Source organism: Pseudomonas sp. NPDC099000, from assembly GCF_044759925.1.
Lineage (GTDB): Bacteria > Pseudomonadota > Gammaproteobacteria > Pseudomonadales > Pseudomonadaceae > Aquipseudomonas.
Genome location: NZ_JBIWAF010000024.1, coordinates 15,787 through 72,750, shown reverse-complemented (window position 1 = coordinate 72,750; position 56,964 = coordinate 15,787). Strand labels below are relative to the sequence as shown.

Sequence of the window (56,964 nt, the reverse complement as noted above, 5' to 3'; positions counted from 1 at the left end):
CCCTTTATGGCCAGAACGAATTTTTTCGCAAGGCAGTCAGACGCCATGAGATGTTATGGCTTTTGAAGCATGGTGAAACATCTCGACAGCAGAAATGAAGCACTTCGCTGTCTAGCATGGCCGTGTCTTAAACAAAATGCAGTGACTTTTCTGTGATCAACCCACACCCGCGCATTGTTTTTCTGATTCCGTATTTCGGCCAATGGCCGTTCTGGATGCCGTTTTTTCTGGAGAGTTGCCGTCGTAATGCCGATATCGACTGGTTGCTGTTCAGCGACTGCGGCATGCCCGAGAACTTGCCACCTAACGTCACGATCGAGTGCATGACGTTCAGTGAATACTGTGGGCTGGTGTCGCAACGGCTGGATATCGACTTTGCACCGAATGCGGCTTACAAGCTCTGCGACATCAAACCGGCGCTGGGGCATATTCATGCCGACCGCTTGCAAGGCTATGACTTCTGGGGGTTCGGCGATATTGATCTGGTGTATGGTGACCTGCGAAGTTACTTCACCCCTGATCGGCTGGCCGGTTATGACCTGTTCTCAACCCACGAGCGACGGGTAGCAGGGCATCTCTGCCTGATGCGCAACAACGCCCGCAAGCGTGAGTTGTTCATGCAGATGAAGGATTGGCGAACGCGCTTTACCGATCAGGCACATCACGCGCTGGACGAGGGCGCATTCAGTCGGATCTTCCTCTGGCGCAAGAATTTCCCCGAGCCTTTGTTCACCTTGGTGGGCAAGCTCAATCCGTGGCGTCGGCGCAGCGAATTCACCGAGGCGTTCAGCACGCCGGGTGGCTGCATCAAGTGGCACGACGGCACGGATGATTTTCCGCATCACTGGTATTGGCGTAATGGCTGTTTGAGTAATGATCGCGATGGCGATCGCCGGTTTCCGTATTTCCACTTCGTTTGCTGGGAACGCAATGAGTGGTCACGGTTGCCTCCACCCGATCCAGCCGAGGTCAGGCGTATTGCCGCCGAACCGGCCTGGGTCATCGATGCGACTGGTTTTCACCGGGGAGAGTTATGAGTCAACGGTCAAAGGTTCTGCAATTGCAGCCTGACTACAACGTCAAAGCCCATGATTTTGCCGACCTCGCGGAGCAGATCGTCAAGGCGTTGCCAGGTGATCGCTACGAGGTCACGGCGGCATTCCTGCGTGGCAAGCCCGGGCCAGGTGAAGCCGTGAGCCGGGCCGACCGTTCGGTGTATTTCGAGTTTTCCGACAAGTCCCTCAAGGGTATGCGCCTGCGGGCGATGTGGACGCTGTACAAGTTTTGTCGCGCAGAAAAATTCGACGTGGTGATTTGTAACCGCTTCAAGCCGGTGAACATGATGCTGACGCTCAACCGCTGGTTGAAGGTCCCGCTGTGCATCGGCATTTCCCACGGCTTTGGCGAGTACGACCGGTTTTATCGGCGCCGCCAGACCCAGCGGCTGATCGATCGTCACTGGCGTTTCGTCGGTGTGTCGCCGGCGGTCAAACAGTACCTGCTGGACTGCGACTGCGGTTTCACCGACCAGAATACCTACGCCATTACCAACGCCATCGACATCGAGCAGGCCGAAGGCTTGCAGCACAGCCGCGAGCGTGCCCGCGAGTTGTTGGGTATCAATCCGTCGGTGCGCTTGATCGGGGCGCTGGGTCGGCTAGTGCCGGTCAAGGGGCACACGTATCTGTTGCAGGCGTTTGCCGCCCTCAAGGACAAGTATCCGAACACCCAGTTGGCGATCATCGGTGCCGGCCGCGAAGAGGCGCGCCTGAAAGCCGAAATCGAAAGCCTGGGCCTGACCGGTCGCGCGCACCTGCTGGGCTTCAAGGAAATCGCCTTGCAGTACATTCGCGCGTTCGACGTCTGGACCATGCCATCCCTGGCTGAAGGCCTGGGACTGGCGCTGCTCGAAGGCATGAGCGGACACCTGCCGGTGATCGCCTCCAACGTGCCGGCCATGCTGCCGCTGATCGAAGGGGCAGGCGGTCTGGCGATTACGCCGAAGGACGTGCCGAGCCTGGTCGCGGCGCTGGATAACTACCTCGGGCTGTCGGATGACGAGCTCCAGGCCAAGGGCGAGCAGTCCTACCGTTATCTCCAGGAACAACATGACATCGAGGTGTTCCGTCAGGAATACCTGAACCTGATCGACTCCGGCCTGGAACAGGCCCGCAAGGAACAACCATGAACGACGCGCAACCTCTCGTCACCGTCATCATCGCGTCGTATAACCACGCACCCTACATCGAGGAAAGCATTCTCAGCGTCCTCAACCAGACCTATTCGAATATTGAGTTGCTGGTGATCGATGACGGCTCCAAGGATGACAGCGTCGAGCGCATCAAGGTCTTGCAGGCGCAGCACGGTTTCGATTTTCGGGTTCAGCAGAATCAGGGGCTGACCAACACGCTCAATGGTGCTATCGCCCGCTCCAGCGGAAGCTTGATCGCGCCGTTCGGTTCCGACGACATCATGCTGCCGGAGCGCATTGCGACTCAGGTGGCGTACATGGATGGCAAACCGGAGGTTGGCATCTGCGCCGGCAACATCGAGCTGATCGACGCCGACGGCAATCTTTATCCGGAGAAGCGCCAGCGCCGTGATGTGCCGTTCCGTCGCCTGGACTTCGATGACATGTTCCTGGAGCGCAAACCTTATCCTCCCGCGCCAACCCTGATGATCCGCCGGGAAGCGCTGGACAAGGTGGGTGGGTTCGATCCGAACATTCGCCTGGAAGACTTGCTGATCGAACTGAAGGTGACCCGTGCGGGTTACTTTATCGATGGCCTGAATGTGCTGATGGCGCGCTATCGCAAGCACGCCACCAACTCTTACAAGAACCACCGTTTCATGGTCGACAACATCCTGCGCTCCTACGCGCTGTTCAGCGATCATCCGCTGTACGACGAGGTGCGTTACAAGTTCCTCAGTTCGATGTTCCTCAAGACCGCCAACCGTGACCGCAAACTCGCCCGCGAGCTGCTGGCGCAGATCCCGTTCAAGGCCTGGAACAAGAAGACCTGGCGTGGTCTGGGACGCCTGTATTTCTCGCCGCTGGAAAAAGACTAAGGTTCTAACGCGATCTGTGTAGCAGCTGGCGAAGCCTGCGTCCGGCTGCTACATAGGGCGTGATCAGCTTCAGAAAGCTGGCACGCTTCAGCGAGCGATCTTTTCCGTCAGGCCCTTGTCGGCTTTTTTGCCTTGGCGCAGCCACTGCAAGGCCTTCTTGCCGGCCGCCATGCCTGGCTTCTCTATGTACAAGAACGTCAAGCTGCTGATGACGATCAGCAGGCAACTGCACACGGCCAGCAGCGACAGAAAGGTCCAGGTGTCACGAGCGTCCAGGTGCAGAACCAGAGGAAGACGTTGCACCATCACCCAAAGCACGAACCCGTGCAGCAAATAGGTGCTGTAGCTGATTTCCCCAAGCCAGCGGATGCTGCGCGGCTTGAGAGCGCCGAACAGGGTATTTCCAGAGGCCACGATCACAAAAAACAAGGAAAGCAGTAGCAGTGGCAGCAGGTTGAACGCGCGGTTGAATGCCGTAAATGCAATCGCCAGCGCCATCAGCGCGATAATCCCCGCCAGTCGCGTCTGACCCCAAGCCATCAAGTGTGGCCGGCGTATCCAGTACGCCGCACCAATGCCGCCCAGGAAACTCGCCAGAAAGTGCTTCTTCAGTGAGTGCTCCCAACCGACCAGTTGGTAGAGGGCGTAAATCCCGATCAGGCACAGCACCACTTGCAGCCAGCTGCCGCGATAAATGAAGACCATGCCGGCCAATGGCAACGACAGATAGAAAAACACCTCGTAGCCCAGGGTCCAGGTGACGTTGGAGATCAGCATGCCGGTTTGGTGGTACTGGTTGACGTCCGGTCGGTCGAACGTCAGCCATGCCAGAATCTGCCCGACCAGCCGGATGCCGGAGTCCTTGAGTTCCCAGTTCTGCAAATAGAACACCGTGACAAATACAATCAGCATCAACGGCAGGTACAACGGGTAGAGGCGAAACACCCGAGAGACAGCGAAGGCCAGCCAGTCGTGTTGACGTTCCTGAGTGAGCAATCGATTCCAGAACAGAAAACCGGTGATCATGAAAAACAGCGCGACGCTACCCTGGCCAAGCTGCGAGTAGAAGTTGCTCGGCGGAAACTCGATAACGCCGGTGCGCAGGAAGATCCAGGTGATGACCGAATGGTGCACGAACACACCAAACGCCAGATAGCCGCGCAGTCCATCAATGCTGGCAGAGCGGCTTTCACCTGAATGCTCCAGGTGACGGGTGATTTTCGGAACGGCGCGCAACAACAGGGCGGCGGTCACGATGGCCAGCAGATAGGCTGCCAGCGCAATGAGTGGGTTGGTCTCAGTCATCAATGAGTCCGGGCCGGGGAGCTCCCTGCCAGCACTTGCCTGTGCAGGTTATCAACAGCGGATTTAGACGCCGTCATGGCGTACCCCTGGAGCAACGCTTCGAAATGGTCTTCGAACAACCAGCGCTTATCCACCGTGTAGCGCTGCATATGGCGCAGATTACGCTGACGCAGGGACAGGCTCAGCGACGAAGGATAGATGCGCATGTCGGCGACATCGATCAGGCCGAACTCACCATCTTCCAGCACCAGCACGTTACCCAGATGCAGCGAGCGGAAATAGACGCCTTGCTCATGCAGTTGAGCCATGAATTTGCCGAAACGCTCCACCAGCGCCTGACGCACCGCTGGCGCGGTAATGCCTTGCAGGACCTGACGCAGCGTGTTGCCCGGCAGTGGCAAATAATGCACGGCGCTGCTGCCGTCTGCGAGCCGGTAGAGATCAAGGATTTGCGGCGTGGGAATCCCCAGGTTGCGCAATTGCTCGCTGTTGACGGCAAAACGTTCGGAATAAGGGTTGAAGCTGCCCGAGGTGTACCAGCGGCGGCGGCGGAACAGCTTGAGGAAGCTGCCATCGACCAGACGCAGCACTTTGGGGCCTAGGCCATCTTCTTCAATGACCTGCGCGTCGGCGGTCAACTGTTGTTGAGCGGCCGGCGCCAGCGTCCTGACAGGTATGGCCAGCAGGCGTCTGGCACGTTGGTTGATGCTCAGCGCAGCGATCAGCGCCAGCGGAATCCACAGCAGGAACCAATGCTCTTTGGGCCTGGAGATAATGCCGCCGCCTTCGGTCAGACCCGCGCCGATACCGAAAATCAACCAGGTGGAGGCAATGATGAACAGCGGTTGCAGGCGATTGCGCCAGCTGCTCAACAAGCCCCGGACCTGGAAAAACAGCCACGGCAACAAACCGACAATACCGACGTAATAGAGTACGCCCAGAGCAAAGCTGTGGGGCTCCTGCAAGGAATAGCCGACACCGGGGTCGAGGGTCAGATCAGCGTTGTAGCCATGGCCGATCCATGGGTGATCGGCAATTTTTTCGAGGGTCAATTGCCAGAGTTCCAGGCGATAGGAGTCGCCGCGTTCGATGATCATCTGTGAAAACAATACAGTCACGGCTGCAGCGCTGACGACCAGGGCGCCGAGCAATACAACGGAGCGGCGGTTCCAACAGATGAAGCTCAGCCATAGCGCGGCGAGTGTCAGTGCAACCAGAGGGGTTCTGGAGCCGGTGGCGATCACTGCGGCGAACATTATTGCCATCGCAGGGATGCTCAGCCAGAGCATTTGCCGACGCTTGCAGATCATGCTCAGACTCAGCCAGTAAGCACAGAAAAAGCCGTACATGTGGGAGGCAAGCAGCGGATTGTCGAACGCACCTCCGCCAATCAGGCGCAAGCCTGGCTCGTAAATGCGGGCGAACATCAACAGGTTATAGACCGTACCGATCAGCCCGACCATCGCAGCGGTGAACAGCAAAGGCTTGACGACTTCGCTGCGATAACGCACCAGCAAGTAGCAGCCGCCGAACAGCAACAGGGTATGGAGCGGTGGTTTGAACTGGGCCGCAATGCGTTCACTGCCAGGCCCCCAGCACAAACTGATCAGCGCCCAGGCGGCAAACAATAGCACCGCAATGAAGATCGGCTCTCGGAGCAACTCCTTGAGTTCGCGAGGGCGCAGGCAAAGGACGATCAGCGATGGAATGCTGAACAGTCCATAAAAAAGCTTATGGTGCAAACTTCGACCCGGCAGGAAAAACAGCGCGCAAAGGAGCAGGAGATAGCCGACTGGAAGAATCCAGAGGCAAATGAAATCGAAGACTCGATTGGACACGCTATTGAAACCGCTGAGTTGCATGCTGAGAGATTCAATCCTGAAGTTGATGGCCATTTTTGGGTGATGGCTATTTGATGCTTGATCTGACGCGTAACAATAACAGCCTTTATGCGATTGCCAGAACCCTGAGGAAGCTGTGCTAAAGTCAGCGTCCTTTTTATCGACATTCGCGTGATATGACCGACTCCAGTCTCTCCGCAAGCCCTTCGAGCTTGAAAATCTACTTCCGCCTGCTCGGCTATGTCCGGCCGTATATCAGTCTGTTTCTGATCAGCATCGTCGGTTTTCTGATTTTCGCTTCGACGCAGCCAATGCTCGGCTACATCCTCAAGTACTTCGTCGACGGCCTGTCCAACCCCGAGGCAGTGCTTTTCCCAACCGTGCCTTACCTGCGTGACCTGCAACTGCTGCAGGCGGTGCCGTTGCTGATCATCCTGATCGCCGCATGGCAGGGGTTGGGATCTTATCTGGGCAACTACTTTCTGGCCAAGGTTTCCCTCGGGCTGGTCCATGATTTGCGTGTGCAGTTGTTTAATAACCTGCTGGTTTTGCCCAATCGGTATTTCGACAAGCATAACTCTGGTCATCTGATTTCGCGTATCACCTTCAACGTGACGATGGTCACCGGGGCGGCCACAGATGCGATCAAGGTCGTAATCCGTGAAGGCATGACGGTGATCTTCCTGTTCGCCTCGCTGCTGTTCATGAACTGGAAACTGACCCTTGTGATGGTTGCGATCCTGCCATTGATCGCCGTGATGGTGCGCACCGCCAGCAAGAAATTCCGCAAGCAGAGCAAGAAAATCCAGCTGGCCATGGGCGACGTGACACACGTGGCTTCGGAAACCATCCAGGGCTATCGCGTGGTGCGCAGCTTCGGTGGCGAAGTCTACGAAGAAAAGCGCTTTTACGAGGCCAGTCAGGGCAACACCGACAGACAGCTGCGCATGACCCGTACCGGCGCCATCTATACGCCGTTGCTGCAACTGGTGATCTACAGCGCCATGGCGGTGCTGATGTTCCTGGTGCTGTACCTGCGCGGCGATGCGTCGGCCGGTGACATGGTCGCCTACATCACCTTGGCCGGCCTGCTGCCCAAGCCGATCCGTCAATTGTCCGAAGTCAGCTCGACCATCCAGAAAGGTGTGGCCGGTGCCGAGAGTATCTTCGAGCAACTGGACGTAGCGCCGGAAGTCGATACCGGCACAGTCGAGCGTGATGCCGTCAGCGGTCGTCTGGACGTGCGCCACCTGAGCTTCACCTACCCGGACACTGATCGCCAGGTACTCGATGACATCAGTTTCTCGGTCGAACCGGGGCAAATGGTCGCGCTGGTCGGGCGTTCGGGCAGCGGCAAGTCGACGCTGGCCAACCTGATTCCACGCTTCTATCACCACGACAAGGGCGAGATCCTGATCGATGGCGTTGAAGTGGAGCAGTACAAATTGCTGAACCTGCGCAAGCATATCGCCCAGGTGACCCAGCACGTGACTTTGTTCAGCGACACCGTGGCCAATAACATTGCCTATGGCGATCTGGCTGGCGCGCCCCGTGAAGACATCGAAAAAGCGGCAAGAGACGCCTATGCGATGGACTTTATCGCGCAGTTGCCCGAAGGCCTGGACACCCAGGTCGGCGAGAACGGCGTGTTGCTGTCCGGCGGTCAGCGCCAGCGCCTGGCGATTGCCCGGGCCCTGTTGAAGAACGCTCCGTTGCTGATTCTCGACGAAGCCACTTCGGCCCTCGATACCGAGTCCGAGCGGCATATTCAGGCGGCACTGGACCAGGTCATGAAAGGCCGGACCACGCTGGTGATCGCTCACCGGTTGTCGACCATCGAGAAAGCGGACCTGATTCTGGTCATGGACCAAGGCCGGATCGTCGAGCGCGGCACCCATGCCGAACTCCTGGCGCACAACGGCTACTACGCCCGACTGAACGCCATGGGCCTCGACGCCCCGGCGGAAGACATCGCCTGACCCTTGTTCACCGGGCGTGCAATGCGCCCGGTGATTTGTTTCAGTTACCAGTATTTCTGCTCAATAAATGATCAGTTTTCATCGCCGAATCATCCCGTTGCAGCCGTCGCACAAGCCAGCGCCAACCCTGTGGTAATATCGCGCCCCTGTTCATTTTGTATGTGGGTTGCTCCATGAAGTTGTCCATGCCGCGATTCGATCAAGCCCCTGTCTTGGTGGTCGGCGATGTCATGCTCGACCGTTACTGGCATGGTGGTACCTCACGGATTTCCCCTGAGGCGCCGGTACCGGTAGTCAAGGTCGAGCAAATCGAGGACCGCCCGGGCGGTGCCGCCAACGTTGCGTTGAACATTGCCGCCCTCGGCGCACCAGCCTCGCTGGTCGGCGTGACTGGCGACGATGAAGCTGCCGACAGCCTGGCCAATAGCCTCAAGGGCGCTGGCGTGCGGGCGTTGTTCCAGCGCATCGCGCACCAGCCGACCATCGTCAAGCTGCGGGTCATGAGCCGTCACCAGCAATTGCTGCGTATCGACTTCGAAGAGCCCTTCGCCACCGACGCCCTGGCGTTGGGCGAGCAAGTCGACGAGTTGCTCGAAGGCATCAAGGTGCTGGTGTTGTCCGACTACGGCAAAGGCGCACTGAAAAACCATCAGGTGCTGATCCAGGCCGCCCGTGCCCGTGGCATTCCGGTGCTGGCCGACCCTAAGGGCAAGGATTTCTCGATCTATCGGGGTGCGAGCCTGATCACGCCGAACCTCAGCGAATTCGAAACCATCGTCGGCGGTTGCGCCGATGAGCATGAGTTGGTGAGCAAGGGCGCGCAGTTGATGCACGACCTGGACCTCGGCGCGTTGCTGGTGACCCGTGGCGAGCACGGCATGACCTTGTTGCGCCCGGATCATCCGGCGCTGCACCTGCCGGCCCGGGCCCGTGAAGTGTTCGACGTGACCGGTGCCGGCGACACGGTGATTTCCACGCTGGCGGCTGCAATTGCCGCAGGCGAAGAACTGCCCCATGCGGTGGCCTTGGCCAACCTGGCGGCGGGCATCGTGGTCGGCAAACTGGGTACGGCGGCCATCAGCGCACCGGAACTGCGTCGCGCCATCCAGCGTGAAGAAGGTTCGGAGCGCGGTGTACTCGGCCTTGAGCAGCTGTTGCTGGCGGTCGATGATGCGCGTGCGCATAAAGAGAAGATCGTCTTCACCAACGGCTGCTTCGACATTTTGCACGCCGGCCATGTGACCTACCTCGAGCAGGCGCGCGCCCAAGGCGATCGTCTGATTGTCGCGGTCAACGACGATGCCTCGGTCAGCCGCCTGAAAGGGCCGGGGCGTCCGATCAACAGCGTCGACCGTCGCATGGCCGTACTGGCCGGTCTGGGCGCCGTGGATTGGGTGATCAGTTTCGCTGAAGGCACTCCGGAAAACCTGCTGCGTGAGGTCAAGCCGGATGTGCTGGTCAAGGGCGGGGACTACGGGATCGACCAGGTGGTCGGCGCGGACATCGTGACTGCTTACGGCGGCACTGTGAAAGTGTTGGGGCTGGTGGAAAACAGCTCGACTACCGCTATTGTCGAGAAGATCCGCAAGTCCGAGTGAGGCTGATCGTTCCCACGCTCTGCGTGGTAATGCCTCAATGGACGCTCTGCGTCCGCTTTGGGACGCAGAGCGTCCCGGGCTGCATTCCCACGCAGAGCGTGGGAACGATCAATCAGGAGCTAACTTTTTTACGCGGTACGATTCTCTTCAGCAATTGCTTCGCCTTCCCACGCAACCGCGCTAAACCCGAATCCTTCCCCGGCAAGCTCAGCCCCTGTTGCCGCACCCAATCCTTCCAGCGAATCCGCTCATCCCTCACCAGCCAGCCTTCCTGCTGGGCAAAACTCTCTGCCAGGTACAACCCGCGCGTACTCGCCGGGTACAGTTGATCCTTTTTCAAGGTATACAGTTCGGCCATCGGCTGGCCATCCTGCAATGGCATCAAATACAAATCGGGACGCTTGCGATCGAGCCGGGCCACCAGTTGATCGCCTTCCAGCCGCTCGTCGACATGAAACAGGCTCAGGGACTTGGCTTCCTTGGGCACGTCCAGGCGCAAGTCATAGATCAATTGCAGCGAAGCCGTCGGCAAATGCACGTAAGCCCGCGGACGTTCGATCAACTGCATCTTGGCGCAACGCACGGGCCGCGCCGAGCCGGACAACGGCGTCAGGCGAAAGGGTAACGCCTCGCGATAATGCAGCGCGGACGAGTAGGGCGCCGGCAGCCAGGTGTCATTGAAACGCCCACCGAGCCAGCCCTCGGGGGTTTCCAGCAGGCACTCTTCGGCGATCTCCTGGATCGCCGTATGCAGCGGCAGGTTCAGCTCGTGGGCCGGCACGTAACCGGAGATCAACTTGAGCACCACATCGCCACGGTCCTGCCGGCGCTGACGCACCAAGACCCAGTAATCGCGATTCTGCCAATGCAGGGTCAGGCGCACCGAGACCCCCAGGTTGGCCAGTTCCAGAGCGAAGCGCTCAGTGTCGGGCACCGTCACCGGGCGGCGACGTTGCAGGGTCTGGGAAAAATTGAGCGGCATTCCGACGCTCTGATAGCTCAAGCCTTCGGGAGTCGCTTCGACGTACAACGGCAGGGTCTTGAAGTTGCTCGGGTTCTTTCTTATGAGCGTACGCGGCATGTCGGCTCCTGCTTAAGGCCGCGTGGGCGGCATCAGTTTCTACGTAGGACCTGGGCAACGGTCGCGACGTTGTGGGCGAGGTGCAGCGGATTGATGGTCCCGACAATAGCACTGGCAACACCCGGATGTTCAAACAACAACTCAAAGCTGGCGCGCACCGGGTCCACGCCCGGACTCAGGCAGACGTGACCGCTGGCGAGGGCTTTTTTGACCAGAATGGCTTTGCCGTGAGCAGCAGCATAGTCAATGACTGGCTTCTCGTTCTGTTCGTTCAGATTGTAGGTGACCATGGCGCAATCACCTTGTTCCAGAGCCTTCAAACCCCCTTCGACGGTTTTGCCGGAAAAACCGAAGCCGCGAATCTTGCCTTCGGCCTTGAGCGCGGCGAGGGTCGCGTAGACCTCGCTGTCATTGAGAATCGCCAGGTCGTTGCCGTCGGAGTGCACCAGCACCAAGTCGATAACATCCGTTTCCAGGCGTTGCAGGCTGCGCTCCACTGAACGTCGAGTGTGGGCGGCGCTGAAATCGTGGCTCGACTGGCCGTCGGCAAACTCTTCGCCGACCTTGCTGACGATCACCCAGTCCCCACGCTGACCACGCAGCAAAGGCCCCAGCCGTTCTTCGCTACGGCCATAAGCAGGGGCGGTGTCGATCAGGTTGATGCCCATGTCGCGGGCGAGTTTGAGCAGCATGCGCGCTTCGTCATCGCCAGGAATCTGGAAACCGCTGGGGTATTTCACGCCCTGATCGCGGCCAAGCTTGACCGTGCCCAGGCCCAGCGGTGAAACCAGCAGGCCGGTGCTGCCCAAGGGGCGATGCAAGTCGTGCAGGGTCGGTTGGCTCATGGCAGCAGTTGCTCCCAGGCTGGAACGCAAATCGGTGGTTTTGGCAGGTCGGGCAGCGGCGCCGGATGGCTCGGCTGGATGCCGTCACGCTGCAAAGACGTGATGACCCGGTCGGCGAAGTCCGGTGCCAGCGCCAGTTTGGTCGGCCAACCGACCAGCAACCGGCCTTCTTCGGCCAGGAATGCATTGTCCGGACGGGTCAGTCCCGATTGCAGCGGTTCGGCGCGATCTACACGCAAGGTAGCCCATTGCGCGGTGCTCAGGTCGATCCATGGCAGCAACTGGCCGAGTTCTTTCTGCGCGGTGGCGATTTGCTCGGCGGGCTCGCGGGCAACCCCTTCGGCTTCAGCAATGTCGCCGCCCATGTACCAGACCCACTGGCCATCGGCGGCAGGATGGGTGGTCACGGTCAGGCGCGGTTTGGTGCCGCCGCCCAGGCAATGGGCGTACAGCGGTTTGAGGCTTGGGCCTTTGGCGATGATCATGTGCAACGGCCGGCGCTGCATGGCGGGCTGGCTCAGCCCCAGGGCTTCGAGCAACGCCGCGGTGCCGGCACCGGCGCTGAGCACGATGCGCTGGGCGCGGATTTCACGCTCGTCGACCTTCAGGCCCACCAGAACGCCAGCTTCCAGCAACGGTTCGATCTTCTGACCGGCGAGCAGGCCATCACCGGCCAGATCGGCCAGGCGCTGAATCAGGCTCGGCACGTCGATCACCAATTCTGCCAACCGGTAAACCTTGCCCTTGAAGCGCTTGTCTTGCAGAGCCGGCGGCAGTTGGTCGCCCTTGACCTGATCGACACGACCGCGCACGGCTTTGCTGGCGAAGAAGCTGGTGAGGTTGCCGGCGAGGGTGCCAGGGGACCAGAGGTAATGGGCTTCGGACAGCAGGCGCACGCCGGACAAATCCAGCTCACCGTCGCCGGCCAGGGCTTCACGCCAGCGACGCGGCATGTCGGCGATGGCTTCCGAGGCTCCGGTCAAGGCGCCATGCAATGCGTACTTGGCGCCGCCATGGATGATGCCTTGGGATTTCACGCTTTGCCCGCCACCGAGGCTGGCGCTTTCCACCAGCACGGTCGAAAACCCCTGGCGGCGCAGGCGCGCATTCAGCCAGAGGCCGGCGACACCAGCGCCGACAATCAGAACGTCGGTGGAAATAACGGATGGCATGCAGCGACCTCAGTGTTCAAGACGAGGGCGCAGTATACAGACTCGAAGATTGGAGGTTTTGCTGGCGATCAAAAGATGACCAACTACAACCCCTGTGGGAGCGAGCCTGCTCGCGATGGCGGTGTGTCAGGCAACCTTTCAGTCGACTGGTACACCGCCATCGCGAGCAGGCTCACTCCCACAGGGGATTGGTGGTGCCAGTTAATGCCCGGCGGTTTTGGAGAAGAGCTGAATGACGACAACGCCCAGCACAATCAACGCCATCCCCAGCATTGCCGGCACATCCAGTTTCTGTCCGTAGATAAACAGCGCCGCGACGCTGACCATCACGATCCCCATGCCGGCCCACACCGCGTAAGCCACGCCCACCGGAACGCTGCGCACCACCAGCGTCAGCATCCAGAAAGCGATGCCGTAACCGACAATCACCAGAGTCAGCGGCAGCGGGGTGCTGAAGCCTTTGACCGCTTTCATCGAAACGGTGGCGATCACTTCGGCGCAGATGGCAATGGCCAGGTAGTAGTAAGCGGTCATAGGTGCATCCTCGTGTGAAGTGTTGCTTTCTGAGGTCGGCATTTTAGAGATTCTCCAGATGCGGTAAAGTCATTACCTATCTGTTCTGAAGATGGGTTGAGCCATGAACATGCAATGGAATCTGGAGCAGCTGCGGCTGTTTGTCAGCGTAGCGGAGCAGCGTTCGTTTTCTGCCGTAGCGCGGGATCAGCGCAAGGCGCAGTCGGCGGTCAGCAGTTCGATTGCGCTGCTGGAGGAGGACCTGGGCGTCAGCCTGTTCGACCGTAGCAGCGGCCGTCAGCCGAAACTCACCGAGGCCGGTAACGCATTGCTGGATGAGGCGCGGGAAGTGCTGCGCCAATGCGAACGCCTTAACGGTCGGGCGCTGGCCATGATGCGCGGCCAGGAGGCTCGTTTGCGTGTGGCCCAGGATGAAGCGATGCCCTATCAGCCGATCATCGAAAGCTTCGAAGCCCTGGCTCAGCAATTTCCCAGCCTTGAAGTGCAGTTGACCAGCGCTGCCCAGGGCGATGTGGCGCGCAAACTGGTGGAGCGTCGGGCCGATCTGGGCTTGCTGTTTTATCACGACCAGATCCCCGAGGCGCTCGAGCGGCGGGTGTTGGGCAGCGTCGAAATGGTTACGGTGTGCGGCGTCGGCCACCCACTGGCGCAACAGGCCCGGGTCGATTGCCAGCAACTGGCGCAGCACCGCCAGTTGCTGATGTCCACGCAGTCCAGCGTTTATCCCGGCAGCGAGCCGGCCAGCCCGCAAGTCTGGCGGGCCGACAGTTTCTACGTGATGGCCGAATGGCTGGTACGCGGCCTCGGTTGGGCCTGGTTGCCGCGTCACGTGGTGCAGTACCCGGCGTACCAGGATCTGATGGTCGAACTGGACAGCGAATGGACCCCGCCGGCGCTGGTCGTGGAACTGGTCTGGCGTCGCGACGAGCCCCTCGGCCCGGCGGCTCGCTGGCTGGCGGAACGTTTTGCCGTGCACTTGCAGGCGATCGGTGAAAAAACCGATAAACTCCGCCGCCATGAATAGAACTCTCTACACCGCGCTGTTTTACCTGGGGCTGCCATTGGTAGCGATTCGGCTGTGGCTGCGTTCGCGCAAGGCGCCGGCGTATGCCAAGCGCATTGGCGAACGTTTTTCCCTTGGCTTGCCGGTGATGAAACCGGGCGGCATTTGGGTGCACGCGGTGTCCGTGGGCGAGAGCATTGCCGCGGCGCCGATGATTCGCGCCTTGCTGCTACGTTATCCACAGCTGCCGATTACCGTGACCTGCATGACCCCGACCGGTTCGGAGCGCATCCATGCCCTGTTTGCCAACGAGCCGCGCATCCAGCATTGCTATTTGCCTTACGACTTGCCGTGCGCGGCGGCACGGTTTCTCGATCGGGTCCAGCCGAAACTGGCGGTAATCATGGAAACCGAGCTCTGGCCGAACCATATCCATCAGTGCGCCAAACGCGGGATTCCGGTGGCGTTGGCCAATGCGCGATTGTCCGAGCGTTCGGCCAGGGGCTATGGCCGCTTCCGAAAACTCACCCAGCCGATGCTCGCCGAGATGAGCCTGTTCGCGGTGCAGACCGAAGCTGAGGCTCAGCGTTTCCGTGACTTGGGTGCGCGTGCGGACACCGTCGAAGTGACCGGCTCTATCAAGTTTGACCTGACCATCGATCCTGCATTGCTCCAGCGTGCTGCCGAGTTGCGCGCGCAATGGCAGGCGCAGGAACGTCCGGTGTGGATCGCCGCGAGCACTCACGAAGGCGAAGACGAAGTGGTGCTGGCGGCCCATCGTCAGTTGCTGGCCAATCATCCCGATGCGTTGCTCATTCTAGTGCCGCGTCATCCGGAGCGTTTCAATTCGGTGTTCGAGTTGTGCCAGCAGCAGGGTTTCGCCACGGTGCGTCGTTCCTCCGGCGAGGCGGTAACGGCGAACACTTCGGTGTTGCTGGGCGACACCATGGGCGAGCTGCTGTTTCTTTACGCCCTGGCGGACAGCGCCTTTGTCGGCGGCAGTCTGGTGCCGAATGGCGGGCATAACCTGCTGGAACCGGCGGCGCTGGCCAAACCGGTGCTGAGCGGCCCGCACCTGTTCAACTTCCTCGAAATCGCCGCGCAGTTGCGCAGCGCCGGAGCGTTGCAGGAAGTGGAGGACGCGGAAGGCCTGGCGCTGGCGGTGCAGCGGCTGTTCGAATTGCCGCGCGATGCGCAGCGGATGGCGGAAGCGGGATTGAAAGTGATGCGCACCAATCAGGGCGCGTTGCAGAGGCTGCTGGAGGGGGTGGGGCGGTTGATCAAACAGTCCTGAAGCTGCCACTGATCCATTGTGGCGAGGGGGCTTGTCGGAACGCCGCATCGCCACAGGTTTACCGTTACTGCGTCGGATTTGCCTTCAACTGCGCCGCCGCAGCCTTGGCCAGGTCCGGCGGCAGGAAGTCCTTGTCCGGGTTGTAGTCGGCCTTGAGATAACGCGCCAGGTCCTGCAAATCCCCCGGGTTCAACGTGCCGGCGGCCTGCTTCAAGCGCAGGTTGTCGAGGATGTAGTCGTATCGAGTGTTGTTGTAGTCGCGCACCGAGGTGTACAGCTGACGCTGGGCATCCAGTACGTCAACGATATTTCGCGTGCCGACCTGGTAGCCGATTTCGGTTGCTTCCACCGCGCTCTGGTTGGAGATGATCGACTGCTTGCGCGCCTGCACCTGCTCGACATCGGTGTTCACAGCCCGGTGCAGGTTGCGGGTGCTTTCTACGATTTGCCGGCGCAGGGATTCACGTTGCTGCTCGGACTGGTCCAGTTGTGCATACGACTGGCGCACCTGGGAGTTGATCAGGCCGCCGCTGTAGATCGGGATATTCAGTTGCAGGCCTACTGTCGTTTGCTCGACGTTGCCACTGTAAGGCTGGCCGAAGGCGTTCGGGTTGCTGAAGCCCAGAGCGTCGTTGTCACCTTTTTCGTATTTCGCCACGGCGTCCACGGTGGGCGCGTGGCCGGCCTTGCGCTGCTTGAGGGTTTCTTCGGCGGCGCTGACGGCGTAGTTGCTCGCGAGCAGATTGAGGTTCTGTTTGGCTGCCGTATCGACCCAGGACTTGGCGTCGTTCGGTGCTGGCGGCAGGATCGGCAAGGTATGGGAAATGCCCCAGATCGAGTTGTACTGACGGTTGGTCAGGGTGATCAGGGCTTCGAACGCATCATCTACCTGGCGCTGCGCGACGATTCGGTTGGCGCGTGCAGTGTCGTAGCTGGCTTGCGATTGCAGCACATCAGTTTTGTCCGAGAGACCGACGTCGAAGCGTTCGTTGGACTGATCGAGCTGGCGTTTGAACGCGGCTTCTTCGGCCTTGGTTGACGCCAGGTTGTCCTGGGTTCGCAACACATTGAAGTAGCTGACGGCAGTTTGCAGGATCAGGTTTTGCTGGGTTGCCGAGAGCTGCAACGCAGCCTGTTCGTTAACGTCTTTGGCGGCCTGGAACTGGAACCAGCGATCAGCACGGAACAGCGGTTGAGCCAGGGTCGCTTGATATGAATGAGCGTTACGGTTGGCAGTCGCCGACGGCTGGTCGATCGCGGTGCGCACAGCGGCCAGTTCAGCGCCGCCCGAGAGATTGGGCAGCAGCCCGGCGCGGGCCTGGGGCACGACTTCTTTCTGGGCGCCATATTGAGCGATGGCTGCAGCGAGGTCGGCGTTGTTGTCCACCGCTTCCTGATAGACGCTGACCAGATCCGTCTTGGTCGATAAGGGCGCTTCTGCTGCCCAGGCCATTCCGTTGGACGCACAAGACACGGCAACGGCCAGTGAGAGTTTGCGCAGCATGAGGCCATCCCTAAAAAATTACGCTGATAATTTGAGCGCCAAGGCTACGGCGCGGCCCATACAGCGTCAAGGCGCGGCACGGCGTAGCGAGTGTAGTTGTGCCCGCGCACGGCAACAATCCTGTAATTGCGCCATTCATCATGGTGTTTGCCGCGGTGTTGGCGTTCTTTGCCAGTTGTGTCTAGACTGGCCGGGTTCTTGTCGGGGTGCCTTGCTATGAGGCTGAGATCGAATAATTTCGGATCCCGTTGAACCTGATCAGGTTAGCGCCTGCGTAGGGAACAAGATTTCTCGTCACCCGGCGAGTCCTCTTGTGCTTCGTCCGGGATGTTGTTCGACAATCGAACACCCCTCGAGCACTGAGCACAGCACCAACGGCTTCGTTATGGCTGATTGGTCGCGTCCATTCGTTACAGGTTCGCTCCGACAAAATTCCACTGCCTGGATGCTGTCTGGAGAGCCCGTGATGACGATAAAACTAAAAAACACTACGAACCTGAGTGACTCGGCCCAAGTCGATCAACAATCGGTTCAGCCGTTTACCCGCTCGCAAAAAATCTATGTCCAGGGTTCTCGCCCGGACATCCTCGTGCCGATGCGCGAAATCAGCCTCGACGTGACCCCGACCGACTTTGGCGGCGAGATCAACGCGCCTGTGGTTGTGTACGACACCTCGGGCCCGTATACCGACCCCAACGTCATCATCGACGTGCGCAAAGGCCTGGCCGATGTACGTTCGCCGTGGATCGAGTCCCGTGGCGACACCGAGCGTCTGCCGGGTCTGAGTTCCAACTTCGGCCAGGAACGCCTCGCCGATGCGGAGCTGACCAAGCTGCGTTTCGCTCACGTGAACAACCCGCGCCGCGCCAAGGCCGGGGCCAACGTCAGCCAGATGCACTACGCCCGCAAAGGCATCATCACCGCCGAGATGGAATACGTCGCCATCCGCGAAAACATGAAGCTCGAAGTGGCTCGCGCCGCCGGGCTGCTGGACCAGCAACACGCCGGTCACAGCTTCGGCGCCAGCGTGCCGAAAATCATCACCCCCGAATTTGTCCGTGACGAGATCGCCCGTGGTCGCGCGATCATTCCGGCCAACATCAACCACACCGAACTGGAACCGATGATCATCGGCCGTAACTTCCTGGTGAAGATCAACGGCAACATCGGCAACAGCGCCTTGGGTTCGTCCATCGAAGAAGAAGTGGCGAAACTGACCTGGGGCATTCGCTGGGGTTCGGACACGGTCATGGACCTGTCCACCGGCAAGCACATCCATGAAACCCGTGAGTGGATCATCCGCAACTCGCCGGTGCCGATCGGTACCGTGCCGATTTATCAGGCCCTGGAGAAAGTCGGCGGCGCCGCCGAAGACCTGACCTGGGAGCTGTTCCGCGACACGCTGATCGAACAGGCGGAGCAGGGCGTCGATTACTTCACCATCCACGCCGGTGTGTTGCTGCGCTACGTGCCGCTGACCGCCAAGCGCGTGACCGGCATTGTGTCCCGTGGTGGTTCGATCATGGCCAAGTGGTGCCTGGCGCACCACAAAGAGAACTTCCTCTACACCCATTTCGAAGACATTTGCGAAATCATGAAGGCCTACGACGTCAGCTTCTCGCTGGGCGATGGCCTGCGTCCGGGCTCGATTGCCGACGCCAACGACGCCGCACAATTCGGTGAGCTGGAAACCCTCGGCGAGCTGACCAAGATCGCCTGGAAGCACGACGTGCAGTGCATGATCGAAGGCCCGGGCCACGTGCCGATGCAGTTGATCAAAGAGAACATGGACAAGCAGCTCGAGTGCTGCGACGAGGCGCCGTTCTACACCCTCGGCCCGCTGACCACCGACATTGCGCCGGGCTACGACCACATCACTTCGGGTATCGGTGCGGCGATGATCGGCTGGTTCGGTTGCGCGATGCTTTGCTACGTGACGCCGAAGGAACACTTGGGCCTGCCGAACAAGGATGACGTGAAGACCGGGATCATCACCTACAAGATCGCCGCGCATGCCGCCGATCTGGCAAAAGGGCACCCGGGCGCGCAGATCCGCGACAATGCCTTGAGCAAGGCACGTTTCGAATTCCGTTGGGAAGACCAGTTCAACCTCGGTCTGGACCCGGACACCGCTCGTTCGTATCACGATGAAACCCTGCCGAAGGATTCGGCCAAGGTCGCGCATTTCTGCTCCATGTGCGGGCCGAAATTCTGCTCGATGAAGATCACCCAGGAAGTCCGCGAATATGCGGCCAATCAGCGGATCGAAACCGTCGATGCCGAAGTCGCCCAGGGATTGGCGGACCAGGCTGAGCGGTTCAAGCAGGAAGGCAGTCAGCTGTACAAGAAGGTTTGATCCCGTACTGATCGTTCCCACGTTCCGCGTGGGAATGCAGCCCGTGACGCTCCGCGTCACTGGACGCGGAGCGTCCCTTGAGGCATTCCCACGCAGAGCGTGGGAACGATCACAAAGAACAACAAATGTCCCTCTGAGATAACACCCTTGAGCATTCAACCCAGCACTTATTCTCCAGACATCGCGGTGCCCACAGACAAACGTGTCTTCGGCGGCCGCGATCTGTTTTCCCTGTGGTTCTCCCTTGGCATCGGACTGATGGTGTTGCAGACCGGCGCCCTGCTCGCGCCAGGCCTGGGCCTGTCCGGCTCGTTGCTGGCGATCTTCCTCGGCACGCTGGTCGGCGTTCTGCTGCTGGCCGCCGTCGGCGTGATCGGCAGTGACACCGGCCTGTCGTCGATGGCCGCGCTCAAGCTCAGCCTCGGCAAGCGGGGTGCGAGCCTGCCGGCCGTGCTGAACCTGCTGCAACTGATCGGTTGGGGCTCGTTCGAAATCATCGTGATGCGCGACGCTGCCAGCCTGCTTGGCGCGCGGGCGTTCAGCGAAGGCAGCCTGCTGTCGAATCCGCTGCTCTGGACCGTGTTTTTTGGTGGTCTGGCGACCTTGCTGGCCGTCAGCGGTCCGTTGACGTTCGTGCGGCAGATTCTGCGCAAATGGGGCATCTGGTTGCTGCTGGCTGCGTGCATCTGGCTGACCTGGAACCTGTTCGCCAAAGCCGATCTGGCTGCGTTGTGGGCACAGGCTGGTGACGGTTCGATGCCGTTCGCTGTGGGCTTCGACATTGCCATTGCGATGCCGCTGTCGTGGCTGCCGCTGATTGCCGACTACTCACGCTTCGGCAAGCGTGCGAAAAACGTGTTCGGCGGTACAGCGATTGGCTTCTTTATCGGCAACTTCTGGCTGATGAGCCTCGGCGTGGCTTACACCCTGGCCTTCGCGCCGAGCGGCGAAGTGAATGCCTTGCTGTTGGCATTGGCGGGTGCCGGCTTGGGGATTCCGCTATTGCTGATTCTGCTGGATGAGTCCGAAAAAGCTTTCGCTGACATTCACTCAGCGGCGGTGTCCAGCGGGATTCTGTTGCGTTTGAAAGTCGAGCATCTGGCGCTGGCCATCGGTGTGATCTGCATCCTGATCGCCTGCCTGGCACCCTTGGTCCAGTACCAGAACTTCCTGCTGCTGATCGGTTCGGTGTTTGCGCCGCTGTTCGGCGTGGTGCTGGTGGATCACTTCATCCTGCGCAAACGCAGTGCTCAAGTCGCATCAGCCGCGTTGCGCTGGCCGGCGTTGCTCGCCTGGTTGGGCGGGGTGAGCACTTATCATTTGCTGGCGAATCTGTATCCGGACATCGGCGCAACCCTGCCGTCGTTGATTCTGGCAGGGCTGCTGCAACTGGTGCTCGGTCGGGCCTTCAGTTACGGCCGGGAAACAGCTCGGGCTTGAGAATGCCGTTCAGGCGTGGGTAGGGGATCTTCAGTTCAACGTGACCCAGCGCGTAAGGTGCGATGGTGCTGGTTTCGTACTTGAGGATCACCCCGCCGTAGGTCAGCGCCACGTTCTGGGTTTTCTGGAAATGCCATTCCTTCAGGAAATCCGGTTCCTGATCGAGCTTGGTGCTGATCAGCCAGCTGTTGTGCGCCACTTGCGCGGCTTTCCAGAACGCCTCTTCCTGCCCCGGCACCAACATGTCCGACAGGGTCAGCACTTTATGCTGCTGGCGCGAATAGTTGATGAAACTGCGGCCCGGTGTGCCATGCGCGCCGCCGGTGTCCAGGTAGCTGGAAAACTCGACGATCACCAAGCCGTCATGCTGCTCACGTACTTTGGCTTGCAGGTAGCTGCTGTAGCGCGGGCCGGCGGTGCGCAAGAATTCATCGCGATAGGCCGTCAGCGTCGGTGCCGCAGGGGCATCGGGCGAAGTGCGGGTCATTTGCAGCAGGCGTTTTTCGATAATGCCGTCCAGCTGGGGTTCGTCCGGGAAGCGCAGCGTATCGATGTTCACCAGCGGGCAGTCAGGTGTCGTGCAACCCGGTTTCAGCGTTTCGGTAGCGTCGCGGGTGGTTTCCAGCGGTGCCCGATAGTTGGGTTGGAACAAGCTCTGGCAGGCGCCCAGGGTCAGGGCGATTGCGGCCACGGAGGCGATTTTAAAAAGCGACATGGGCGTCCTTCATAAAACAGGGAAAGGCAAAAAGTTATCCGCTTCGACTCTCAACGAAGCAGTCAGTTCGCCACTAAGCTAATTAGAGTTGGTTTCGCCCTCACCGTCTATCTCGCTGACGGGAAAGGGGCTGCATCAAACGGCGCGGGCGCGTTAGGATGGCGCGAAGTCGAGGTTGCAAGTAACAAAAAGGAGCCTCGTAACGGATTTGCAGTAAAGAGGATTGTCATGACTGATTTTGCCAACGCCATTCCGACCGCCGTTGATATCGTTCGGCGCGAAAAGTGCTACGAGGGCTTCTACAAGCTCGATCGTGTGCACTTGCGCCATGAGTTGTTTGCCGGTGGCATGAGTCGCGAGATCAATCGTGAAGTGTTTGTTCGCCATGATGCGGTGTGCGTGTTGCCATACGACCCGCAGCGCGATGAAGTGGTGCTGATCGAGCAGTTTCGCGTTGGCGCCATGGGCAAGACCGACAACCCGTGGCTGATCGAGTTGGTCGCCGGTCTGATCGACAAGGATGAAGTACCGGAAGAAGTTGCTCACCGCGAGGCGCAGGAGGAAGCTGGGCTTGTGTTCGGGGCGCTCTGGCCGATGACCAAATACTTTCCATCGCCGGGCGGCAGCAACGAATTTGTGCACTTGTACCTGGGGCGTTGCGACAGCACCGGAGTCGGCGGCCTGTATGGGCTGGAGGAAGAAGCAGAAGATATCCGCGTCACGGTCTGGGCGTTCGAAGATGCCCTGCAAGCCGTACGCGACGGACGAATTGCCAACGCGGCCAGCATCATTGCCTTGCAATGGTTAGCTTTGAACCGCGCTGAAGTGAGGGGGCTATGGTCGTAAACAAGCTGCGCGATCGTTACAGGGTGGACCTCGTGGGGCTGCAAGCCTCGTGCGAGGCCAACTACGCGCGCCTCATGCGACTGCTGCCGGACATGCGCAACGAACCCGAGGCGCGGCGCATTGCCGTGACCCACGGCGACCAGATGCTCGGCGTACTGGCCCTCGAAGTCCTTCAAGTCTGCCCGTACACCACCACTTTGCAAGTGCGCCAGGAACACAGCCTGCCCTGGCTGCCGGTGCCGCAGCTGGAAGTGCAGGTCTATCACGATGCGTGCATGGCCGAAGTGGTTAGCGCCGAACATGCGCGACGCTTTCGCGGCATCTATCCTTACCCGAATGCCTCGATGCACCAGCCGGACGAAAAAGCTCAGTTGAATATGTTCCTGGGGGAATGGCTGAGCCATTGTCTGGCGTGTGGGCATGAGTACGCCGTCGTTCGATAGATGTGAACTGCGTCAGGTTCGCAGGTTTCCCCTTTTGATCGTCCCCCAGCATAATTGCGGCACTCATCCAATCCCGTGATTCAGCCTGGGAGAACGCCTTGCCGAGCGTATCCACTTTGACCACCGCCGATTCGGCGCTGCTGGTGCAACTGTCCGACAGTCATCTGTTTGCCGAAGCGGACGGGACGTTGCTGGGCATGAATACCCGGGACAGCCTGCAAAGGGTCATTGAGCTGGTGCGCGTTCAGCAGCCGCAGATTGATTTGATCGTTGCCAGCGGTGATTTGTCTCAGGACGGGACGCTGGAGTCTTATCAGTTGTTTCGTGACCTGACCCGACAGCTCGATGCGCCGGCGCGCTGGATTCCTGGCAATCATGATGAGCCGCGGATCATGGCCGAAGCCGCGGTGCAGAGTGCGCTGCTGGAGCCGGTGGTGGATGTCGGTAACTGGCGGGTCACTTTGCTGGATTCAGCCGTACCGGGCTCGGTGCCGGGTTTCTTGCAGGATGAGCAGTTGCAGTTGCTGGTTCGCTCGTTGAGTGAGGCGCCGGAGCGGCATCATCTGGTGTGTTTTCACCATCATCCGGTGTCGATTGGCTGTGCTTGGATGGAGCCCATCGGGTTGCGTAATCCTGAGGCTTTGTTCGCCGTGCTGGATCGCTTTCCGCAGGTACGTGCTGTTCTGTGGGGGCATGTGCATCAGGAGGTTGATCGGGATCGCAATGGGGTGCGGTTGATTGCTTCGCCATCGACTTGCATTCAGTTTGAGCCTGGGAGTGAGGATTTCAAGGTCGGGGAGCAGGCGCCGGGGTATCGGTGGTTGCGGCTTTTGCCTGACGGCCGGATCGAAACGGGCGTGGAGCGCGTTACCGGGTTTGATTTTCAGGTTGATTACGGTTCGAACGGGTATTGATGGTTGTGGTCTTGGCGGCCTTCGGGCCGACCAGGTTGTGGTTGATTGGGTACATATCCATTTCTGCGGTAATGGCGGCTGGCGGTTTCGCCCTTACGGCGACTCACTTTTTTTACAAACGCCTAAAAAAAGTAAGCAAAAAAACGCTCGCCCCAAGCGTCCGGCCCCTCGCTAAGGCTCGGCGTTCCTTCGCTCCGGTATCCATCCGGGGACACTGCCCTCCGGTCTGCTTCGCGACGACCTACATGCAGCGTGTTCGACTGCGTCGAACGGCGCTGCGCGCTACTCCCCGGATGAACACCTCCACTCAGCCTCCCGAAGGGGCGGGTGGATCAAGATCAAGAGCAGGCGAGCTAACGCTCGGCCTAATGAGTGGTGAGAAGCAGGTGTACGCTGGGCCCTTGTAGGAGCGAGGCTTGCCCGCGAAGGCGGCCTGACAGCCGACCAATATCTTGCTGATGCACCCAATCCAATTGTGGGAGCTGGCTTGCCTGCGAAGGCGGCCTGACAGCCGACCAGTCTCTTGCCGATGCTCACCAAACCCTTGTGGGAGCTGGCTTGCCTGCGAAGGCGGCCTGACAGCCGACCAGTCTCTTGCCGATGCTCACCAAACCCTTGTGGGAGCTGGTTTGCCTGCGATGGCGGCCTGACAGCCGACCAGTCTCTTGCCGATGCTCACCAAACCCTTGTGGGAGCTGGTTTGCCTGCGATGGCGGCCTGACAGCCGACCAATCTCTTGCCGATGCTCACCCAACCCTTGTGGGAGCTGGCTTGCCTGCGATGGCGGCCTGACAGCCGACCAATCTCTTGCAGATGTACACCAAACCCTTGTGGGAGCTGGTTTGCCTGCGATGGCGGCCTGACAGCCGACCAATCTCTTGCAGATCTACCCCATTCCCCTGTAGGAGCGAGCCTGCTCGCGATGACGCCCGTTCGGGCAACCTGATTCCTGCCTATATCCCCGATCCCCCCGACTCCCTGTAAACTCCGCCTTCTTTACCGACGCACAGGGAGCTCAAATGTCCGGTTCGATCCTTTATATCCACGGTTTCAACAGCGCGCCTGCGTCGAAAAAGGCCACGCAGTTGATGCAAGTGATGGACCGTCTGGGCTTGAGCGATCAATTGCGCGTCCCGGCCCTGCATCACCATCCGCGCGAAGCCATCGGTCAGCTGAACAAGGCGATTGAAGCGCTGGGGCGGCCACTGCTGGTCGGCAGCTCACTCGGCGGCTACTATGCGACTCACTTGGCCGAGCGCCATGGCCTCAAGGCCCTGTTGATCAACCCTGCCGTCAGTCCGCACCGGATGTTCGACGGGTATCTGGGGACGCAGAAAAACCTGTATACCGATGAGGCCTGGGAATTGACCCACGACCACGTGACGGCCTTGGCCGAGCTGGAAGTGCCGGCGCCCCAGGATCCGCAGCGGTATCAGGTGTGGTTGCAGACCGGCGATGAAACACTGGACTATCGCCTCGCCCAGCAGTATTACCGGGCCTGTGCCTTGCGTATCCAGGCCGGTGGCGACCATAGTTTCCAGGGTTTTGCCGAGCGATTGCCGGCCATGTTGAGTTTTGCTGGCATCGGCGCAGATTTGTATCAGGCGATTGATTTCACAGCACTGTGAACCCTTGCCCCTTTTCATAGAACATTTGACGACGAGACCCCATGGCCACTCCCAGCGCTAGCTCTTATAACGCAGACGCCATCGAAGTCCTCTCGGGCCTCGACCCGGTGCGCAAACGCCCCGGCATGTACACCGACACCAGTCGGCCGAACCACCTCGCCCAGGAAGTCATCGACAACAGCGTCGACGAAGCCTTGGCCGGGCACGCGACCTCGGTGCAGGTCATCCTGCACGCCGATCACTCCCTGGAAGTCAGCGATGACGGCCGTGGCATGCCGGTGGATATCCACCCGGAAGAAGGTGTGTCGGGCGTCGAGCTGATCCTCACCAAGCTCCATGCGGGCGGCAAGTTTTCCAACAAGAACTACCAGTTCTCCGGCGGTCTGCACGGGGTGGGTATTTCGGTGGTCAACGCCTTGTCGACCGAAGTCCGGGTGCGCGTAAAACGTGACGGCAACGAATACCAGATGACCTTCGCCGACGGTTACAAGAAAACCGAGCTGGAAATCATTGGTACCGTCGGCAAGCGCAACACCGGCACCAGCGTGTTCTTCGCGCCGGACCCGAAGTACTTCGATTCGCCGAAATTCTCCATCAGCCGCCTCAAGCACGTGCTCAAGGCCAAGGCCGTTCTGTGCCCGGGGCTGCTGGTCAGTTTTGAAGACAAGGCCACCGGCGAGAAAGTCGAATGGCATTATGAAGACGGCCTGCGCTCCTATCTGGTGGACGCGGTCAACGGATTCGAGCGTCTGCCGGACGAGCCGTTCTGCGGCAGCCTGGCGGGTAACAAGGAAGCGGTCGACTGGGCGTTGCTGTGGTTGCCGGAAGGTGGCGACAGCGTTCAGGAAAGCTACGTCAACCTGATCCCGACGGCGCAGGGCGGCACTCACGTCAACGGTCTGCGTCAGGGCTTGCTCGATGCGATGCGCGAGTTCTGCGAATTCCGCAGCCTGCTGCCTCGCGGTGTGAAACTGGCGCCGGAAGACGTCTGGGAACGCATCGCTTTCGTACTGTCGATGAAAATGCAGGAACCGCAATTCTCCGGCCAGACCAAAGAGCGTCTATCGTCCCGTGAAGCGGCGGCGTTCGTGTCCGGTGTGGTCAAGGATGCGTTCAGCCTGTGGCTCAACGCCCACCCTGAAACCGGCATGCTGTTGGCGGAACTGGCGATCAACAACGCCGGTCGTCGTCTCAAGGCCAGCAAGAAGGTTGAGCGCAAACGCATCACGGCGGGGCCGGCACTGCCGGGCAAGCTTGCCGACTGCGCCGGGCAAGACCCGATGCGTTCCGAACTGTTTTTGGTGGAAGGTGATTCCGCCGGCGGTTCGGCCAAACAAGCGCGGGACAAAGAGTTCCAGGCGATCCTGCCCTTGCGCGGCAAGATCCTGAACACCTGGGAAGTCGACGGCAGCGAAGTGCTGGCCAGCCAGGAAGTGCACAACATCGCCGTGGCCATCGGTGTCGATCCCGGCGCGGCGGACATGAGCCAGCTGCGTTACGGCAAGATCTGCATCCTCGCCGACGCCGACTCCGACGGTCTGCACATTGCCACGTTGCTCTGCGCCTTGTTCGTCCAGCATTTCCGCCCGTTGGTGGATGCCGGTCACGTCTACGTTGCGATGCCGCCGCTGTACCGTATCGACTTGGGCAAAGAGATTTACTACGCCCTCGACGAAGCCGAGCGCGATGGCATTCTCGATCGTCTGGTGGCCGAGAAGAAACGCGGCAAGCCACAGGTCACCCGATTCAAAGGCCTGGGTGAAATGAACCCGCCGCAGCTGCGCGAAACCACCATGGATCCGAACACTCGGCGCCTGGTGCAGTTGACGCTGGAAGATTACGACGCGACCGCAGAAATGATGGACATGCTGCTGGCGAAGAAACGCGCCGGTGATCGCAAATCCTGGCTGGAATCCAAAGGCAACCTCGCCGAGGTCCTTGGCTGATGCGGGTTGGCTTTGCCCTGGCGTGTGCGTTACTTCTGACCTCCGTTTCGGCGTTTGCCGAACCGGCACCGGAGTTGCGCCTGTTGTCCGAGCATCCCGTCGACGGCATGCGCGGCGGCAACCTGTCGGGGCTGGCCCAGTGCGGCAAGGACCTGTGGACGATCTCCGATCGCGACGATGACCAGATCTACCGCCTCGATACCCGCGACACGGTCTGGCAGGTCGAAACCGTGGGCATCGGCGTGCCTGCGGTGCCGGACAGCGGTTTGCCTTGGGGGTTGAGATCGCGAGCCTGGGTCGCGGCGTTTATACGTGGCGGGGATCTGGACTTTGAAGGCATCACCTGCGACAGCGCCGGTAATCGCTACATCGTCAGCGAATCCCATGCAGCGGTTCTGCAAGTGCCGCCCGTTGGGCCGTCGTCCTGGCTGAAGATCTCGCCGATGCTGGTTCGCGAAGCGCGGGCCAGTGGCATGCTATTGCAATTCAATGCGCTGTTCGAGGGCCTGGCGATCAATCCGGCGGGCGATCAATTGTGGCTCGCCGCCGAACGTCAAAGCCGTGGCTTGCTGCTGATCAAGCGCAAACAGACGGTGTGGGATTGCGACGGTGGCTGCGTGCTGCTGAGCGAGGCGGGGAAAGAAATGCAGCCGGCACAGTTTCCACGGGCCAAAGCCGTTACTCGGGATTTTGCCGATCTATCGCTGTTCAACGGCAAGCTGTTTACCCTTGAACGCAACGCTTACCAGATCTGCCGCCGCGACCCGGTGACGGCCAAGGTCGAGCGCTGCTGGTCGTTTGCCGATGAAGCCTTGCAGGAACACCGCCGCTATCAAAATCCGTTTGGTCTGACCGAAGCGCTGATCGTCGACGCCGAGGGCGCCTGGGTCGGCACCGACAACAACAACGATGCCCGCGCCGATGGCGAGGTTCGCCCGGTTGTCTGGCGTTTCGCCGCGCCTGAAGGTGGCTGGAGTGCCAAGCCGTGAGCCAGCAAACGCCGGGAAAGCGCGCCGGCCGGGTGTTTATGGTGCTGGCCTGGTGCGCGGCGCTGTTCCTGGCGACGCGGTTTTTCGGCCAGTGGGAGGATCGGCAGCAAAATCCCAATGTGGTCGTCACCTCGGAGCAGGGCGAAGGTTTTATTGAAGTGAAACTGGCCAGCAACACCCAGGGGCACTTCGTCGCCAGCGGCCAGATCAACGGCCAGCCGGTGGATTTCATGCTCGATACCGGGGCAACCGATGTGGCGATCCCGGCGCAAATGGCCAAACGGCTGAAACTGGAACAAGGCTTCGGGGTGACCCTGAGCACCGCCAACGGTCGCACCGAGGGTTATCGAACCCGCGTCGACCGGCTGCAACTGGGCGACATTGTGCTGCGTGATGTGCGCGCCATCGTCGTGCCAGGCCTGGATGGCAAGCAAGTGCTGCTCGGTATGAGCGCGCTGAACAAACTTGAATTTACCCAGCGCGGTGGCACCATGCTGCTGCGCCAGACAACGAACCGATGAGGCCCGCATGAGCGACTCCCTTGATCTCAGCCTGGACGGTGTAGAACGCCGGTCACTGGCTGACTTCACCGAAAATGCCTACCTCAACTACTCCATGTACGTGATCATGGACCGTGCCTTGCCGCATATCGGCGACGGCCTGAAACCGGTACAGCGGCGCATCATCTATGCGATGAGCGAGTTGGGGCTGGACGCCGATTCCAAGCACAAGAAATCGGCGCGTACCGTCGGTGACGTGCTCGGTAAATTCCACCCGCACGGCGATTCGGCCTGCTACGAAGCCATGGTCCTGATGGCCCAGCCGTTCAGCTACCGCTACACGCTGGTCGACGGCCAGGGTAACTGGGGTGCGCCAGATGATCCCAAGTCCTTCGCCGCCATGCGTTACACCGAAGCACGGCTGTCGCGTTATTCCGAGGTGCTGCTCAGCGAACTGGGCCAGGGCACTGCGGATTGGGGCCCGAACTTCGACGGCACCCTCGACGAACCATTGGTGTTGCCGGCACGTTTGCCGAACATCCTTCTCAATGGCACCACCGGGATCGCCGTGGGCATGGCCACCGACGTACCGCCGCACAACCTGCGGGAAGTCGCGACGGCGTGCGTGCGTTTGCTCGATGAGCCGAAAGCCACGGTCGAACAGCTCTGCGAACACATCCAGGGCCCGGATTACCCGACCGAAGCGGAAATCATCACCCCGCGTGCCGATCTGCTGAAAATGTATGAAACCGGCAAGGGCTCGGTGCGCATGCGCGCCGTTTACCACATCGAAGACGGCGACATCATCGTCACCGCGCTGCCGCATCAGGTGTCCGGCGCCAAGGTGCTGGAACAGATTGCTGCGATGATGCAGGCCAAGCCGTCGAAGGCTCCGCAGATCGCTGACCTGCGCGACGAATCCGACCACGAAAACCCGTGCCGGATCGTGATCATCCCGGGCGCGCGGAAAAACTTTGACCACGATGCGCTGATGCAGCACCTGTTCGCCAGCACCGAGCTGGAGTCGAGCTACCGGGTCAACATCAACATCATTGGTCTTGACGGCAAGCCGCAGCTGAAGAACCTGCGTGCGCTGCTGGTGGAATGGCTGGAATTCCGCGTTCAAACCGTGCGTCGTCGTCTGCAATTCCGCCTGGACAAGGTCGAGCGCCGCTTGCACCTGTTGGACGGTTTGTTGATTGCCTACCTCAACCTGGATGAAGTGATTCACATCATCCGTACCGAGGAGCACCCGAAAGCCGCGCTGATCGCACGTTTCGCCCTGAGCGAAATCCAGGCCGACTACATCCTCGATACCCGTTTGCGTCAGTTGGCGCGACTGGAAGAGATGAAGCTGCGGGCCGAGCAGGATGAATTGCTCAAGGAACAAGCCAAGCTGCAAGCCTTGCTGAGCAGCGAAGCCAAGCTGAAAAAGCTGGTGCGTACCGAGCTGATCAAGGACGCCGAAACCTACGGCGACGACCGTCGCTCGCCCATCGTCGAGCGCACCGAAGCCAAGGCCCTGACCGAACACGATCTGTTGCCGAACGAGAAAGTGACTGTCGTGCTGTCGGAAAAAGGCTGGGTTCGTTCTGCCAAAGGCCACGAGATCGACGCCACCGGGCTTTCCTACAAGGCCGGGGATGGTTTCAAGGCGTTGGCGCCGGGTCGCTCCAACCAGTTCGCGGTGTTTATCGATTCCACTGGGCGCAGTTACTCGGTGGCTGCCCACACGCTGCCATCGGCCCGTGGCCAGGGCGAGCCGTTGACCGGCCGTCTGACGCCGCCGCCAGGGGCGAGTTTCGAATGTGTGCTGATGCCGGAAGACGATTCGCTGTACGTAATCGCCTCCGACGCCGGATACGGCTTCGTGGTCAAGGGTGAAGACCTGCAAGCCAAGAACAAGGCCGGCAAGGCGTTGTTGAGCTTGCCGAACAACTCGAAAGTCATTCTTCCGCGCCCGGTAACGGATCGCGAGAACAACTGGCTGGCTTCGGTGACCACCGAAGGTCGCCTGCTGATCTTCAAAATCAGTGATCTGCCACAATTAGGTAAGGGCAAAGGCAACAAGATCATCGGGATCAACGGTGAGCGTGTGGCCAGTCGCGAAGAATATGTCACGGACATCGCCGTACTGCCGGATGGCGCAACCTTGGTGTTACAGGCCGGAAAACGTACGTTGTCGCTGAAAGCGGACGACCTCGAACACTACAAGGGTGAGCGTGGGCGTCGTGGTAACAAACTGCCACGTGGCTTCCAGCGGGTCGATGCGCTGCTCGTCGAAAACCTCAATTAAGCGTCCTAGAGCGCTCGATCTACGATTTAACGCGTAGATCGACGCTTTGGCGCTGGAGTCGGAACGCATATTCACGGATGATATGGCCTTTCAAGCGCCGGCGTGGCCGAGCGTTCTTCATATTTATTGAGTATTTTCACTGTGGTTAGCCTTGTGGCAGCCACCTGGATGGGACGATGACTGCTCTGCGCCTTCCTTTTATTTTGATGCTCGCTGGCGTTCTTGGCCTGGCGGGTTGCAGCGTTCACCAACCGGTGTCGCTGTATCAGCTGGACAGCGGAAGTCCTGTTCAGCCTGCGCAAAGCGCGGGCATGGCGGTTTTGCTGGGCCCGGTAACGGTTGCGGATTACCTGCAGCGCGAAACCCTGTTGCAACGACAGCCGGATGGCAGCCTTCAGGCGTCGACCGACGGTCGTTGGGCGGGGAGCCTGTCTTCCGACATCGATCAGCTGTTGCTGCGTCAGGTAGCGGGTCATCTGGATAGCCAGCGCGTTGTGCTGGCGCCTGCAACATTGGGCTTCACACCGGATGTCCAGGTACTGCTGACAATTACTCGCCTGGACTCGGGCGAATCGCAACCGGCGATCCTGGATGCGCAATGGCGTCTGATTGACCGTCGTGGCCAGGTTCGCGATAACCGCATCATTCACCTGCAGGAACAGCATGCAGGCGGCACGGCGGCTCAGGTTCAGGCTCAAGGTGTGTTGCTGCAGCGTCTGGCCGAGCAGTTGTCGGTGGCGCTCAAGCCGCTGGCTAATCAGCCGCCGATCGCTGAAGCCCCGAAGAAGCCGGCTCCGAAGCCTGTAGCCCCTGCGGCTGAGCAGGAGAAGCAACCGAAGATCCCGATGGCTTCGCCGATCCGGACCGATATGGAAGTGTTTCGCTTCTAAGCCCGCACCGATACAACACAAAGCCCGCCTAGTGCGGGCTTTGTCGTTTCTGGTGCGTACTGATCGTTCCTACGCTCTGCGTGGGAATGCCGCCCGTGACGCTCTGCGTCACATCGGTTTCAGGGCTTGGTATAGGCGGTGAGGCTGGAACGCGGAGCGTCCCTGGAGGCATTCCCACGCGAAGCGTGGGAACGATCAGCCCGCAGACGATCACTCGTGTGCGGGCTTTTTCATAACAGGGCTGTTTATGCCCGGCGCTCATGCATCCGCGCCAGTTGCCGCTCAAGCATCGACGGATAAGGCTCCATCAACCGCTCCACACAGCACGCGCCCTCAGGGCTGGCAATCGGCCGGATCCGTGCACGCTGACGGATCAGCGCGTCGTCACCGATCTTGCGCTCCACCAGCAGCAGGTTGCGGCTGTGTTGCGACAAGGCCAAGGCATCCTGAGCGGCTTCGGTCAGCAGCAGGTCGATCTGGGTCAGACCGAACAACTCATCGCCCAGCGTCAGGCCCAGCTGCAATTGCAAGGTGATGCCACTGTCCGCGACTTCGATCTGCAGCTGATGGCCCAAGGCTCGCAGCAGTTCACCGCAGCAGATCGCGTTGGTCAGGTAATCGTCGCCGCTGTCTTCGGTGTGGAACAGCATCAGCGTGCTGCCATCGTTCAGGGTGTGCAGTTCGCTCTGATAGAGCGAAGCCGCCTGATCGAGGCAATCGCGATAGCGTTTCAGCAGTTCTTCCAGTCGTGTGCGGGGCAGACGACGCAGCTGATCCTGAGCGCCCAGTTGCACGGCCAGGACGGCGCTGTGTTGTGGCACGTTCGAGATCACCGGTTTTGCGACCGCTTTCGGTGCAACGTCGGCCGATTCGTCACGCAAGTCGGCAAACGCATCGTCGTCATCGTCGTCTTCAACGGTGCTGACACTGCGCCGCGGCGCAGGCTTGAGGCCGGCCACAGGCTTGCTTTCATCGAAACTCGGATCCCGCAGGTTGCGCACTTCGAAGGTCGGCTCGTTATCGTCGGCGTCTTCGTAGTCGCTGTCGTCGTATTCCGGCTCAGGCGCAGGTTCCGGCTCGGCCGGCTCCGGCGCGAAGTTGGCGTGCAGCTGGCGCGCCAGGTCACCGATCTCATCCTGGCGCTCGGTGGCCGGGGTGTATTCGTCGATGTTGCGCAGCCAGACGCGCAGTTGCAGCAGCGGCGTGGAGATGTGCCGACCCAGGCGCAGGCTCAAGGCCAGGGACAGGGCCAGCAGAATCGCACTCAAAATGCCCATGCTTTGCAAGCTGATGGTCATCGGCTGCTGGAACTGATCCATGTCCAGGCTGATGCGCAGTTGTCCGGCGGTCACGTCCTGGAAGGTGATTTTGCTCTGGTACATGCCCTCGGCTTCGCCCAGCAGGCTGTGCTTGGGACGCTGACCGGCTTCGGCGAGGATGCGGTTATCCACGCTGTAGATGGCGGCGTGGGCCACCAACTTGTTTTTGGTCAGGTTGTTGAGCAGCACATTGAGGCTGAGGATGTCGTTGGACACCAACAGCTCCGTGGCGGAGGTGGCGGTCTGCGTGGTCAGGCTTTCGCCCAGCGCATCGGCCTGCTCGTGCATGGCCTGCTTGAACTGCAAACCCATCACGCAGGCGTAGATCACCAGGGCCAGAGCGACCAGGATCACGTTATGGCTGGCGATGCGCAATGCAATCGGTACACGGCGGTGGCGCAGTGCACGGAAGATCAGCAGAAAGAAGTTATCGGTTTTTACTGGCGTGGGCCGGTTCACTTGAGCTCGGCTCTTTTGTCCGTGAAGTTGACGCGCAGTATAGCGACAGGCCCTAGACCGTCAAAGCGCTCACGGTGCCCGATGGTCACTGAAAGTGAGTAGAATGCGGTTTTTTTCCACTTGCGGGGGTGCGCCTTGCGCGAAATCGTCCTGATAAACATCACGGGAGTCGACCGTCCGGGTCTGACTGCGGCCATTACCGGCGTTCTGGCCCAGGGTGGTGTGAACATTCTCGACATCGGTCAGGCGGTGATCCACGACACTTTGTCGTTCGGCATCCTGGTTGAAATTCCTGACACCGAGCAGGGCAAGTCGGTGCTCAAGGACATCCTGTTCACGGCGTATAAGCTCGATCAGCAGGTGCGTTTCACGCCGGTGTCCGAAGAGGATTACCAGCAGTGGGTCGGCAACCAGGGTAAAAAACGCCACATCGTGACCCTGCTGACCCGCAAAGTGACCGCCGGACAATTGCAGGCCGTGAGCTCGATCACCGCCAAATATGGCCTGAACATCGACCACATCGATCGTCTGTCCGGGCGCATGCCGCTGGACACCCCGGCCGACCAGGGCAAGGGCTGCATCGAATTTTCCGTTCGTGGTGAAGCGGCTGACCCGCAGGCGCTGCGAGCCGAATTCCTCAGCGTCGCCCAGGAATTGAACGTCGATATCGCCTTCCAGGAAGACTCGCTGTTCCGCCGTAACCGTCGCCTGGCGGTGTTCGACATGGACTCGACGCTGATCGAAGCCGAAGTCATCGACGAACTGGCCAAGGCAGCGGGCGTGGGCGATCAGGTGTCTGAAATCACCGAGCGAGCGATGGCCGGTGAACTGGATTTCCGCGCGAGCTTCAAGGAACGTCTGGCCTTGCTCAAGGGGCTGGACGTCAGCGTGCTGGACTCGATCGGTGCTTCGTTGCGTCTGACTGAGGGGGCAGAAACCCTGTTCGCCGAGCTCAAGCGCCTGGGCTACAAAACCGCGATCCTGTCGGGCGGTTTCACCTACTTCGCCAAGCAATTGCAGGCCAAGTTGGGCATCGACTATGTATTTGCCAACGAGCTGGAAGTGGTCGACGGCAAGGTCACCGGGGTGGCGGTCGAGCCGATTGTCGATGCACAGCGCAAGGCGGATCTGCTGAAGGAACTGGCGCACAAGGAAGGTTTGCGACTGGAGCAGACCATTGCGGTCGGCGACGGTGCCAACGATTTGCCGATGCTGGCGATTGCCGGCCTGGGCGTGGCGTTCCGCGCCAAACCGCTGGTGAAGCAGTCGGCGAAGCAGGCGATTTCCACCCTTGGGCTGGATGGCGTGCTGTATCTGCTGGGCTTTCGGGATCGTGACGGGCAGCTCTGAGTTTTCGATTGTCCGAACTGGCCTCTTCGCGGGCAAGCCTCGCTCCTACAGGGTTTGTGTCGTACACCTATCGCGCGAACGACCCAGGACCTGTAGGAGCGAGGCTTGCCCGCGAACGGGCGCCTCGGTCTACAGTTTCACCCTCAAAGCGATTTCCACAACGAATCAAAATCCTCCTCGACGCCGCTTCCCGCGGCGTTGTCGTTTCTGCTCTCCAGCGAGCGATAAGCAAACTGATTAAAGCTGTTGGTGCTCGCCACCCGCCGATCCAGCCCGGCGCGGCGTTCCTGGCCGTTGGTGTTGATCAGCACTTTGCTGCCTTCCTGAAAGGGCAGCCGCGGGGCGAGCAGCGTGGCGGGCAGGTCGATGGCGCTGATTTCCGGCAGCAACAGGCCACGCAAATATTGACTGTGGTCGTCCCGCGTTCGCACCAGTTGCAGCCCGCAAGGTTCGGCATACGGCGCGACCTGTTCGATCCCCATTTGCGTACCACCGCCCCGCACCTGACGAATCCAGCGCACCACTGCAATACTCCAGCCCTGATTGACAGAGTCCTGGATGCCGACCATCTCGCCGGCCTGTAACTCGGCGGGCACCGCGTTGGGCCACGCAAGGCAGTAACCGCCTGGGCTGTGGTTGATGACCGGCAACGCGTACGTCGGAAAATGCCGATTGCTATCGGCCGCCTCATGACTGTCGTCATTCTGCAAGTGCGGGTATTCAATTTCTTCATAAGGCAGCAAGGCATCGGCCGTGGTGTGGGGCGCCGCGTCGAACGCCTGACTCCATTGATCGCTTGCCCGTCCTGTCGGGGATGTTGCCGAAAACTGCGCGAGCCGGGTGCCAGGGTTTTTCAGAATATCGCTGAATGAACGTTCCCCCCCCAAATAGAAGTGCAGCGCGCTCATGCCCACGCACAGGGTCAAGGTGCCGTGGCCGACGGTGCGTTGAAAGCTGCGCTCGGCCGCCTGGCCCCAAGCGGCGTGCAGGTGTTGCAGCGTATCCAGACTGAGCCCGGATGGCACGGGCAGCGGCGGTGTGCCGACAGCGCCTTGTAAATGCGCTTCGATGGCGACGACCAGTGGCTGCGGATCAATCCCCAGCAAACTGTCCTGCTGCTCGGCCCGGAACTTCGAGCGATAGCGCGGCCCGGTATCCAGGTCCGGCGCGACAGCAAACAATCCATCTGCGGGTTGGCCAGGTTGCAACTTGATCCATCGGCTCCAGGGCTCCAGTACCTCGGCGAGCCGGGCGATCTGGTTCTGGCGCAATTGATTGCAGCGTGAGGCGCCCAACAGCAGGGCGGTCACGTAAGTCTGTTCGATGCTCAGGGTTTGCGTCTGGCTGGCCAGTTCATCGCGCAGGCTGAGGTGCTGGAGTTTGTGTGCGCAGGCGATCCGATACAGCTGATGCAGCTCCAGCCACAAGCCTTCCGGTACCGGACAATACAGTTGAGTCGAGCGAATCAGCGGCCCGTTCAGGCAATGGATCGCCCGCTGCAACGCTTGGGTCAGCAGTGAGGCTCGATCCTTGCTGAAGCGCGGGGTAATGCGCACGACGATCTGCTTGTAGCCAATCGCCAAGTGACTTTGCAATGCCTGGCAGAGGTTGGCGATCTTGCGCGAACGCTCGTCGAGCACAATCGCCTGATGCAGGAAATGCCGTTCCAGGTGTTTGCAGACGTAATACACCTCGGGTCGCAACAGTTCGAGCAGTTGCAGGCGATTGTCGCTGGGGGTGAGCAGCTGGTTGAGTTCGCTCAAGCTTTGATAGAGCAGGCGAGCGGTTTCGCCTATGTTGGCTTTGGGCAGGTTGGCGATCCAGCGCTTGAGGTCGCGTTGCGTAGGTTCGCAGAACGACAGGCGTAGCTGCGTCGGGATCGGTGCACGTAGCAACAGGTGGGGACTGGTCTCATTCATGCCGTGGAAAACTCCAACCGGGAAATGGGCAGTGAATGACCTGACTGTAGCACCTACGGATGTCGACCGTTTGTCTGTCAGTCGAGTGCCGCCCGGGCGTACTACTAATCTGACACACGTGCGACTGGATACGCACGGTCGTGCGGCCTGCTGCCTACGCAGGGCAGGTCTCTTGTAACTTCAAGGAGATGAGGTTCATGTCTAGATACGTAGTGGCAAATCAATGGGGCGGTAGTTCGGCACCCTGGCATCCGGGCGGAGACTGGACGTTGGGCGCGCGGGACAACCAGAACGTGGTCGCGATAGAGATCAGATCGGGCGATGGCGGGAAGAGCTTCACCGGCACCATGACTTACGCGGGTGAAGGTCCCATTGGCTTCAAGGCTCAGCGCACGGGCCAGAACCAGTACAACGTGGAAAATCAGTGGGGCGGCAACGACGCTCCATGGCATCCGGGTGGCAAGTGGGTCATCGGCGGCCGTGATAATCAGAACGTTGTGGCGTTGAGCGTCACCTCCAATGATGGAGGGAAAAACCTCAGTGGCACCAATACCTACGCCAACGAAGGGCCGATCGGCTTTCGTGGACAGATAGAGTAACGGCGCTACCGAAATGTCCGCCCCTTCGAAGACGTTCGACGGGGCGGATCAGCCAGATCAGGCGTTTGGCAGGCCTAGCGCCTGGCCCATTTGCACGGGTGACAGGGCGCCGAGCCCTTCAGCCCATTTCACCTGGTCCGGCCCAAACAGCACGACAGCGGTCGAACCCAGCTTGAAGCGACCCAGTTCCGCGCCCTTTTCCAGATGGATCGGCGCGCGGGCGGCTTCGTCGTAACGGAAGGTTTTCAGCTCGCGTTTCGGCGGCGTCACCAGCCCGGCCCATACGGTTTCAATCGACGCCACGATCATCGCGCCCACCAGCACCACGGCCATCGGCCCGCGCTCGGTGTCGAAAATGCACGCCACACGCTCGTTGCGGGCAAACAGCTCCGGCACGTTTTCGGCGGTGGTCTGGTTGACCGAGAAAATCCGGCCCGGGATGTAGACCATCTCGCGCAGGGTGCCGGCCAACGGCATGTGCACGCGGTGGTAATCCTTCGGCGACAGATAAATAGTCGCGAAATCACCGCCCATGAACGGCGCAGCATTCGCGGCATCACCGCCCAGCAATTCCAGCACGCTGAAACTGTGGCCCTTGGCCTGGAACACGCGGCCGTGTTCGATCGGGCCGAGTTGGCTGACCGCACCGTCGGCCGGGCTGAGGATTGCGCCTGGTGTCTCGTCCAGCGGGCGAGCACCGTCCTTCAAGGCGCGAGTGAAGAACGCATTGAAGTGCTCGTAAGCCGTCAGGTCTTCGACCAGCGCCTGGGACATGTCCACCTGATAACGCTTGGCGAACCAGGCGGTAAAGGCGTTCTTGAACCAGCGCACGCGGCATTCGGCAATGCAGCCGGCCAGTCGCGAGAGCAAGTGGTGAGGCAGCAGGTATTGGCTGAGGATAAATAGACGCTTATTCATTAACTGTCCTTAAAAACCTTAAATCTCTACGGGCGTGTCGGGGTGGTTGCCCCATTCGCCCCAGGAACCGGCGTAGCCTTTGACCCGCGGATAACCGAGGGATTTAGCCACCAGATAAGTGAAGCCAGAGCGATGGTGAGTCTGGCAGTGGGTAATGACTTCTTTGTCTTTGGTGATGCCGAGTTTTTCCAGGATCTGCGGCATGTCCGTGCGGATGCGCAGGTTGCGCGCCTGATCCATGCCGGCCGTCCATTCGAAATTCACCGCGCCGGGAATGTGCCCGGCCTTGGCTGCCAGCACTTTCTCACCGGAGTATTCCAGCGGGCCGCGCGCGTCCCAGATCGCCAGATCGGCGGCACCGAGACGGCTTTGCAGGTATTCGCGGGTGGCGGTCGGTTCGTCGTGCAGAGTCAACGCAACCGGGCCGCCAACGGGGGCCGGGACCTGGATCGACATGGGCATGCCTTCTGCCAGCCAGGATGTCAGGCCACCGTCGATGTAGTGGTACTTTTTATGGCCGATGACATCGAGCAGCCAGATGAAACGCCCGGCCCAGCCGCCGCCTTCGTCGTCATACACCACGTAGACCGCATTGGCGTTGTGTCCCAACTCGCCGAACAACGTTTCGAGTGCCGCTTGCGGCGGCATCAGTCCCGGCGCAGGCGCCTGGCCGAGTTGTGTGCGTTTGGGATCGACAAAGCGCGCACCGGGAATATGCCCTTCGGTGTAGCGGGCACTGCTGGTCAGGTCCACCAGAATCAGTTCGCGGGACTCAAGGCGAGGGAGCAAGTCGCTCGGCTCGATGACCAGCGCCAAGCCAGAGAAGTCAGACATGTGAGGTCTCCAGAGCACAAAGGGGAGGATTGTAGCGCAGCATTCATTGACCGCGCTGGCTAAAGCTATGGAGTGCCTTTTCAATGCACTGCGCGGTTTTGCCAAAGGCTTGTACGGTTATTTCCGAGAACGGCCCGCCGCCCTGATCGGCTACAACCACCATGATCACCCGACCGTTGTTGACCAGCGAGCGCAGCAGCAGGTGTTCGCCGCGAAACTGCGCGCGCAGGCTGGCGGGTAGCAACGCCGAGAACTGGGCGTTGTTGGCCGGGGTCAATCGCACTTGGGCCTGTTGCGAGAGCAACCGTTGCAGCACGGTGCTCTGACTCACGACCAGGTTCAGCCCCGCCGCTTCCTTCGCCAGCCCGGCCGTTTGATGCGCACGCAAATTGGCGTGGGTGCGGTCAGCCATCAAGATCATCACCCGACGCATGCCACACGCGACCAGCGCGTCCCGGGCCGACGTGGTCAAGTGCATTGCATTAGTGAAGCGGCTCGGCTCGATCAGCAGTTCGGCACATTGTTTACGCCACGCCGTCAGATCTTCAGCGGTCGGCGCCGGTGCCGGCAGCAACCCGGCGTGAATACGGTTCACGCCCGAGGGCCAGATCAACGCTACGGCGGGGTGCCAGATGTCCGGCATGGCGTGCTGATGCGCGCTGTTGACGGCTTGTTGATGCAATTGCTGCTGCACGTCGCTCATCGGCATTTGCAGGTAAAGGCTGGTCAGGTACTGCCAGCGCTCGCTGTGCGGACTGTCCCAGGCCTGTTGCGCCGAGAGTGCCAGCCCGTTGGCCAGCAGCACGGTATTGGCTGGCTGATTGAGCCAGCGACGCAGGGTCGGATCGTCATCGAGGCGGTTTTGCTGGCGCAGGGGATGCTCGCTGTCGCGGGCAATGCGCAGGACTTTGACCAGTTCGCGCTGCTCGTTGAGCAGCAGTCGATAACCTTGCTGCACCCAGATCGGCAGGCGCCAGATGTCCACCAGCGCCAGGCAGATATCCAGCAAGCGAACGCCGAACAATTGCTTTTCGACTGTGCGCGCTGACTCGCCTTTATGGATGACCCGCAACTCCCACTCTTCGAGCAACTGCGGATGAGTCAACGCCATCGGCCAGAGCGGCGAGAGAAACAGCAGGCTGCCCCAGTGGATGTCCTGCCAGAGCCGCGCCAGGCGACCGGCGAAAAAACCGTTGGCCTGTTGCGTCGCGTGCTGGCTGATCATCTGCAGCTGACGCAACGCCACCGGTATCTGGGATTGCGGTTCGGCAGGCAACCGGGCGAGCAATTCCTCGGTGCGTTTCAATCCGAGACGATTGATCGCCACCTCAAGGTTTTCAGCAGGCGTGGTCATGCTGCCGTGGGTGTGGCGGTTGGCTTCGCGAATCACGCTCAAGGCCAGGGCCGGGCTGTCTTGCAGCAACTCGGCGATGTCGCGAAGCGAGCTGCGGTTATTGGCGAGGGCCTTGCAGACACGGTCGTGACTGTCTTGCGGAACCGGCAGGCGCACGCCATCGAGAAGCTTTACCCAGCCTTCAAGCGTGGTCGGTTTTGGGGTTGGGGTGTTCGTTTCGTTAGCCATGGTTGGACGTGATCATCGTCTGCATTACCTATGCCCGGAGAGGGCTAAATTAGCTTTTCGCTTGAACTGGCTATAGTCTGGCGCAGTTTTGCCGATAAGTAGAAGAAGAGATTTTTTAACTTCCGAATATGACCTTGAACCCGACTCAGTAAGTGCTCTCCTACCTATGGCTAAATTAATCGGCATCATCGTCGTATTCGCGAGCGTGCTCGGCGGATACGTGCTCTCCCACGGCAAGATTGCCGCCCTGATTCAACCTTTCGAGGTGATGATTATCGGTGGTGCGGCCCTCGGTGCATTCCTGCAGGCCAACCCAGGTCACATGTTCAAACTCGTTCTCAAGAAAGCCTTGGGAATGTTCAGCTCGCGCTTCAATCACACGTTCTATCTGGAAGTGCTGGGCCTGATTTACGAGATCCTCAACAAAAGCCGCCGCGAAGGCATGATGGCAATCGAAGGCGACATCGAAGACGCCGCCGCGAGCCCGATCTTCGCCAAGTACCCGGCCGTTCTGAAAGATGACCGCATGACCGCGTACATCTGCGATTACCTGCGCATCATGTCCTCCGGCAACATGGCGCCCCACGAGCTCGAAGGCCTGTTCGACATGGAGCTGACCAGCCTCAAGGAAGACCTCGATCACCCTTCCCACGCCGTGAACGGCATCGCCGACGCCATGCCCGGTTTCGGTATTGTCGCGGCGGTATTGGGTATCGTGGTGACCATGGCCTCCCTGGGTGAAAGCGACCAGAAAATGATCGGCGTACACGTCGGTGCGGCACTGGTGGGGACCTTCTTCGGTATTCTCGCCGCCTACGGTTTCTTTGGCCCGCTGGCCCATGCCCTGGCCCACGAAGCCAAGGAAGAACTGAACGTCTACGAAGCCATCAAGGCCTCGCTGGTGGCTTCGGCTTCCGGTATGCCGCCATCGCTGGCAGTGGAATTCGGTCGCAAGGTTCTGTACCCGGCGCACCGTCCTAGCTTCGCTGAGCTGGAACAAGCGGTTCGCGGTCGCTAAGTCATGGAAAATAACCAGCCGATAATCATCAAGCGCGTCAAAAAGTACGCGGGCGGACATCACGGGGGCTCCTGGAAAATCGCCTTCGCGGACTTCGCGACGGCGATGATGGCGTTCTTCCTGGTGCTGTGGCTGCTGTCCACCGCAACGCCGGAACAGAAGATTGCCATCGCCGGTTACTTCAAGGACCCGGTCGGTTTTTCCGAAAGCGGCACGCCGTACATCATCGATTTGGGCGGCTCCCCGACCCTGGCACCGGAGAACACCCTCAACCCCGAGGTGAAGTCTCAGCCGCAGCCGGACCGAGTCACCGTCGACACCGACCAGGTCGAAGGGATGGCCGAGCAGGTTGAGAAGGAACGTCTGGAACTGTTGCTGCAAGAGTTGCAGAACAAGGTCGATGAAAACCCGCAGCTGCAAAAATTCAAGGACCAGATCCTGTTCGAAATCACTCAGGACGGCTTGCGCATCCAGATCATGGACGCGGAAAACCGGCCGATGTTCGACTCAGGCTCGGCGCGCTTGAAACCGTACTTCGAAGACATCCTGCTGGCCATGGCCGACACCATTAAAGCGGTGCCGAACAAGATCAGCATCAGCGGCCACACCGATGCCAAGCCGTACTCGGGCACCGGCGATTTCGGCAACTGGGAACTCTCGGCCAACCGTGCCAACGCCGCTCGCCGTGCGCTCGTCGCCGGCAGCTATCCGGATCCGCAAGTGGCGCGGGTGGTCGGTTATGCCTCGTCGGCGCTGTTCGACCGCGAGAACCCGTTCAACCCGGTCAACCGCCGGATCGACATCGTGGTGCTGACCAAAAAGGCCCAGCGCGCCATCGAAGGTTCGCAAGGCGCTGAACCTGCGCCAGCGCCGACGCCCGCGCAAGGCCAGGGTGGCCTGGGCGAAGTGCCTGCGACACCGGTCGATCCGAACGCATTGCCGGCGGATAAGGAACCGCTGCCGGCCCATGAGCTTCGCGAGCGACTGAATCTCTTCGAAGACCTGGCACCGAAACCGGCGGAGCCGGCGAAGTAGTGACCCACAACAATCAAGCCGACAGAGATGTCGGCTTTTTTGTGCCTGTTAGAAACCCCGTCGAATGCGGTTCTTGAGCTGGTCGTGGAACAACTCGGCATTGCGTCTGTAGGTGCCATAAAGGGATTCGCTGATTGAATCCAGTGTCATTGAGCGCTTGGTCGCCACTTCTTCTCGATAGGCATCAATGAAAAACTCCAGATCCCTGTCGGTGCTGATTTTGGGCCATTTATCGAGGTACAGCGGCAGTTCCGCCGGTTCTGTCTTGAATGAGCAGATCCGTCGATTACTGATGGTCGCTTCACCGATTTCGAACGGTACCCACCACGACAGCGCGGTCTTGCCCGAGACTACCGCTATCAGATGCGTGCATGCGGTGATGTTGCGAGTAATGACCCCGGTAATGTCGTCAGTGGTTTGTGATTCCGGATCCAGCACGTCGAAGTAGGTCTTGATGTTGGCCTGAATCAGGCGGGAGTTGATGGCGACGGCGTGAGGGCGGTCGCTATGGCGGTAGCTGATAAACACAGGCATCAGAAATGTCCCTTGATCGCGAGTTCGCGGTAGTAGGCGCCGAGGGCGGTGAGGCGGCAGCCGGTGGAATGGATGGCGGCGTAGTACATGTGCTCGGCGTCCACCGGTTCGATCAGGCTGTGGCGATTGCACTTTTGCAATTGGGCGAAGACTTCGCCGTGGTCCGGGTCGAACGATGTTTCGGTGGGTTCGTAGCTGGGGTCGAGCGCAAAGACATGGCTGGGCTCCGGGAACCAGTCCTTGAGTTTGCGCAGGGTTTCTTCGGCGATCAGTGGCGTGACCTCGCGCAAGGGGACAAATTGCGAGACGTTGGTCTTGAACACTGGCCGTTGTTCCCACGCGCCCAACGCATTGTCGACGAATGAATACACGCTGCCGGGTGTGACCTTGCCCAGTACGTTAGCGGCCCCGCCGTGCAGCGCTTGCAGCAACAGGTCGGTAAACACGCCGTGGCCGCGTCCTTCAAGCGCAACCTGGTCTTTTTTGCAGGCGGTGAGAATGGTCATGCCTTCGCCGATGACGCTGCTACCGCCGCGTAACCCGCGCATCGCGGCGGCTGCGCCGGCCTGGCAGCAGTCGAGGATGATGATTTTGTTCTTGATGTGGGGGGCGTTGTCCGCCCAACTCAATATGTCGCTGATGCGAATGCCATCGCCACCTGGTGCAAAGTCCTGAGGAATCAGCAGCCCTTCGTCGATGCTGGTATCGAACTGGCCATGGCCGGCGAAATACAGCAGCGCCACATCACAATCGCCGGAAAACAGGCTTTGGATGTGCTGCTTCATGGCCGTCAGCGAAAGGTCATCTTCGGCTGAGGTCAGCACTTTGCTGCTGAAGTTCGGCCGCCCGTTGGCGTGACGCTCCAGCACCGAGGCCATGGCCATCGCGTCGTTATTGCATCCGCTCAATGGAGAGACGTGGGCGTAATGGTTGATCCCGATGAACAATCCCTTGCGCATGGTTCAACCCGCCGCGTGAGTGCGAATGGCACTGATGATGCTGTTGGTGTTCCAGGCGCATTCGGCATGTGCCGCCTGACGTACTACGGTAGAAATTCGCTCCGCGCCAAAGGGTTTGACCGCAATGATCACCTTGCCCATTCGTTTGGCGATCTCGATTTCCTTGTTGATCCACTTGCTGTAGGTGGAATACATCCCCGCCATGATCAGGACCGCCGAGCAGGGCCTGATCTTGTTCTCGATGGCTTCTTCCAATTGTTTATCGGTCTGCGCGCCTATGATCGGGTTGTCGGTCGGCACTGAAAAATTTTTGAACGTGAAGCCGGGTTTGGCGTTGAGCAGCCGCACGAGGTTGTCGTGGGCGTGGGGATAACTCCACGAGTGGCTGATGAACAAATGATAGGTTTGCATGGATATCCCTCGGTATCGCCGGAATGCGAAGAGGGCTTGAATGTATGCACTTGGATGGCCGCAACAAGGCCTGCGCGGTTAAAGAGACGGGTCCTTCAAGCAGGCGTGCAAATGCCCTACAGAGCTGTCTGACGTTTAAAAGGCGGGGGATTTTCAGGGTGCAACGAACAACCCGCCGCCCCGTCTGCATCGGGGCGGCTGGAGTGTCTGTTTAGTAACTGGTTTCGGGCAAACTGGCGATGATCGAGCGGTAGCTGTTCATCCGTTGCTGCTGCACGCGGCCTTCTTCCAGCGCCTTGAGCAGGGCGCAACCCGGTTCGCGGTCATGCTTGCAGTCGCGGAAGCGGCAAGTGCCGATCAAGTCGTTGAACTCGATGAAACCGGCTTCGACGTCGGCGCGGCTGACGTGGCCCAGACCGAATTCGCGGATACCCGGGGAGTCGATCAACTCACCGCCACCGGGGAAGTGGAACAACCGCGCGGTCGTGGTGGTGTGGGTACCCTGGCCAGACAGCTCGGACAGCGGGCCGACACGGGCTTCGACTTCAGGCAACAGGGTGTTGACCAACGAGGATTTGCCGACGCCGGACTGGCCGACGAACACGCTGATGTGCCCGTCCAGTTGTGCCTGCAATTGCTCCATGCCATTGCCGTGGTGCGCCGAGACTTCCAGCACCGGGTAACCCAGCGTGCGGTAAACCGCCAGCAAGGCATTCAGCGCGGGGGCGTTCTGCTCGTCGATCAGGTCGAATTTGTTGAGCAGCAGCAGCGGCCGGATACCGGCGTGCTCAGCGGCGACGAGGTAACGGTCGATCAGGTTTGCGTGAGGCTCAGGCAACGGGGCGAACACGATGACGATCATGTCGACGTTGGCCGCAACAGGCTTGAGCTGGCCACGGCTGTCTGGGCGGCAGAGTTCGGTTTTACGCGGCAGTTGCGCCACGATCACGCCGATGCCCTGGTTGCCGGCACGCCAGACCACCTGATCGCCGGTCACCAGCGCAGGCAGGTTGGCGCGCAAATGGCAGCGGAATACCTGACCCGCTAAATCGCCATCGAGCGCTTCGACTTCGACCTGTACACCGAAGTGCGCGATCACCAGGCCCGTCTGTTCGGGACCCAGGTCACCACCCTCAAGTGCCTCGACAGCCGAGGACTCGCGTTTGGCGGCGCGGGCAGCGCGTTCGCCCTGAATCTTTTCGATGCGCCAGTTTTGACGACGATTGAGTTGGCGTTTGGCCATGGGTGTTCCGTATCAAGAATGCAGCGATTAGGTAAAACGGCCGCGAGTTTAGCACGCCCGGGCGCCGCCCTAGGCTAAACTGCGCAGCATTGCCTAGGAGCCGACACATGCAAAACCCGCAGAATCTGATCTGGATCGACCTGGAAATGACCGGTCTGAACCCTGATACCGACGTCATCATCGAGATGGCCACCATCGTCACCGACAGTGACCTGAACACCCTGGCCGAAGGGCCGGTGATCGCCATCCACCACAGCGACGAGATCCTCGCCGGCATGGATGAGTGGAATACCCGTCAACACGGCGGCTCGGGCCTGACCCAGCGCGTTCGCGACAGCCGCATCAGCATGGCCGAAGCCGAAGCCGAAACCATCGCCTTCCTGGAACAATGGGTGCCGAAGGGCAAGTCGCCGATCTGTGGCAACAGCATCTGCCAGGACCGTCGCTTCCTTTATACCCACATGAAATCCCTGGAAAGCTTCTTCCACTACCGCAACCTCGACGTGTCGACCCTCAAAGAGCTGGCCGCACGCTGGGCACCGGACGTGCGCGACAGCTTCAAGAAGGGCAGCACCCACCTGGCCCTGGACGACATCCGCGAATCCATCGCCGAGCTGCAGCACTACCGCAAGCATTTCATCAAGTTCTGATGGGGCCAGGCCCTTGTGGCGAGGGGGGTTTCTGTGGCGAGGGGGCTTGCCCCCGTTCGGCTGCGAAGCAGTCGTAAAACCTGCGAATGCGGTGTGACTGGAAGAATGCCGGGGAGCGCTTCGCACTCCAACGGGGGCAAGCCCCCTCGCCACAGGGATGCGCGAATGCTTCGGCGCCCTCTTTTGGTGCTGCACCGAAATGGCTAGACTGCGCGCCTTTCTGCAAGGACCGCCACCATGTTGCTGATGCTTTACCTGATCGCCATCACCGCCGAAGCCATGACCGGTGCCCTGTCTGCTGGCCGTCGCGGCATGGACTGGTTTGGCGTGGTGCTGATCGCGTGCATCACGGCACTTGGCGGCGGTTCGGTGCGTGACGTGTTGCTCGGTCACTACCCGCTGACCTGGGTCAAACACCCGGAATACCTGGTGCTGACCTCGATTGCGGCGATGTTCACCGTCTTCGCTGCACGTTGGATGCGCCACCTGCGGTCACTGTTTCTGGTGCTCGACGCCGTGGGTCTGGTGGCATTCACCTTGATTGGCTGCATGACCGCCCTGGAAATGGGCCACGGCATGTTGGTGGCTTCGGTCAGTGGCGTAATCACCGGGGTGTTCGGCGGCATCCTGCGCGACATCTTCTGCAACGACATCCCGCTGATCTTCCGCCGTGAACTCTACGCCAGCGTCTCGTTCGCTGCGGCGTGGTGCTACATGCTTTGCATCTATCTGCAATTACCCGGCGAACAGGCGATTTTGATCACGCTGTTTGGCGGTTTCCTGCTGCGGTTGCTGGCGATCCGTTTCCACTGGGAAATGCCGAAGTTCGTTTATAACGACGAGGCCTGAGCTCAGTGGGGGGCATGGTCGGACAAGTGTGTGCTTCGTAATATCTCGTCGAGGAAGTCTTTTAGGCGCCTCAGTGAAAATAGGGTAAAAAGTTCATAAATAGGGTAATTCGCTATTCAATTACCCTATTTAGCGTTGAATTACCCTATTTGACAGGTAAAACTATATATGCGATCGCTCACACCAGAATATCTCGCAACGCTTCGCTACAACGGGCTGCAGATTGCGACGTTGCGGGCTCTCGGTGAGTACCGTGGCAAGCAACAATTGTTCGTTTCCCAGTCTCCAGAAATTCTCCAGGACTTAAAGCAGCTTGCAGTTATCGAGTCCACAGAATCATCCAACCGATTGGAGGGAGTGGTTGTTTCACCAAGTCGATTGAAGTCGTTGATTATCAAAAATGCCGATCCGAAAAGTCGCTCCGAGCAAGAAGTTGCGGGTTACCGCGATGCGCTTTCTCTTATTCATGAAGCGGCAGAGGGGATGCCATTCTCCGAAGGCGTCATTCGTCAGTTGCATGGCATGCTTTATCGCTATCTACCGCAGGATGGCGGGGAGTGGAAAGCAACGAACAATGACATCATCGAGCGTCATCCGGACGGCAGTTCACGTATCCGCTTTCAACCGGTCGCTGCACATCTGACACCCATTGCAATGGTCGATATGGTCATGCAGTACCGTAAGGCATTGGATCAGAATCTGGCAGACCCGCTTATATTGGTCCCGCTGAGTGTTCTCGACTTTCTCTGCATCCACCCTTTCTCAGATGGCAACGGGCGCGTGGCTAGACTGCTTACCTTGTTGTTGCTTTACCAGTTTGATTATCGGGTAGGCCGTTTTATCAGCCTCGAGCGGATCTTCGAGGACTCAAAGGAAAGCTACTACGAAACACTTGAGGCTAGCTCTCAAGGTTGGCATGAAGGCAGGCACGATGTTCAGCCATGGCTCAACTATTTCTGGGGCGCGCTACTTCGCGCCTACAAGGAGTTTGAGGAGCGTGTCGGTAAAATCGATAAGCGCCATGGAGGCAAAAGCGATCGAATTCGAGTTGAAGCGTTGAAGCGCACTCTACCCTTTTCGATTACTGAGCTTGAAGAGGCTTGCCCTGGTGTGAGTCGTGACACCGTGCGTTTGGTTTTGCGTTCATTGAAAGCTGAAGGACTAATTGAGTCGACTGGAAAGGGGCGCAGTGCCAAGTGGATAAACTTGCATCGCTAAAGAGGAGTTCCGTGGTTGCCAGCGCGCTGCTCATGTTGCTTCAACGCCCACTCGACGTGTTCACGCACCAGCTCCGACGGGTTGTCGCGGCGCGCCTTCAACGCTTCCAGCACCGGAATGCTCGACGGCGCGTTCCCCAATCCCACCGCCAGATTACGCAACCACCGCTCGTACCCGGCGCGGCGCAGCGGTGAACCTTCGGTGCTTGTGAGGAATTTGTCCTCATCCCACATGAACAGTTCGGCCAGTTCGGCGTTATCCAGGTTATGCCGTGGCTTGAAGTCGCTTTCGCCGGACGGGCGGGCGAAGCGGTTCCATGGGCAGACGATCTGGCAGTCATCGCAACCGAACACCCGATTGCCGATCAACGGGCGCAAGTCTTCGGGGATCGCACTTTTCAGTTCGATGGTCAGGTATGAAATACAGCGTCGGGCATCCAGCACGTATGGGCCGACAAAGGCGTTGGTTGGACAGATGTCGAGGCACGCGGTGCAGCGGCCGCAGTGTTCGGTGCTGTGCGGTGGATCGACCGGCAGCGGCAGATCAACAAAGAGCTCGCTGAGAAAGAAATAACTGCCAGCCTTGCGATTCAAGACCAGGGTGTTTTTGCCGATCCAGCCCAGGCCGGCCTGTTCCGCGATGGCTTTTTCCAGCACCGGCGCGCTGTCGACGAAGGCGCGGAAACCAAACGGGCCGATCTCGGCCTGAATTTTATCTGCCAGTTGTTGCACGCGTTTACGGATCAATTTGTGGTAATCGCGGCCCAAGGCATAACGCGATACGTAGGCTTTTGCAGGTTGAGCCAGGCGTTTCGCCATTTCGGTGTCGCCCGGCAGGTAATCCATGCGCAGGGAAACCACGCGTAACGTGCCGGGTACGAGCTCTTCGGGATGTGAGCGTTTGCTGCCGTGGGCGCCCATGTAGTCCATTTCGCCGTGGTAGCCGGCCGCCAGCCAGCGCTCCAGGTGCTGTTCATGCTCGGCCAGATCCAGGCCGCTGATGCCGACTTGCTGAAAGCCCAGCTCGCGGCCCCAGTCCTTGATAGATTGGGCGAGGGCGGGCAGATCTGTGGTAATAGCGGGCATGAGGCGAGAGAAACCGGAGCTGAGGTGCGTATAATTCTGCCAGACATCGGAGCCCGAAGACGCATGCTGCACACTAAAGATGATTTACCCGACGCGCTGTATAGCGCCGCGCAAGTGCGAGCCCTCGATGCGAGCCTGATCGCGGCCGGCACACCGGGCTTCGAATTGATGCAGCGCGCGGCGCGGGCGACCTGGCGTGCGCTGGTCCGTCAGTGGCCGTCGGCGAATGAATTGAGCGTGGTGGCCGGTCACGGCAATAACGCGGGCGATGGTTATCTGGTGGCGGTGCTGGCCCGGCGCGCCGGATGGCATGTCCGGGTGTTGGCGGCCGGTGATCCTCAGCGTTTGCAGGGCGATGCGGCGTTGGCCCATGCCGAGGCCGTGTCCGAGGGCGTCGCGGTTCAAGCCTTCACTGCGCAGTCGGAATTGCGTGGAATTGTGCTGGACGCCTTGCTCGGCACCGGTTTGACCGGGGAGGTGCGAGAGCCCTTCGCCAGCGCGATCGCTGCGATCAACGCCAGTGGATTGTCGGTGGCGGCGATGGATATCCCTTCCGGCCTTTGTGCAGATACTGGGCGTATGCTCGGTTCGGCCGTTCGGGCTGATCTGACCGTGACTTTCATTGGTCTGAAGCTGGGACTGTTCACAGGCGACGCGTCCGATGTGGTCGGCGAGCTGGTTTTCAACGATCTGCAGGCTGACGCCGAGTCGTTTAAGGGCGTCGATATTGATGCTCTCCGCCTGACAGCCGGTAACTTGCCGCGCCTGGCCGGCCGCGCGCCAACGTCCCATAAAGGCAAATTCGGCCATGTCTTGCTGATCGGTGGTGATCGCGGTTTCGGCGGCGCCATTCTGCTGAGCGCACAAAGTGCCCTGCGCAGTGGCGCGGGCATGGTGTCCGTGGCTACCCGCAGTGAACATGTTCCCGCCGCTCTGGCCAGAATCCCTGAAGCCATGGTGCTGGGCACTTCCTCGGCCAATCAGCTGATGGAACTGCTGCAAAAGGTTTCCGTACTGGTGGTCGGCCCGGGCCTCGGGCAGGCTGCCTGGGGGCGCAGCCTTTTGTCGGCGGCAGCCAACGCGCCGCTGCCGCAAGTCTGGGACGCCGATGCATTGAATCTGTTGGCCACAGAGCACGTGAGCTTGCCCAAGGACTGCGTGATCACGCCGCATCCGGGTGAAGCGGCGCGCTTGCTGGGGATAAGCACCGCCGAAGTCCAGGCTGATCGCCCGGCTGCGGCTCACGCGTTGAGCAAAAAATATACAGCTGTGGTGATTCTCAAAGGCGCCGGCAGTCTGATCGCCAGCCCCGATGGGCGCCTGGCGTTGTGTCATCAGGGCCATCCGGCCATGGCTACAGCCGGTTTGGGTGATGTGCTGGCCGGTCTGGTCGGCGCGTTGCTGGCCCAGGGCATGGACGCGTTCGACGCCGCCTGCCTGGCGGTCTGGCTGCACGCCAATGCCGGCGCGCAACAAGGTAAATCGGGCCGCGGGCTGGCGGCCAGTGATCTGATCCCAGCCATTCGTCAGTTGTTGGAGGAGCAAGCACCGTGTCTGAAGTAACCCTGTACCTGGCCGATGAAGAGGCGATGACCGCATTTGGCGCGCGCATCGCACAAACCACCCAAGGGCACGGTCTGATTTTTCTGGAAGGTGATCTGGGGGCAGGGAAAACCACGCTGTCACGGGGCATCATCCGTGGCCTGGGGCATGTCGGAGCAGTAAAGAGCCCTACATTCACCCTGGTCGAGCCCTACGAGATCGGTGACATCCGGGCCTTCCATTTCGACCTCTATCGACTGGTCGATCCGGAAGAGCTGGAGTACCTCGGCATCCGCGATTACTTCGAAGACGACGCGATGTGCCTGATCGAATGGCCCCAGAAGGGTGCAGGCTTTTTGCCAAAGCCCGACCTGACCATTACCATTAGCCCGCAAGACAGCGGGCGTTCGCTGAAAATTTTGTCCCAGGGCTCGCGCGGCGAGTCGTGGTGTGCCGCTTTGGCATTGGAAACCAATTAAATGATGGGGTCAGGTATGCGCTTTCGCGCGATGGTAGCTGCCGTAGGGATGTTGTTTTTGGCGGTGACCGTCGACGCTGTGGCCGAGACTAAGGTCAACAGCGTTCGCCTGTGGCGGGCGCCGGACAACACACGGTTGGTGTTCGACCTGACCGGGCCGGTGCAACACAGTGTTTTCACCCTGACCTCCCCGGATCGGCTGGTGATCGACATCAATGGCGCCACCCTTGGCGCACCGCTGAACGTCAACAGCGCCAATACTCCGATCACTGCCATGCGCTCGGCTCAACGCACGCCGACCGACCTGCGGGTGGTCATCGACCTGAAAAAAGCCGTCACGCCAAAAAGTTTTACCCTTGCGCCCAACGCCCAGTACGGCAATCGCCTGGTGGTCGACCTGTTCGATAACGCCGCCGATGCCGCGCCGATTCCTGTGCCGACCAACGTCGCCACGGTGGCCCCGGTGCCGGTCACTCCGGTGGAGCCTGCGGTAAAACTGCCCCCTGCGCCTGCGGGCAAGCGCGACATCATCGTGGTGATCGATGCCGGCCACGGCGGCGAAGACCCGGGTGCCTCGGGCTCTCGCGGTCAGCGTGAAAAAGACGTGGTGCTGGCCATCGCCCGCGAACTGCAGCGTCAGGTCAACGGCATGAAAGGCTTCCGTGCCGAACTGACCCGCACCGGCGACTACTTCATTCCATTGCGCGGCCGTACCGAAATCGCCCGCAAAAAAGGCGCCGACCTGTTTGTCTCGATCCACGCCGATGCCGCCCCTTCGACTGCAGCGTTCGGTGCGTCGGTGTTCGCCCTGTCTGATCGCGGCGCTACATCGGAGACGGCGCGTTGGCTGGCCGATAGCGAAAACCGCTCCGACTTGATCGGCGGTGCCGGCAACGTCAGCCTCGACGACAAGGACCGCATGCTCGCGGGCGTGCTCCTCGATCTGTCGATGACCGCCTCCCTGACGTCCAGCCTGAACGTTGGTCAAAAAGTCTTGAGCAACATCGGTCGCGTCACGCCACTGCACAAACAGCGTGTGGAGCAGGCCGGGTTCATGGTGTTGAAGTCGCCGGACATCCCGTCGATCCTGGTGGAAACCGGGTTCATCTCCAACGCCAACGAAGCCTCCAAGCTGGCTGCGGCGAACCACCAGCAGGCGCTGGCGCGTTCGATCAGCAGCGGCGTGCGTCAATTCTTCCAGCAGAACCCGCCACCGGGTACCTACATTGCCTGGCTGCGTGATTCCGGCAAGATCGCCCAGGGTCCACGTGACCATCGGGTGAATCCGGGCGAGACGCTGGCGATGATTGCCGTGCGTTATCAGGTGTCTCCGGCCACTTTGCGCAGCGCCAATAACCTGAAAAGTGACGAGCTTAAGATCGGTCAGACCCTGACTATTCCCGGCACAGAACTGGCGTCCAAAGAATGAACCAGGTGTTGACCCATACGGCTCGCATCGAGCTGCTCAGCCCGCGACTGGCGAACCAGATTGCCGCCGGTGAGGTGGTTGAACGCCCGGCTTCGGTGATCAAGGAGCTGCTGGAAAACAGCCTCGACTCCGGCGCCAAGCGTATCGATGTCGATGTGGAACAGGGCGGCGTCAAGCTGCTGCGGGTGCGCGATGACGGCAGCGGCATTTCGGCCGATGATTTGCCGCTGGCCCTGGCGCGACACGCCACCAGCAAGATCCGCAACCTGGAAGACCTCGAACAGGTGATGAGCCTCGGCTTTCGTGGTGAAGCCCTCGCCTCGATCAGCTCCGTGGCGCGTCTGACCCTGACGTCCCGCACCAAGGATGCCGATCAGGCCTGGCAGGTCGAGACCGAAGGCCGGGACATGGCGCCGCGCGTCCAACCCGCAGCCCATCCTGTGGGCACCTCGGTGGAAGTCCGCGACCTGTTCTTCAACACTCCGGCGCGGCGCAAATTCCTCAAGACTGAAAAAACCGAATTCGATCACCTGCAAGAAGTGATCAAGCGTCTGGCGTTGGCACGTTTCGATGTGGCGTTCCATTTGCGCCACAACGGCAAAACCATCCTCAGCCTGCATGAAGCCCATGACGACGCGGCCCGTGCGCGGCGAGTGGCGGCGATTTGCGGTTCGGGTTTCCTCGAGCAGGCCATGCCGATCGAAATTGAACGCAACGGCCTGCATTTGTGGGGGTGGGTCGGGTTGCCGACGTTCAACCGCAGCCAGGCGGACTTGCAGTATTTCTTTGTGAACGGCCGTGCGGTACGCGACAAACTGGTGGCCCATGCGGTGCGCCAGGCGTATCGCGACGTGCTTTTCAACGGTCGGCACCCGACGTTCGTGCTGTTTTTCGAGGTCGATCCGGCCGGTGTCGACGTCAACGTGCACCCGACCAAGCACGAAGTGCGCTTCCGTGACGGGCGCATGGTTCACGATTTCCTCTACGGCACCTTGCACCGCGCCTTGGGCGATGTGCGACCGGATGATCATCTGGCTGCGCCGGTAGCGACGGCGATCGCTCGACCGACCGGTATCGATGCGGGCGAGTTCGGTCCCCAGGGTGAAATGCGCCTGGCGGCCAATGCCTTGCTGGAACAGCCTCAGGCGCAACCGTCGTTCAGTACGCCGGCAGGCTCGGGCGCTGGCGCCGGTTATCAGTATCAGTACACGCCGCGTCCTCAGTCCGGCGTGCCGGCGGCTGAGGCTCAGGCGGCGTACCGGGAATTTTTTGCGCCATTGCCAGAAGCCAACGCTGTCGCGCTCCCGGCCGGGCAGGACGATGTTCCGCCACTGGGTTACGCATTGGCGCAGCTCAAAGGTATCTACATTCTTTCGGAAAACGCCCAAGGGCTGGTGCTGGTGGACATGCACGCCGCCCACGAACGGATCATGTACGAGCGCCTGAAAATCGCCATGGCCAGCGAAGGCCTGAGCGGCCAGCCGCTGTTGGTGCCAGAATCGTTGGCGGTGAGCGAGCGCGAAGGCGATTGCGCCGAAGAAAACGTCGCATGGTTCCAGCGTCTGGGCTTTGAGTTGCAGCGACTCGGCCCGGAAACCCTGGCGATTCGGCAGATCCCGGCCTTGCTCAAGCAAGCCGAAGCCAATCGATTGGTGAGTGATGTACTGGCGGATTTGATGGAGTACGGCACCAGTGACCGTATTCAGGCGCACCTCAACGAACTGCTCGGCACAATGGCCTGCCATGGCGCGATTCGGGCGAACCGGCGTCTGGCGCTGGCGGAAATGAACGGTCTGCTGCGGGACATGGAAAACACCGAACGCAGCGGTCAATGCAACCATGGCCGGCCGACCTGGACCCAACTGGGCCTGGACGATCTGGACAAACTGTTCTTGCGCGGTCGTTGATGAGCCAGCTCCCACCTGCGATTTTCCTGATGGGCCCGACCGCAGCGGGCAAGACTGATCTGGCCATCGAGCTCACCAAAGTGCTGCCTTGCGAGCTGATCAGTGTCGATTCGGCGCTGGTCTACCGCGGCATGGACATCGGCACCGCCAAGCCTTCGAAAGAGATTCTGGCCGAGTTTCCGCACCGGTTGATCGATATTCTCGACCCGGCCGAGAGCTATTCGGCGGCGGATTTTCGTCGTGATGCGCTCGAGGCGATGGCCGATATCACTTCGCGGGGCAAAATTCCGCTGCTTGTAGGCGGCACGATGCTCTACTACAAGGCTTTGGTCGAAGGACTGGCAGAAATGCCGGCGGCCGATCCCGAGGTTCGCGCGCAGATCGAAGAAGAGGCTGCACGCCTTGGCTGGCAAGCCCTGCACGAACAATTGGCGCTCGTTGATCCAGTATCGGCGGCGCGAATTCATCCGAACGATCCCCAGCGACTCAGTCGAGCGCTGGAAGTTTATCGCGTCAGCGGTCAGAGCATGACCGAGCTGCGACTGAGACAAAGTGCGCAAAGTACTGAAGCAGCCGCTTCGGGACTGCAACAATTGCCCTATACTGTCGCGAACTTGGCCATTGCTCCGGCAAATCGCCAGGTACTGCACGAGCGAATTAAACAAAGATTCACGAATATGTTGGAACAGGGATTCATTGACGAGGTCGTAGCCCTGCGTAAGCGAAGTGACCTGCATTCAGGGTTGCCGTCTATACGTGCGGTAGGCTACCGACAAGTCTGGGACTACCTGGATGGCAAGCTGACCCAAGCCGAGATGCAGGAGCGTGGAATCATTGCCACGCGCCAATTGGCAAAACGTCAGTTCACCTGGCTGCGCAGTTGGGCTGATTTACACTGGTTGGACAGCCTGGATTGCGACAATCTGCCGCGCGCCTTGAAATACCTGGGGACCATCTCCATATTGAGCTGAGTCCTTGCAATTGCCGTCTATCCTTGGGGGTGTGACGGCCACAAGCCATCTGTTTACCTATTTTTTATATTGAATCCTTAAAGGAGTGCGGCACATGTCAAAAGGGCATTCGCTACAAGACCCTTACTTGAATACTTTACGTAAAGAGAAAGTTGGGGTGTCCATCTACCTGGTGAACGGGATCAAACTGCAAGGCACGATCGAGTCTTTCGACCAGTTCGTTATCCTGCTGAAAAACACCGTCAGCCAGATGGTTTACAAACACGCTATCTCTACAGTGGTGCCGGTTCGTCCAATTCGTCTGCCTAGCGCAACCGAATCCGAAGCAGGTGACGCTGAGCCAGGTAACGCCTGAGAGGAGTCTCCTTTGTTCTTTGAGCGCCACGGTGGTGGTGAGCGAGTGATCCTCGTTCACTTGGATGGACAGGACCCTGAGGCGCGCGAAGAGCCGCAGGAGTTTCAGGAGT

The 56,964-nt window shown here is 60.1% G+C and carries 52 protein-coding genes and 1 riboswitch (1 of these 53 only partly in view); of the genes, 34 read left to right on the top strand and 18 right to left on the bottom strand.

The window, feature by feature from the left end; genetic code table 11:
- The 4 genes in view from ACIQV9_RS22910 to ACIQV9_RS22895 are tightly spaced (at most 54 nt apart) and all read left to right on the top strand, a layout consistent with a single transcriptional unit that may run on beyond the window.
- A protein-coding gene (locus ACIQV9_RS22910) for a PIG-L deacetylase family protein (protein ID WP_403106282.1) crosses the window boundary here: on the top strand, positions 1-98 show its final stretch. The gene continues 1,336 nt to the left of window position 1, outside the view; 98 of the gene's 1,434 nt are visible here — the last part of the coding sequence; its start codon lies beyond the left edge, outside the window; its stop codon occupies positions 96-98.
- Positions 99-152: 54 nt separating this feature from the next.
- On the top strand, positions 153-1,037 hold the full coding sequence (locus ACIQV9_RS22905; protein WP_403106279.1) for a DUF6625 family protein: 885 nt from the start codon (positions 153-155) through the stop codon (positions 1,035-1,037).
- Positions 1,034-2,188 carry a glycosyltransferase family 4 protein gene (locus ACIQV9_RS22900; RefSeq protein ID WP_403106276.1) on the top strand — a complete coding sequence of 385 codons (1,155 nt, stop codon included), beginning with the start codon at positions 1,034-1,036 and terminating at the stop codon, positions 2,186-2,188. The genes ACIQV9_RS22905 and ACIQV9_RS22900 overlap by 4 nt, the downstream gene beginning before the upstream one ends.
- Positions 2,185-3,069 (top strand): glycosyltransferase, encoded by an 885-nt coding sequence (locus ACIQV9_RS22895; RefSeq protein WP_403106273.1) that lies wholly within the window; start codon positions 2,185-2,187, stop codon positions 3,067-3,069. The genes ACIQV9_RS22900 and ACIQV9_RS22895 overlap by 4 nt, the downstream gene beginning before the upstream one ends.
- 87 nt (positions 3,070-3,156) lie before the next feature.
- Here ACIQV9_RS22895 and ACIQV9_RS22890 read toward each other — a convergent pair whose 3' ends face one another.
- Together ACIQV9_RS22890 and ACIQV9_RS22885 are read right to left on the bottom strand one after the other, a co-directional pair.
- Positions 3,157-4,374, bottom strand: a complete 1,218-nt coding sequence (locus tag ACIQV9_RS22890; RefSeq protein ID WP_403106270.1) for an acyltransferase family protein — start codon at positions 4,372-4,374, stop codon at positions 3,157-3,159.
- Positions 4,374-6,116: an O-antigen ligase family protein gene (locus ACIQV9_RS22885; RefSeq protein ID WP_403106267.1), complete on the bottom strand. Its 1,743-nt coding sequence runs from the start codon at positions 6,114-6,116 to the stop codon at positions 4,374-4,376. Before ACIQV9_RS22885 ends, ACIQV9_RS22890 begins: the two co-directional genes overlap by 1 nt.
- Here ACIQV9_RS22885 and ACIQV9_RS22880 point away from each other — a divergent pair.
- The 3 genes from ACIQV9_RS22880 (at position 6,111) to hldE (ending at position 9,792) form a co-directional block, all read left to right on the top strand.
- Positions 6,111-6,290 carry a hypothetical protein gene (locus ACIQV9_RS22880; protein ID WP_403106264.1) on the top strand — a complete coding sequence of 60 codons (180 nt, stop codon included), beginning with the start codon at positions 6,111-6,113 and terminating at the stop codon, positions 6,288-6,290. The two genes, ACIQV9_RS22885 and ACIQV9_RS22880, sit on opposite strands and share 6 nt — an antisense overlap.
- 101 nt (positions 6,291-6,391) lie before the next feature.
- Positions 6,392-8,194, top strand: coding sequence for a lipid A export permease/ATP-binding protein MsbA (gene msbA, locus ACIQV9_RS22875; RefSeq protein WP_403106262.1), 1,803 nt, complete (start codon positions 6,392-6,394; stop codon positions 8,192-8,194).
- 173 nt (positions 8,195-8,367) lie between these two features.
- Positions 8,368-9,792, top strand: a complete 1,425-nt coding sequence (hldE, locus tag ACIQV9_RS22870) for a bifunctional D-glycero-beta-D-manno-heptose-7-phosphate kinase/D-glycero-beta-D-manno-heptose 1-phosphate adenylyltransferase HldE (RefSeq protein ID WP_403106259.1) — start codon at positions 8,368-8,370, stop codon at positions 9,790-9,792.
- Positions 9,793-9,904: 112 nt separating this feature from the next.
- Here hldE and ACIQV9_RS22865 read toward each other — a convergent pair whose 3' ends face one another.
- The 4 genes from ACIQV9_RS22865 to ACIQV9_RS22850 all read right to left on the bottom strand — a co-directional run bounded on the left by ACIQV9_RS22865 (position 9,905) and on the right by ACIQV9_RS22850 (position 13,424).
- A complete protein-coding gene (locus ACIQV9_RS22865; RefSeq protein ID WP_403106256.1) occupies positions 9,905-10,873 on the bottom strand; it encodes a metal ABC transporter ATPase in 969 nt (322 codons plus the stop codon).
- A gap of 32 nt (positions 10,874-10,905) precedes the next feature.
- Positions 10,906-11,718 (bottom strand): aldo/keto reductase, encoded by an 813-nt coding sequence (locus ACIQV9_RS22860; RefSeq protein WP_403106253.1) that lies wholly within the window; start codon positions 11,716-11,718, stop codon positions 10,906-10,908.
- Complete coding sequence (locus ACIQV9_RS22855) at positions 11,715-12,890, bottom strand: NAD(P)/FAD-dependent oxidoreductase (RefSeq protein ID WP_403106250.1); 1,176 nt, start codon at positions 12,888-12,890, stop codon at positions 11,715-11,717. The genes ACIQV9_RS22860 and ACIQV9_RS22855 overlap by 4 nt, the downstream gene beginning before the upstream one ends.
- 201 nt (positions 12,891-13,091) lie before the next feature.
- Positions 13,092-13,424 (bottom strand): multidrug efflux SMR transporter, encoded by a 333-nt coding sequence (locus ACIQV9_RS22850; RefSeq protein ID WP_092274228.1) that lies wholly within the window; start codon positions 13,422-13,424, stop codon positions 13,092-13,094.
- Between the two features lie 103 nt (positions 13,425-13,527).
- Between ACIQV9_RS22850 and ACIQV9_RS22845 the strand changes: the two genes are divergently transcribed.
- Entirely contained in the window at positions 13,528-14,448 is a 921-nt protein-coding gene (locus tag ACIQV9_RS22845) for a LysR family transcriptional regulator (RefSeq protein WP_403106246.1), read from the top strand.
- On the top strand, positions 14,441-15,721 hold the full coding sequence (gene waaA, locus ACIQV9_RS22840; RefSeq protein WP_403106243.1) for a lipid IV(A) 3-deoxy-D-manno-octulosonic acid transferase: 1,281 nt from the start codon (positions 14,441-14,443) through the stop codon (positions 15,719-15,721). Before ACIQV9_RS22845 ends, waaA begins: the two co-directional genes overlap by 8 nt.
- A 64-nt stretch (positions 15,722-15,785) precedes the next feature.
- Here the strand turns inward: waaA and ACIQV9_RS22835 are convergent, their stop codons facing one another.
- Positions 15,786-17,225 carry a TolC family outer membrane protein gene (locus ACIQV9_RS22835; RefSeq protein ID WP_403106240.1) on the bottom strand — a complete coding sequence of 480 codons (1,440 nt, stop codon included), beginning with the start codon at positions 17,223-17,225 and terminating at the stop codon, positions 15,786-15,788.
- A 192-nt stretch (positions 17,226-17,417) separates the two neighbouring features.
- A riboswitch (TPP riboswitch) is annotated at positions 17,418-17,523 on the top strand.
- Between the two features lie 168 nt (positions 17,524-17,691).
- Between ACIQV9_RS22835 and thiC the strand changes: the two genes are divergently transcribed.
- Together thiC and cytX are read left to right on the top strand one after the other, a co-directional pair.
- Entirely contained in the window at positions 17,692-19,581 is a 1,890-nt protein-coding gene (gene thiC, locus ACIQV9_RS22830) for a phosphomethylpyrimidine synthase ThiC (protein ID WP_054053301.1), read from the top strand.
- A gap of 147 nt (positions 19,582-19,728) precedes the next feature.
- On the top strand, positions 19,729-21,021 hold the full coding sequence (gene cytX, locus ACIQV9_RS22825; RefSeq protein ID WP_403106236.1) for a putative hydroxymethylpyrimidine transporter CytX: 1,293 nt from the start codon (positions 19,729-19,731) through the stop codon (positions 21,019-21,021).
- Here cytX and ACIQV9_RS22820 read toward each other — a convergent pair.
- On the bottom strand, positions 20,990-21,736 hold the full coding sequence (locus ACIQV9_RS22820) for an RsiV family protein (protein ID WP_403106233.1): 747 nt from the start codon (positions 21,734-21,736) through the stop codon (positions 20,990-20,992). The genes cytX and ACIQV9_RS22820 overlap by 32 nt on opposite strands.
- A gap of 228 nt (positions 21,737-21,964) precedes the next feature.
- Here ACIQV9_RS22820 and ACIQV9_RS22815 point away from each other — a divergent pair, with 228 nt between their 5' ends.
- From ACIQV9_RS22815 to ACIQV9_RS22775, 9 genes are all read left to right on the top strand, one after another.
- Positions 21,965-22,582, top strand: coding sequence for an NUDIX domain-containing protein (locus ACIQV9_RS22815; RefSeq protein WP_403106230.1), 618 nt, complete (start codon positions 21,965-21,967; stop codon positions 22,580-22,582).
- Complete coding sequence (locus tag ACIQV9_RS22810; protein ID WP_008153350.1) at positions 22,573-23,025, top strand: DUF1249 domain-containing protein; 453 nt, start codon at positions 22,573-22,575, stop codon at positions 23,023-23,025. The genes ACIQV9_RS22815 and ACIQV9_RS22810 overlap by 10 nt, the downstream gene beginning before the upstream one ends.
- A 98-nt stretch (positions 23,026-23,123) precedes the next feature.
- Positions 23,124-23,939 carry a 3',5'-cyclic-AMP phosphodiesterase gene (gene cpdA, locus ACIQV9_RS22805; RefSeq protein ID WP_403106226.1) on the top strand — a complete coding sequence of 272 codons (816 nt, stop codon included), beginning with the start codon at positions 23,124-23,126 and terminating at the stop codon, positions 23,937-23,939.
- A gap of 1,019 nt (positions 23,940-24,958) precedes the next feature.
- Entirely contained in the window at positions 24,959-25,567 is a 609-nt protein-coding gene (locus ACIQV9_RS22800; protein WP_403106223.1) for a YqiA/YcfP family alpha/beta fold hydrolase, read from the top strand.
- Between the two features lie 41 nt (positions 25,568-25,608).
- Complete coding sequence (parE, locus tag ACIQV9_RS22795; RefSeq protein ID WP_403106220.1) at positions 25,609-27,513, top strand: DNA topoisomerase IV subunit B; 1,905 nt, start codon at positions 25,609-25,611, stop codon at positions 27,511-27,513.
- A complete protein-coding gene (locus tag ACIQV9_RS22790; RefSeq protein ID WP_403106217.1) occupies positions 27,513-28,502 on the top strand; it encodes an esterase-like activity of phytase family protein in 990 nt (329 codons plus the stop codon). Before parE ends, ACIQV9_RS22790 begins: the two co-directional genes overlap by 1 nt.
- The gene (locus ACIQV9_RS22785; protein WP_403106214.1) at positions 28,499-29,023 is read left to right on the top strand and encodes a TIGR02281 family clan AA aspartic protease; all 525 of its coding nucleotides are present in this window, start codon (positions 28,499-28,501) and stop codon (positions 29,021-29,023) included. The genes ACIQV9_RS22790 and ACIQV9_RS22785 overlap by 4 nt, the downstream gene beginning before the upstream one ends.
- 7 nt (positions 29,024-29,030) lie before the next feature.
- The gene (gene parC, locus ACIQV9_RS22780; protein WP_403106211.1) at positions 29,031-31,298 is read left to right on the top strand and encodes a DNA topoisomerase IV subunit A; all 2,268 of its coding nucleotides are present in this window, start codon (positions 29,031-29,033) and stop codon (positions 31,296-31,298) included.
- Between the two features lie 176 nt (positions 31,299-31,474).
- Positions 31,475-32,188: a membrane integrity-associated transporter subunit PqiC gene (locus ACIQV9_RS22775; RefSeq protein ID WP_403106208.1), complete on the top strand. Its 714-nt coding sequence runs from the start codon at positions 31,475-31,477 to the stop codon at positions 32,186-32,188.
- Positions 32,189-32,433: 245 nt separating this feature from the next.
- Here ACIQV9_RS22775 and ACIQV9_RS22770 read toward each other — a convergent pair whose 3' ends face one another.
- Positions 32,434-33,966, bottom strand: coding sequence for an AhpA/YtjB family protein (locus ACIQV9_RS22770; protein WP_403106205.1), 1,533 nt, complete (start codon positions 33,964-33,966; stop codon positions 32,434-32,436).
- A gap of 135 nt (positions 33,967-34,101) precedes the next feature.
- Here ACIQV9_RS22770 and serB point away from each other — a divergent pair, with 135 nt between their 5' ends.
- Positions 34,102-35,316: a phosphoserine phosphatase SerB gene (gene serB, locus ACIQV9_RS22765; protein ID WP_059405832.1), complete on the top strand. Its 1,215-nt coding sequence runs from the start codon at positions 34,102-34,104 to the stop codon at positions 35,314-35,316.
- A gap of 143 nt (positions 35,317-35,459) precedes the next feature.
- Here the strand turns inward: serB and ACIQV9_RS22760 are convergent, their stop codons facing one another.
- Entirely contained in the window at positions 35,460-37,235 is a 1,776-nt protein-coding gene (locus ACIQV9_RS22760) for a molecular chaperone (RefSeq protein ID WP_403106201.1), read from the bottom strand.
- Between the two features lie 197 nt (positions 37,236-37,432).
- Here ACIQV9_RS22760 and ACIQV9_RS22755 point away from each other — a divergent pair, with 197 nt between their 5' ends.
- A complete protein-coding gene (locus ACIQV9_RS22755) occupies positions 37,433-37,834 on the top strand; it encodes a lectin OAA (RefSeq protein ID WP_403106199.1) in 402 nt (133 codons plus the stop codon).
- Positions 37,835-37,891: 57 nt separating this feature from the next.
- Here the strand turns inward: ACIQV9_RS22755 and asd are convergent, their stop codons facing one another.
- From asd to ACIQV9_RS22740, 3 genes are read right to left on the bottom strand one after another with little or no spacing between them, the layout of a single operon-like run.
- Positions 37,892-38,752, bottom strand: a complete 861-nt coding sequence (asd, locus tag ACIQV9_RS22750; protein WP_285431772.1) for an archaetidylserine decarboxylase — start codon at positions 38,750-38,752, stop codon at positions 37,892-37,894.
- Positions 38,753-38,770: 18 nt separating this feature from the next.
- A complete protein-coding gene (locus ACIQV9_RS22745) occupies positions 38,771-39,586 on the bottom strand; it encodes a rhodanese-like domain-containing protein (protein ID WP_403106195.1) in 816 nt (271 codons plus the stop codon).
- Between the two features lie 43 nt (positions 39,587-39,629).
- Positions 39,630-41,168, bottom strand: a complete 1,539-nt coding sequence (locus ACIQV9_RS22740) for an HDOD domain-containing protein (RefSeq protein ID WP_403106192.1) — start codon at positions 41,166-41,168, stop codon at positions 39,630-39,632.
- Positions 41,169-41,334: 166 nt separating this feature from the next.
- On the opposite strand from ACIQV9_RS22740, the gene motA reads away from it, so the two are divergent.
- Entirely contained in the window at positions 41,335-42,186 is an 852-nt protein-coding gene (gene motA / locus ACIQV9_RS22735) for a flagellar motor stator protein MotA (RefSeq protein WP_403106189.1), read from the top strand.
- Positions 42,187-42,189: 3 nt separating this feature from the next.
- Positions 42,190-43,221, top strand: coding sequence for a flagellar motor protein MotB (motB, locus tag ACIQV9_RS22730; RefSeq protein WP_403106187.1), 1,032 nt, complete (start codon positions 42,190-42,192; stop codon positions 43,219-43,221).
- 48 nt (positions 43,222-43,269) lie between these two features.
- Here motB and ACIQV9_RS22725 read toward each other — a convergent pair whose 3' ends face one another.
- The 4 genes from ACIQV9_RS22725 to rsgA form a co-directional block, all read right to left on the bottom strand.
- A complete protein-coding gene (locus ACIQV9_RS22725) occupies positions 43,270-43,755 on the bottom strand; it encodes a toll/interleukin-1 receptor domain-containing protein (RefSeq protein WP_403106184.1) in 486 nt (161 codons plus the stop codon).
- Complete coding sequence (locus ACIQV9_RS22720) at positions 43,755-44,714, bottom strand: caspase family protein (protein WP_010464207.1); 960 nt, start codon at positions 44,712-44,714, stop codon at positions 43,755-43,757. The genes ACIQV9_RS22725 and ACIQV9_RS22720 overlap by 1 nt, the downstream gene beginning before the upstream one ends.
- A 3-nt stretch (positions 44,715-44,717) precedes the next feature.
- Entirely contained in the window at positions 44,718-45,125 is a 408-nt protein-coding gene (locus ACIQV9_RS22715; protein WP_403106180.1) for a TIR domain-containing protein, read from the bottom strand.
- A gap of 211 nt (positions 45,126-45,336) precedes the next feature.
- The gene (gene rsgA, locus ACIQV9_RS22710; protein ID WP_074873186.1) at positions 45,337-46,368 is read right to left on the bottom strand and encodes a small ribosomal subunit biogenesis GTPase RsgA; all 1,032 of its coding nucleotides are present in this window, start codon (positions 46,366-46,368) and stop codon (positions 45,337-45,339) included.
- Positions 46,369-46,475: 107 nt separating this feature from the next.
- On the opposite strand from rsgA, the gene orn reads away from it, so the two are divergent.
- The 3 genes from orn (at position 46,476) to ACIQV9_RS22695 (ending at position 49,085) form a co-directional block, all read left to right on the top strand.
- Entirely contained in the window at positions 46,476-47,018 is a 543-nt protein-coding gene (gene orn / locus ACIQV9_RS22705; RefSeq protein WP_056746367.1) for an oligoribonuclease, read from the top strand.
- A gap of 237 nt (positions 47,019-47,255) precedes the next feature.
- Entirely contained in the window at positions 47,256-47,867 is a 612-nt protein-coding gene (locus ACIQV9_RS22700; RefSeq protein WP_007945604.1) for a trimeric intracellular cation channel family protein, read from the top strand.
- A gap of 168 nt (positions 47,868-48,035) precedes the next feature.
- On the top strand, positions 48,036-49,085 hold the full coding sequence (locus tag ACIQV9_RS22695) for a Fic family protein (RefSeq protein ID WP_403106175.1): 1,050 nt from the start codon (positions 48,036-48,038) through the stop codon (positions 49,083-49,085).
- Here ACIQV9_RS22695 and queG read toward each other — a convergent pair.
- Complete coding sequence (gene queG / locus ACIQV9_RS22690) at positions 49,082-50,170, bottom strand: tRNA epoxyqueuosine(34) reductase QueG (protein ID WP_403106173.1); 1,089 nt, start codon at positions 50,168-50,170, stop codon at positions 49,082-49,084. The two genes, ACIQV9_RS22695 and queG, sit on opposite strands and share 4 nt — an antisense overlap.
- A gap of 63 nt (positions 50,171-50,233) precedes the next feature.
- Here queG and ACIQV9_RS22685 point away from each other — a divergent pair, with 63 nt between their 5' ends.
- From ACIQV9_RS22685 to ACIQV9_RS22655, 7 genes are all read left to right on the top strand, one after another.
- Positions 50,234-51,733 (top strand): NAD(P)H-hydrate dehydratase, encoded by a 1,500-nt coding sequence (locus ACIQV9_RS22685; RefSeq protein WP_403106170.1) that lies wholly within the window; start codon positions 50,234-50,236, stop codon positions 51,731-51,733.
- On the top strand, positions 51,721-52,191 hold the full coding sequence (tsaE, locus tag ACIQV9_RS22680) for a tRNA (adenosine(37)-N6)-threonylcarbamoyltransferase complex ATPase subunit type 1 TsaE (protein ID WP_403106167.1): 471 nt from the start codon (positions 51,721-51,723) through the stop codon (positions 52,189-52,191). The genes ACIQV9_RS22685 and tsaE overlap by 13 nt, the downstream gene beginning before the upstream one ends.
- Before the next feature lie 48 nt (positions 52,192-52,239).
- A complete protein-coding gene (locus tag ACIQV9_RS22675; RefSeq protein WP_403106319.1) occupies positions 52,240-53,619 on the top strand; it encodes an N-acetylmuramoyl-L-alanine amidase in 1,380 nt (459 codons plus the stop codon).
- The gene (mutL, locus tag ACIQV9_RS22670) at positions 53,616-55,526 is read left to right on the top strand and encodes a DNA mismatch repair endonuclease MutL (protein WP_403106164.1); all 1,911 of its coding nucleotides are present in this window, start codon (positions 53,616-53,618) and stop codon (positions 55,524-55,526) included. Before ACIQV9_RS22675 ends, mutL begins: the two co-directional genes overlap by 4 nt.
- On the top strand, positions 55,526-56,497 hold the full coding sequence (miaA, locus tag ACIQV9_RS22665) for a tRNA (adenosine(37)-N6)-dimethylallyltransferase MiaA (protein WP_403106161.1): 972 nt from the start codon (positions 55,526-55,528) through the stop codon (positions 56,495-56,497). Before mutL ends, miaA begins: the two co-directional genes overlap by 1 nt.
- 94 nt (positions 56,498-56,591) lie before the next feature.
- Positions 56,592-56,852, top strand: coding sequence for an RNA chaperone Hfq (gene hfq, locus ACIQV9_RS22660; RefSeq protein WP_007902656.1), 261 nt, complete (start codon positions 56,592-56,594; stop codon positions 56,850-56,852).
- A 12-nt stretch (positions 56,853-56,864) separates the two neighbouring features.
- Positions 56,865-56,964 (top strand): hypothetical protein (locus ACIQV9_RS22655; RefSeq protein ID WP_403106317.1); only part of this gene is annotated, 100 nt, incomplete at its 3' end.

Excerpts from the sequence above, each read along its gene's own strand:
- orn (WP_056746367.1), top strand. The coding sequence starts at position 46,476 with ATGCAAAACCCGCAGAATCTGATCTGGATCGACCTGGAAATGACCGGT.
- ACIQV9_RS22725 (WP_403106184.1), bottom strand. The coding sequence starts at position 43,755 with ATGCCTGTGTTTATCAGCTACCGCCATAGCGACCGCCCTCACGCCGTC.
- ACIQV9_RS22675 (WP_403106319.1), top strand. The coding sequence starts at position 52,240 with ATGTTGTTTTTGGCGGTGACCGTCGACGCTGTGGCCGAGACTAAGGTC.
- ACIQV9_RS22755 (WP_403106199.1), top strand. The coding sequence starts at position 37,433 with ATGTCTAGATACGTAGTGGCAAATCAATGGGGCGGTAGTTCGGCACCC.
- parC (WP_403106211.1), top strand. The coding sequence starts at position 29,031 with ATGAGCGACTCCCTTGATCTCAGCCTGGACGGTGTAGAACGCCGGTCA.
- parE (WP_403106220.1), top strand. The coding sequence starts at position 25,609 with ATGGCCACTCCCAGCGCTAGCTCTTATAACGCAGACGCCATCGAAGTC.
- miaA (WP_403106161.1), top strand. The coding sequence starts at position 55,526 with ATGAGCCAGCTCCCACCTGCGATTTTCCTGATGGGCCCGACCGCAGCG.
- waaA (WP_403106243.1), top strand. The coding sequence starts at position 14,441 with ATGAATAGAACTCTCTACACCGCGCTGTTTTACCTGGGGCTGCCATTG.
- queG (WP_403106173.1), bottom strand. The coding sequence starts at position 50,170 with ATGCCCGCTATTACCACAGATCTGCCCGCCCTCGCCCAATCTATCAAG.
- msbA (WP_403106262.1), top strand. The coding sequence starts at position 6,392 with ATGACCGACTCCAGTCTCTCCGCAAGCCCTTCGAGCTTGAAAATCTAC.
- ACIQV9_RS22895 (WP_403106273.1), top strand. The coding sequence starts at position 2,185 with ATGAACGACGCGCAACCTCTCGTCACCGTCATCATCGCGTCGTATAAC.
- ACIQV9_RS22890 (WP_403106270.1), bottom strand. The coding sequence starts at position 4,374 with ATGACTGAGACCAACCCACTCATTGCGCTGGCAGCCTATCTGCTGGCC.
- ACIQV9_RS22715 (WP_403106180.1), bottom strand. The coding sequence starts at position 45,125 with ATGCAAACCTATCATTTGTTCATCAGCCACTCGTGGAGTTATCCCCAC.
- ACIQV9_RS22720 (WP_010464207.1), bottom strand. The coding sequence starts at position 44,714 with ATGCGCAAGGGATTGTTCATCGGGATCAACCATTACGCCCACGTCTCT.
- motB (WP_403106187.1), top strand. The coding sequence starts at position 42,190 with ATGGAAAATAACCAGCCGATAATCATCAAGCGCGTCAAAAAGTACGCG.
- ACIQV9_RS22700 (WP_007945604.1), top strand. The coding sequence starts at position 47,256 with ATGTTGCTGATGCTTTACCTGATCGCCATCACCGCCGAAGCCATGACC.
- ACIQV9_RS22800 (WP_403106223.1), top strand. The coding sequence starts at position 24,959 with ATGTCCGGTTCGATCCTTTATATCCACGGTTTCAACAGCGCGCCTGCG.
- ACIQV9_RS22695 (WP_403106175.1), top strand. The coding sequence starts at position 48,036 with ATGCGATCGCTCACACCAGAATATCTCGCAACGCTTCGCTACAACGGG.
- mutL (WP_403106164.1), top strand. The coding sequence starts at position 53,616 with ATGAACCAGGTGTTGACCCATACGGCTCGCATCGAGCTGCTCAGCCCG.
- hldE (WP_403106259.1), top strand. The coding sequence starts at position 8,368 with ATGAAGTTGTCCATGCCGCGATTCGATCAAGCCCCTGTCTTGGTGGTC.
- ACIQV9_RS22685 (WP_403106170.1), top strand. The coding sequence starts at position 50,234 with ATGCTGCACACTAAAGATGATTTACCCGACGCGCTGTATAGCGCCGCG.
- ACIQV9_RS22850 (WP_092274228.1), bottom strand. The coding sequence starts at position 13,424 with ATGACCGCTTACTACTACCTGGCCATTGCCATCTGCGCCGAAGTGATC.
- ACIQV9_RS22865 (WP_403106256.1), bottom strand. The coding sequence starts at position 10,873 with ATGCCGCGTACGCTCATAAGAAAGAACCCGAGCAACTTCAAGACCCTG.
- ACIQV9_RS22845 (WP_403106246.1), top strand. The coding sequence starts at position 13,528 with ATGAACATGCAATGGAATCTGGAGCAGCTGCGGCTGTTTGTCAGCGTA.
- ACIQV9_RS22815 (WP_403106230.1), top strand. The coding sequence starts at position 21,965 with ATGACTGATTTTGCCAACGCCATTCCGACCGCCGTTGATATCGTTCGG.
- ACIQV9_RS22855 (WP_403106250.1), bottom strand. The coding sequence starts at position 12,890 with ATGCCATCCGTTATTTCCACCGACGTTCTGATTGTCGGCGCTGGTGTC.
- rsgA (WP_074873186.1), bottom strand. The coding sequence starts at position 46,368 with ATGGCCAAACGCCAACTCAATCGTCGTCAAAACTGGCGCATCGAAAAG.
- thiC (WP_054053301.1), top strand. The coding sequence starts at position 17,692 with ATGACGATAAAACTAAAAAACACTACGAACCTGAGTGACTCGGCCCAA.
- ACIQV9_RS22820 (WP_403106233.1), bottom strand. The coding sequence starts at position 21,736 with ATGTCGCTTTTTAAAATCGCCTCCGTGGCCGCAATCGCCCTGACCCTG.
- asd (WP_285431772.1), bottom strand. The coding sequence starts at position 38,752 with ATGAATAAGCGTCTATTTATCCTCAGCCAATACCTGCTGCCTCACCAC.
- ACIQV9_RS22745 (WP_403106195.1), bottom strand. The coding sequence starts at position 39,586 with ATGTCTGACTTCTCTGGCTTGGCGCTGGTCATCGAGCCGAGCGACTTG.
- ACIQV9_RS22860 (WP_403106253.1), bottom strand. The coding sequence starts at position 11,718 with ATGAGCCAACCGACCCTGCACGACTTGCATCGCCCCTTGGGCAGCACC.
- hfq (WP_007902656.1), top strand. The coding sequence starts at position 56,592 with ATGTCAAAAGGGCATTCGCTACAAGACCCTTACTTGAATACTTTACGT.
- ACIQV9_RS22900 (WP_403106276.1), top strand. The coding sequence starts at position 1,034 with ATGAGTCAACGGTCAAAGGTTCTGCAATTGCAGCCTGACTACAACGTC.
- ACIQV9_RS22790 (WP_403106217.1), top strand. The coding sequence starts at position 27,513 with ATGCGGGTTGGCTTTGCCCTGGCGTGTGCGTTACTTCTGACCTCCGTT.
- ACIQV9_RS22835 (WP_403106240.1), bottom strand. The coding sequence starts at position 17,225 with ATGCTGCGCAAACTCTCACTGGCCGTTGCCGTGTCTTGTGCGTCCAAC.
- motA (WP_403106189.1), top strand. The coding sequence starts at position 41,335 with ATGGCTAAATTAATCGGCATCATCGTCGTATTCGCGAGCGTGCTCGGC.
- ACIQV9_RS22740 (WP_403106192.1), bottom strand. The coding sequence starts at position 41,168 with ATGGCTAACGAAACGAACACCCCAACCCCAAAACCGACCACGCTTGAA.
- ACIQV9_RS22810 (WP_008153350.1), top strand. The coding sequence starts at position 22,573 with ATGGTCGTAAACAAGCTGCGCGATCGTTACAGGGTGGACCTCGTGGGG.
- ACIQV9_RS22760 (WP_403106201.1), bottom strand. The coding sequence starts at position 37,235 with ATGAATGAGACCAGTCCCCACCTGTTGCTACGTGCACCGATCCCGACG.
- ACIQV9_RS22775 (WP_403106208.1), top strand. The coding sequence starts at position 31,475 with ATGACTGCTCTGCGCCTTCCTTTTATTTTGATGCTCGCTGGCGTTCTT.